This is a genomic window from Exobacillus caeni, assembly GCF_005747095.1.
Lineage (GTDB): Bacteria > Bacillota > Bacilli > Bacillales > Guptibacillaceae > Exobacillus > Exobacillus caeni.
In genome coordinates this window covers 1-56,726 of sequence record NZ_SWLG01000018.1, presented here as the reverse complement: position 1 = coordinate 56,726, position 56,726 = coordinate 1, and the positions used below count along the sequence as shown (strand labels likewise).

Annotated in this window: 64 protein-coding genes and 2 riboswitches; of the genes, 57 read left to right on the top strand and 7 right to left on the bottom strand. The window is 40.3% G+C overall.

What is annotated here, in order from left to right; all coding sequences use genetic code 11:
- Positions 1–48 precede the first annotated feature (48 nt).
- The 7 genes from spoIIM (at position 49) to FCL54_RS19410 (ending at position 6,132) form a co-directional block, all read left to right on the top strand.
- Positions 49–687: a stage II sporulation protein M gene (gene spoIIM, locus FCL54_RS19440; protein ID WP_138128602.1), complete on the top strand. Its 639-nt coding sequence runs from the start codon at positions 49–51 to the stop codon at positions 685–687.
- A 138-nt stretch (positions 688–825) separates the two neighbouring features.
- Positions 826–1,275 (top strand): ferric iron uptake transcriptional regulator, encoded by a 450-nt coding sequence (fur, locus tag FCL54_RS19435; RefSeq protein ID WP_138128601.1) that lies wholly within the window; start codon positions 826–828, stop codon positions 1,273–1,275.
- 138 nt (positions 1,276–1,413) lie between these two features.
- Positions 1,414–1,644 (top strand): YqzK family protein, encoded by a 231-nt coding sequence (locus tag FCL54_RS19430; protein WP_138128600.1) that lies wholly within the window; start codon positions 1,414–1,416, stop codon positions 1,642–1,644.
- A gap of 15 nt (positions 1,645–1,659) precedes the next feature.
- Complete coding sequence (xerD, locus tag FCL54_RS19425) at positions 1,660–2,550, top strand: site-specific tyrosine recombinase XerD (protein WP_138128599.1); 891 nt, start codon at positions 1,660–1,662, stop codon at positions 2,548–2,550.
- Between the two features lie 194 nt (positions 2,551–2,744).
- Positions 2,745–3,926, top strand: coding sequence for a phosphopentomutase (deoB, locus tag FCL54_RS19420; RefSeq protein WP_138128598.1), 1,182 nt, complete (start codon positions 2,745–2,747; stop codon positions 3,924–3,926).
- A gap of 38 nt (positions 3,927–3,964) precedes the next feature.
- Positions 3,965–4,777, top strand: a complete 813-nt coding sequence (locus FCL54_RS19415) for a purine-nucleoside phosphorylase (RefSeq protein WP_425467154.1) — start codon at positions 3,965–3,967, stop codon at positions 4,775–4,777.
- Positions 4,778–4,824: 47 nt separating this feature from the next.
- Positions 4,825–6,132: a pyrimidine-nucleoside phosphorylase gene (locus FCL54_RS19410; protein WP_138128596.1), complete on the top strand. Its 1,308-nt coding sequence runs from the start codon at positions 4,825–4,827 to the stop codon at positions 6,130–6,132.
- A 772-nt stretch (positions 6,133–6,904) separates the two neighbouring features.
- Here FCL54_RS19410 and FCL54_RS19405 read toward each other — a convergent pair.
- Entirely contained in the window at positions 6,905–7,192 is a 288-nt protein-coding gene (locus FCL54_RS19405) for a hypothetical protein (RefSeq protein ID WP_138128595.1), read from the bottom strand.
- A gap of 189 nt (positions 7,193–7,381) precedes the next feature.
- On the opposite strand from FCL54_RS19405, the gene FCL54_RS19400 reads away from it, so the two are divergent.
- The 18 genes from FCL54_RS19400 (at position 7,382) to FCL54_RS19315 (ending at position 22,346) form a co-directional block, all read left to right on the top strand.
- Positions 7,382–8,551 carry a D-alanyl-D-alanine carboxypeptidase family protein gene (locus tag FCL54_RS19400; protein WP_138128594.1) on the top strand — a complete coding sequence of 390 codons (1,170 nt, stop codon included), beginning with the start codon at positions 7,382–7,384 and terminating at the stop codon, positions 8,549–8,551.
- 133 nt (positions 8,552–8,684) lie between these two features.
- On the top strand, positions 8,685–9,035 hold the full coding sequence (gene spoIIAA, locus FCL54_RS19395; RefSeq protein ID WP_138128593.1) for an anti-sigma F factor antagonist: 351 nt from the start codon (positions 8,685–8,687) through the stop codon (positions 9,033–9,035).
- Positions 9,036–9,037: 2 nt separating this feature from the next.
- Positions 9,038–9,478 (top strand): anti-sigma F factor, encoded by a 441-nt coding sequence (gene spoIIAB / locus FCL54_RS19390; RefSeq protein ID WP_138128592.1) that lies wholly within the window; start codon positions 9,038–9,040, stop codon positions 9,476–9,478.
- 12 nt (positions 9,479–9,490) lie between these two features.
- Positions 9,491–10,249, top strand: a complete 759-nt coding sequence (sigF, locus tag FCL54_RS19385) for an RNA polymerase sporulation sigma factor SigF (protein WP_138128591.1) — start codon at positions 9,491–9,493, stop codon at positions 10,247–10,249.
- Positions 10,250–10,521: 272 nt separating this feature from the next.
- Complete coding sequence (locus FCL54_RS19380; protein WP_138128590.1) at positions 10,522–11,145, top strand: stage V sporulation protein AA; 624 nt, start codon at positions 10,522–10,524, stop codon at positions 11,143–11,145.
- Complete coding sequence (locus tag FCL54_RS19375) at positions 11,135–11,557, top strand: stage V sporulation protein AB (RefSeq protein ID WP_138128589.1); 423 nt, start codon at positions 11,135–11,137, stop codon at positions 11,555–11,557. The genes FCL54_RS19380 and FCL54_RS19375 overlap by 11 nt, the downstream gene beginning before the upstream one ends.
- Before the next feature lie 12 nt (positions 11,558–11,569).
- Positions 11,570–12,028 (top strand): stage V sporulation protein AC, encoded by a 459-nt coding sequence (gene spoVAC, locus FCL54_RS19370; RefSeq protein WP_138128588.1) that lies wholly within the window; start codon positions 11,570–11,572, stop codon positions 12,026–12,028.
- 14 nt (positions 12,029–12,042) lie between these two features.
- Positions 12,043–13,056 (top strand): stage V sporulation protein AD, encoded by a 1,014-nt coding sequence (gene spoVAD, locus FCL54_RS19365; RefSeq protein ID WP_138128587.1) that lies wholly within the window; start codon positions 12,043–12,045, stop codon positions 13,054–13,056.
- Positions 13,056–13,406: a stage V sporulation protein AE gene (gene spoVAE, locus FCL54_RS19360; protein ID WP_138128586.1), complete on the top strand. Its 351-nt coding sequence runs from the start codon at positions 13,056–13,058 to the stop codon at positions 13,404–13,406. The genes spoVAD and spoVAE overlap by 1 nt, the downstream gene beginning before the upstream one ends.
- A 6-nt stretch (positions 13,407–13,412) precedes the next feature.
- Positions 13,413–14,024, top strand: coding sequence for a stage V sporulation protein SpoVABEA (gene spoVAEA / locus FCL54_RS19355; RefSeq protein WP_138128585.1), 612 nt, complete (start codon positions 13,413–13,415; stop codon positions 14,022–14,024).
- Positions 13,975–15,444 (top strand): spore germination protein, encoded by a 1,470-nt coding sequence (locus FCL54_RS19350; RefSeq protein ID WP_138128584.1) that lies wholly within the window; start codon positions 13,975–13,977, stop codon positions 15,442–15,444. Before spoVAEA ends, FCL54_RS19350 begins: the two co-directional genes overlap by 50 nt.
- A gap of 244 nt (positions 15,445–15,688) precedes the next feature.
- Positions 15,689–15,865, top strand: a riboswitch (Lysine riboswitch).
- A gap of 204 nt (positions 15,866–16,069) precedes the next feature.
- The gene (gene lysA, locus FCL54_RS19345) at positions 16,070–17,395 is read left to right on the top strand and encodes a diaminopimelate decarboxylase (protein WP_138128583.1); all 1,326 of its coding nucleotides are present in this window, start codon (positions 16,070–16,072) and stop codon (positions 17,393–17,395) included.
- Between the two features lie 75 nt (positions 17,396–17,470).
- Positions 17,471–17,905 (top strand): peptidylprolyl isomerase, encoded by a 435-nt coding sequence (locus FCL54_RS19340; RefSeq protein ID WP_138128582.1) that lies wholly within the window; start codon positions 17,471–17,473, stop codon positions 17,903–17,905.
- A gap of 27 nt (positions 17,906–17,932) precedes the next feature.
- Positions 17,933–18,075: riboswitch (FMN riboswitch) on the top strand.
- A 160-nt stretch (positions 18,076–18,235) separates the two neighbouring features.
- Positions 18,236–19,351: a bifunctional diaminohydroxyphosphoribosylaminopyrimidine deaminase/5-amino-6-(5-phosphoribosylamino)uracil reductase RibD gene (ribD, locus tag FCL54_RS19335; RefSeq protein ID WP_138128581.1), complete on the top strand. Its 1,116-nt coding sequence runs from the start codon at positions 18,236–18,238 to the stop codon at positions 19,349–19,351.
- Positions 19,332–19,979: a riboflavin synthase gene (gene ribE / locus FCL54_RS19330; RefSeq protein WP_138128617.1), complete on the top strand. Its 648-nt coding sequence runs from the start codon at positions 19,332–19,334 to the stop codon at positions 19,977–19,979. Before ribD ends, ribE begins: the two co-directional genes overlap by 20 nt.
- 32 nt (positions 19,980–20,011) lie before the next feature.
- Positions 20,012–21,205, top strand: coding sequence for a bifunctional 3,4-dihydroxy-2-butanone-4-phosphate synthase/GTP cyclohydrolase II (locus FCL54_RS19325; RefSeq protein WP_138128580.1), 1,194 nt, complete (start codon positions 20,012–20,014; stop codon positions 21,203–21,205).
- 48 nt (positions 21,206–21,253) lie between these two features.
- The gene (gene ribH, locus FCL54_RS19320; protein ID WP_138128579.1) at positions 21,254–21,724 is read left to right on the top strand and encodes a 6,7-dimethyl-8-ribityllumazine synthase; all 471 of its coding nucleotides are present in this window, start codon (positions 21,254–21,256) and stop codon (positions 21,722–21,724) included.
- 259 nt (positions 21,725–21,983) lie between these two features.
- A complete protein-coding gene (locus FCL54_RS19315; protein ID WP_138128578.1) occupies positions 21,984–22,346 on the top strand; it encodes a GNAT family N-acetyltransferase in 363 nt (120 codons plus the stop codon).
- Positions 22,347–22,355: 9 nt separating this feature from the next.
- Here FCL54_RS19315 and FCL54_RS19310 read toward each other — a convergent pair whose 3' ends face one another.
- A complete protein-coding gene (locus FCL54_RS19310; RefSeq protein ID WP_138128577.1) occupies positions 22,356–22,886 on the bottom strand; it encodes a DUF309 domain-containing protein in 531 nt (176 codons plus the stop codon).
- Positions 22,887–23,046: 160 nt separating this feature from the next.
- Between FCL54_RS19310 and FCL54_RS19305 the strand changes: the two genes are divergently transcribed.
- From FCL54_RS19305 to FCL54_RS19220, 18 genes are all read left to right on the top strand, one after another.
- Entirely contained in the window at positions 23,047–23,232 is a 186-nt protein-coding gene (locus FCL54_RS19305) for a hypothetical protein (protein ID WP_138128576.1), read from the top strand.
- Positions 23,233–23,440: 208 nt separating this feature from the next.
- Complete coding sequence (locus tag FCL54_RS19300) at positions 23,441–24,196, top strand: segregation/condensation protein A (RefSeq protein WP_138128575.1); 756 nt, start codon at positions 23,441–23,443, stop codon at positions 24,194–24,196.
- Positions 24,197–24,784 (top strand): SMC-Scp complex subunit ScpB, encoded by a 588-nt coding sequence (gene scpB, locus FCL54_RS19295; RefSeq protein WP_138128574.1) that lies wholly within the window; start codon positions 24,197–24,199, stop codon positions 24,782–24,784.
- 38 nt (positions 24,785–24,822) lie between these two features.
- Positions 24,823–25,200, top strand: coding sequence for a hypothetical protein (locus tag FCL54_RS19290; RefSeq protein WP_138128573.1), 378 nt, complete (start codon positions 24,823–24,825; stop codon positions 25,198–25,200).
- 37 nt (positions 25,201–25,237) lie between these two features.
- Positions 25,238–25,696 (top strand): DUF3907 family protein, encoded by a 459-nt coding sequence (locus tag FCL54_RS19285; protein ID WP_171016934.1) that lies wholly within the window; start codon positions 25,238–25,240, stop codon positions 25,694–25,696.
- 149 nt (positions 25,697–25,845) lie between these two features.
- The gene (locus tag FCL54_RS19280; RefSeq protein ID WP_138128571.1) at positions 25,846–26,934 is read left to right on the top strand and encodes a type III polyketide synthase; all 1,089 of its coding nucleotides are present in this window, start codon (positions 25,846–25,848) and stop codon (positions 26,932–26,934) included.
- A 7-nt stretch (positions 26,935–26,941) separates the two neighbouring features.
- Positions 26,942–27,475 (top strand): isoprenylcysteine carboxyl methyltransferase family protein, encoded by a 534-nt coding sequence (locus tag FCL54_RS19275; RefSeq protein WP_138128570.1) that lies wholly within the window; start codon positions 26,942–26,944, stop codon positions 27,473–27,475.
- Positions 27,476–27,613: 138 nt separating this feature from the next.
- On the top strand, positions 27,614–28,777 hold the full coding sequence (locus FCL54_RS19270; protein WP_138128569.1) for a D-alanyl-D-alanine carboxypeptidase family protein: 1,164 nt from the start codon (positions 27,614–27,616) through the stop codon (positions 28,775–28,777).
- A complete protein-coding gene (locus tag FCL54_RS19265; protein ID WP_138128568.1) occupies positions 28,770–29,342 on the top strand; it encodes a nucleoside recognition domain-containing protein in 573 nt (190 codons plus the stop codon). Before FCL54_RS19270 ends, FCL54_RS19265 begins: the two co-directional genes overlap by 8 nt.
- 15 nt (positions 29,343–29,357) lie before the next feature.
- Positions 29,358–29,888 (top strand): spore maturation protein, encoded by a 531-nt coding sequence (locus FCL54_RS19260; RefSeq protein WP_138128567.1) that lies wholly within the window; start codon positions 29,358–29,360, stop codon positions 29,886–29,888.
- 255 nt (positions 29,889–30,143) lie between these two features.
- Positions 30,144–30,863 carry a pseudouridine synthase gene (locus FCL54_RS19255; RefSeq protein ID WP_138128566.1) on the top strand — a complete coding sequence of 240 codons (720 nt, stop codon included), beginning with the start codon at positions 30,144–30,146 and terminating at the stop codon, positions 30,861–30,863.
- Between the two features lie 81 nt (positions 30,864–30,944).
- Positions 30,945–31,472, top strand: a complete 528-nt coding sequence (gene resA, locus FCL54_RS19250; protein ID WP_138128565.1) for a thiol-disulfide oxidoreductase ResA — start codon at positions 30,945–30,947, stop codon at positions 31,470–31,472.
- 12 nt (positions 31,473–31,484) lie between these two features.
- Entirely contained in the window at positions 31,485–33,113 is a 1,629-nt protein-coding gene (resB, locus tag FCL54_RS19245) for a cytochrome c biogenesis protein ResB (protein WP_138128564.1), read from the top strand.
- 20 nt (positions 33,114–33,133) lie between these two features.
- The gene (gene ccsB / locus FCL54_RS19240; protein ID WP_138128563.1) at positions 33,134–34,333 is read left to right on the top strand and encodes a c-type cytochrome biogenesis protein CcsB; all 1,200 of its coding nucleotides are present in this window, start codon (positions 33,134–33,136) and stop codon (positions 34,331–34,333) included.
- Between the two features lie 189 nt (positions 34,334–34,522).
- Positions 34,523–35,239, top strand: a complete 717-nt coding sequence (locus FCL54_RS19235) for a response regulator transcription factor (protein WP_138128562.1) — start codon at positions 34,523–34,525, stop codon at positions 35,237–35,239.
- On the top strand, positions 35,239–37,032 hold the full coding sequence (locus FCL54_RS19230; protein WP_138128561.1) for an ATP-binding protein: 1,794 nt from the start codon (positions 35,239–35,241) through the stop codon (positions 37,030–37,032). Before FCL54_RS19235 ends, FCL54_RS19230 begins: the two co-directional genes overlap by 1 nt.
- A 215-nt stretch (positions 37,033–37,247) precedes the next feature.
- The gene (locus FCL54_RS19225; RefSeq protein WP_138128560.1) at positions 37,248–38,174 is read left to right on the top strand and encodes a M23 family metallopeptidase; all 927 of its coding nucleotides are present in this window, start codon (positions 37,248–37,250) and stop codon (positions 38,172–38,174) included.
- A gap of 73 nt (positions 38,175–38,247) precedes the next feature.
- Entirely contained in the window at positions 38,248–39,060 is an 813-nt protein-coding gene (locus tag FCL54_RS19220) for a histidinol-phosphatase (protein ID WP_138128559.1), read from the top strand.
- A 208-nt stretch (positions 39,061–39,268) separates the two neighbouring features.
- On the opposite strand, the gene serA is transcribed toward FCL54_RS19220, so the two are convergent.
- Positions 39,269–40,843 (bottom strand): phosphoglycerate dehydrogenase, encoded by a 1,575-nt coding sequence (serA, locus tag FCL54_RS19215; RefSeq protein ID WP_138128558.1) that lies wholly within the window; start codon positions 40,841–40,843, stop codon positions 39,269–39,271.
- 237 nt (positions 40,844–41,080) lie between these two features.
- The gene (locus tag FCL54_RS19210; RefSeq protein WP_138128557.1) at positions 41,081–41,329 is read right to left on the bottom strand and encodes a ferredoxin; all 249 of its coding nucleotides are present in this window, start codon (positions 41,327–41,329) and stop codon (positions 41,081–41,083) included.
- A 239-nt stretch (positions 41,330–41,568) separates the two neighbouring features.
- Between FCL54_RS19210 and FCL54_RS19205 the strand changes: the two genes are divergently transcribed.
- From FCL54_RS19205 to FCL54_RS19190, 5 genes are all read left to right on the top strand, one after another.
- A complete protein-coding gene (locus FCL54_RS19205; protein WP_138128556.1) occupies positions 41,569–42,615 on the top strand; it encodes a YpbB family protein in 1,047 nt (348 codons plus the stop codon).
- 5 nt (positions 42,616–42,620) lie between these two features.
- On the top strand, positions 42,621–44,159 hold the full coding sequence (locus FCL54_RS19200) for a RecQ family ATP-dependent DNA helicase (protein WP_138128555.1): 1,539 nt from the start codon (positions 42,621–42,623) through the stop codon (positions 44,157–44,159).
- A complete protein-coding gene (locus FCL54_RS19195; protein WP_138128554.1) occupies positions 44,149–44,745 on the top strand; it encodes a CPBP family intramembrane glutamic endopeptidase in 597 nt (198 codons plus the stop codon). Before FCL54_RS19200 ends, FCL54_RS19195 begins: the two co-directional genes overlap by 11 nt.
- Positions 44,746–44,758: 13 nt before the next feature.
- On the top strand, positions 44,759–44,932 hold the full coding sequence (locus tag FCL54_RS24140) for a hypothetical protein (RefSeq protein ID WP_171016933.1): 174 nt from the start codon (positions 44,759–44,761) through the stop codon (positions 44,930–44,932).
- Between the two features lie 337 nt (positions 44,933–45,269).
- Complete coding sequence (locus FCL54_RS19190) at positions 45,270–45,728, top strand: DUF2663 family protein (protein WP_171016932.1); 459 nt, start codon at positions 45,270–45,272, stop codon at positions 45,726–45,728.
- Between the two features lie 6 nt (positions 45,729–45,734).
- Here FCL54_RS19190 and FCL54_RS19185 read toward each other — a convergent pair whose 3' ends face one another.
- Complete coding sequence (locus FCL54_RS19185) at positions 45,735–45,950, bottom strand: hypothetical protein (RefSeq protein WP_138128552.1); 216 nt, start codon at positions 45,948–45,950, stop codon at positions 45,735–45,737.
- 156 nt (positions 45,951–46,106) lie between these two features.
- Between FCL54_RS19185 and FCL54_RS19180 the strand changes: the two genes are divergently transcribed.
- From FCL54_RS19180 to FCL54_RS19160, 5 genes are all read left to right on the top strand, one after another.
- On the top strand, positions 46,107–46,862 hold the full coding sequence (locus FCL54_RS19180) for a CBS domain-containing protein (RefSeq protein WP_342773907.1): 756 nt from the start codon (positions 46,107–46,109) through the stop codon (positions 46,860–46,862).
- A 54-nt stretch (positions 46,863–46,916) separates the two neighbouring features.
- Positions 46,917–47,312 carry a hypothetical protein gene (locus FCL54_RS19175; protein ID WP_138128551.1) on the top strand — a complete coding sequence of 132 codons (396 nt, stop codon included), beginning with the start codon at positions 46,917–46,919 and terminating at the stop codon, positions 47,310–47,312.
- The gene (locus FCL54_RS19170) at positions 47,309–48,082 is read left to right on the top strand and encodes a metallophosphoesterase (protein WP_342773906.1); all 774 of its coding nucleotides are present in this window, start codon (positions 47,309–47,311) and stop codon (positions 48,080–48,082) included. Before FCL54_RS19175 ends, FCL54_RS19170 begins: the two co-directional genes overlap by 4 nt.
- Positions 48,083–48,168: 86 nt before the next feature.
- Entirely contained in the window at positions 48,169–49,077 is a 909-nt protein-coding gene (locus tag FCL54_RS19165) for a MerR family transcriptional regulator (protein WP_138128550.1), read from the top strand.
- Positions 49,078–49,218: 141 nt separating this feature from the next.
- Entirely contained in the window at positions 49,219–49,818 is a 600-nt protein-coding gene (locus FCL54_RS19160) for a genetic competence negative regulator (RefSeq protein ID WP_138128549.1), read from the top strand.
- 36 nt (positions 49,819–49,854) lie between these two features.
- Here FCL54_RS19160 and FCL54_RS19155 read toward each other — a convergent pair whose 3' ends face one another.
- Entirely contained in the window at positions 49,855–50,565 is a 711-nt protein-coding gene (locus FCL54_RS19155; protein WP_138128548.1) for a PIG-L deacetylase family protein, read from the bottom strand.
- Between the two features lie 223 nt (positions 50,566–50,788).
- On the opposite strand from FCL54_RS19155, the gene FCL54_RS19150 reads away from it, so the two are divergent.
- The 3 genes from FCL54_RS19150 to FCL54_RS19140 all read left to right on the top strand — a co-directional run bounded on the left by FCL54_RS19150 (position 50,789) and on the right by FCL54_RS19140 (position 54,628).
- On the top strand, positions 50,789–51,706 hold the full coding sequence (locus FCL54_RS19150) for a D-alanine--D-alanine ligase family protein (RefSeq protein WP_138128547.1): 918 nt from the start codon (positions 50,789–50,791) through the stop codon (positions 51,704–51,706).
- A gap of 350 nt (positions 51,707–52,056) precedes the next feature.
- Entirely contained in the window at positions 52,057–53,337 is a 1,281-nt protein-coding gene (locus tag FCL54_RS19145) for a Glu/Leu/Phe/Val family dehydrogenase (RefSeq protein ID WP_138128546.1), read from the top strand.
- A gap of 292 nt (positions 53,338–53,629) precedes the next feature.
- Positions 53,630–54,628, top strand: a complete 999-nt coding sequence (locus tag FCL54_RS19140; protein WP_138128545.1) for a YpdA family putative bacillithiol disulfide reductase — start codon at positions 53,630–53,632, stop codon at positions 54,626–54,628.
- A gap of 39 nt (positions 54,629–54,667) precedes the next feature.
- Here FCL54_RS19140 and FCL54_RS19135 read toward each other — a convergent pair whose 3' ends face one another.
- Positions 54,668–55,639, bottom strand: coding sequence for an asparaginase (locus FCL54_RS19135; protein ID WP_138128544.1), 972 nt, complete (start codon positions 55,637–55,639; stop codon positions 54,668–54,670).
- A 269-nt stretch (positions 55,640–55,908) separates the two neighbouring features.
- Here FCL54_RS19135 and prsW point away from each other — a divergent pair, with 269 nt between their 5' ends.
- Positions 55,909–56,604: a glutamic-type intramembrane protease PrsW gene (gene prsW / locus FCL54_RS19130; protein WP_138128543.1), complete on the top strand. Its 696-nt coding sequence runs from the start codon at positions 55,909–55,911 to the stop codon at positions 56,602–56,604.
- The last annotated feature ends 122 nt before the right edge of the window (positions 56,605–56,726 follow it).

Genomic DNA, 56,726 nt, shown 5'->3' with positions numbered 1-56,726 from the left:
GTTGCATTCATAGAATGGAACAAAAGCAGTTACAGGAGGGCGGCCATTATGCAAAGTAGAGTAAAGAGCATCATATCAAGCCATATACAGGATCACTTATCTGTTTACACGTTCATTGTCGTCTTGTTTTTAATGGGAATTATTTTCGGAGCTATTATTGTAAACAGTTTGAGCTTATCCCAAAAACAAGATCTCTATTTATATTTAACCCGTTTCTTTGGACAGGTTTCAGAAGGGGAGTTTGCATCTTCTGGAGATATGCTCTCACAGAGCTTTATGCATTACATGAAGTATATTGGTTTAATGTGGCTACTCGGTCTAACGATCATTGGGCTTCCGATTATCCTTGTTATGCTGTTCTTAAAAGGAATCGTAGTTGGCTTTACCGTGGGGTTCCTTGTAAACCAGATGAGCTGGCCGGGATTTATGCTTTCATTCGTGTCTGTGCTTCCGCAGAACGTTTTATCTGTACCGGCTTTTATCATTGTAGGCACCGCTTCTGTAACTTTTTCTTTAAAGGTGATGAGGCAGTTATTTGTAAAACAGCGAACCGAGCCTATCCTACCACAGTTTTTCAGGTATTCTTTACTGGTAGTGACAGTCGGATTAATACTTGGATTAGCTTCCGTGTTTGAAGCATACATCTCTCCGTTACTTATAAAGGCGGTTGTCGGATCAATTTTTTAATATATAACGCTTTAGTAATTTATAATAATTATAAAGTGATAAAAAATATCCGTTTTTGATTATAATTATTTTAATTTGACACCCTTTTAGGCAGTGATTATAATGAAGTTGTTAGTCGGTCGAGGGAGGGTATGGGAAATGGAAAGCAGAATCGATCGAATTAAAAAGCAGCTTCATTCTCAAAGTTACAAATTGACTCCGCAGCGTGAAGCTACGGTAAGAGTCTTGCTTGAAAATGAAGAGGATCATTTAAGTGCTGAAGATGTTTATTTGTTAGTAAAAGAAAAATCTCCTGAAATCGGCCTTGCAACGGTATATCGAACACTGGAACTTCTTGCTGAACTTAAAATTGTCGATAAAATTAATTTTGGAGACGGAGTCTCACGTTTTGATTTGAGGCAAGAAGGTGCTGCGCACTTTCATCACCATCTTGTTTGTATTGAATGTGGTTCTGTCGATGAAATTCAGGAAGACCTTCTGGGCGATGTCGAACAGGTAGTTGAACGAGATTGGAAGTTTAAAATAAAAGATCACCGTTTAACGTTTCATGGAATTTGCCACCGTTGCCAGGAAGATGGTGTTGAATAATTACCATCTTTGTAGGTACATATCGCTTTACTGGCTTTCTATCTATCTTTTTTAAATCAAATCCCGGGTTGAACGTATAAAAAGTGTCTCCTTTGTCATATCTTTTAATAGGATGATAAGGAGTCTGGGAGTGATAGGATGAGAAAAGGGATAGTGTTAGTCTGGGATACGGTAAAAGTTTTTGGCCTTTTTACAATATGTACTCTACTTTTTTATTATGGGTTACTCTGGGTAAACCAGGAATATCAAAACTACCATCGTTATGATGAGCCCCAGGGAAAAGCTGTAAAAGTGATCCAGATGGAGACGACAGACGCTGGCAGTACGTGGGGAGATCGTTTGCAATACTTTTTGCGTAACGGTGAGTAGAGGAGCGTACCAGTTATGAAAGAAAATGTGCAAGATTTTTTGCATTATTTGATTGTTGAGAGAAGTTTGTCGCAAAATACACTGGATGCGTATCGAAGGGACTTAAATCAATACACGGATTTTTTAAAAGAAAAAGAATCTATCCAATCCTTTAATGATGTGAGAAGAGTTCATATTTTAAATTTTCTTTACCAGTTGAAGGACTCTGGAAAAGCTTCTGCCACCATCGCAAGGAACGTTGCAAGCATCAGGGCGTTTCACCAGTTTTTGTTGCGTGAAAAAGCAGCGGAGCAGGATCCTTCCGTGCATATTGAAACACCGAAGACAGAAAGAAAGTTGCCGAAGATACTTTCAACTGCAGAAGTTGAAACACTTATGGAAGCCCCGAAAGCTAATAATGCCTTTGGTTTAAGAGATAAGGCGATGCTTGAAGTGCTATATGCGACAGGGCTCCGGGTTACCGAACTAGTTGAGCTCACGTTAAACGATGTCCATTTAACGATGGGGTTTATACGGACTCTTGGAAAGGGAAATAAAGAGCGCATTGTTCCGCTTGGGAAAATGGCCAAAAAGGCTTTGACTGATTATATTGAAAAAGGGCGTCCCCAGCTTTTAAAAGGGAAAAAATCTGATTCTCTTTTTTTGAATCATCATGGGGAACACTTGTCACGGCAGGGCTTTTGGAAAATACTAAAGAAACTTGCATTAGAAGCAAACATTAATAAACCATTGACCCCCCATACGTTGAGGCATTCGTTTGCTACCCATCTACTTGAAAATGGGGCTGATTTGCGTGCAGTTCAGGAACTTCTTGGACATGCTGATATATCAACGACTCAGATATACACACATGTGACCAAAACCAGATTAAAAGATATTTATTCTACTTACCACCCAAGAGCATAAGGCTCTTTTTTTCTGTTTTATTATACTACTTGGCCAAAGCCGAGTTTTCTTTTTCTTTATATTCGATACGGATTTTTAAAGTTTTGTTTGAGAGTTTTGAAGAGTTTATTGCCGTTTTTTTAGCTCATACAACGGGAATAGTACTTAAATGAGCAAAGATTGACTGTAAATAAAAAAAGAACGGAGGCTGTTTTATGTCAACTTTTAAAAGAATCTTTTTAATCGTACTGGATTCTGTAGGGATCGGGGAAGCATCAGACGCTGAAGATTTTGGGGACAAGGGTGCAGATACACTTGGACACATCGCCGATCACATGGGTGGATTAAAGATGCCTAACATGGAAAAGCTCGGTCTTGGAAATATAAGAGAAGTCCAGGGGATAAAAGAATCTCCTTCTCCGCTTGCGCATTATGCAAAAATGGAAGAAGCATCCAATGGGAAAGATACGATGACAGGCCACTGGGAAATTATGGGCTTACATATTGAACAACCGTTTCGAACATTTCCGGATGGGTTTCCGGAAGAACTTATTTCAGAACTGGAAAAAAGGACGAAAAGGAAAGTGATCGGAAACAAACCTGCTTCCGGAACTGAGATTATTAAGGAATTAGGCAAAGAGCATATGGAAACAGGAGCACTCATTGTATACACTTCAGCCGATTCTGTTCTTCAAATCGCTGCACATGAAGATGTCGTACCGATTGATGAATTATATCATATTTGCGAAATTGCTCGCGAAATTACAAAGAGAAAAGAATACATGGTCGGCCGTGTGATTGCAAGGCCCTTTGTTGGGGATCCTGGGAACTTCGAAAGGACAGCTAATAGGCATGACTATGCGTTAAAGCCTTTCGGACGTACGGTTATGAATGAGTTGAAGGATGAAAACTTTAATGTGATCGCGCTTGGAAAGATATCTGATATTTATGATGGGGAAGGCGTCACAAAGGCGATCAGGACAGAGTCAAACATGGACGGTATGGATAAATTGGTCCAATCACAGGATATGGATTTCGAAGGGCTTAGCTTCTTGAACCTTGTTGATTTTGATGCGAAATATGGTCACAGAAGAGATCCTGAAGGATATGGCAATGCACTTGAGGCGTATGACGAGCGTCTTCCGGAAGTTCTCGAAAAGCTAAGAGAAGATGATTTACTACTAATCACAGCTGACCATGGAAATGATCCAGTCCATCAAGGTACAGATCATACCCGGGAATATGTACCATTGGTCGCCTATTACAAAGGAATCGATGAGGGGAAGGACCTGGGATTACGAAAAACATTTGCTGATATAGGTGCTACTGTTGCAGATAACTTTGGAGTGAAAATGCCGGAACATGGTCAAAGCTTTTTAAATCAGTTAAAGAAATAAATTCAGTTTTTGGTAGGGAGGAATCCGATTTGGCAGTCATTAGACAAGAAATTAAAGATGCTGCATCTTTTATTAAACAAAAAGTTACGTTTCAACCTTCCCTGGGATTAATTCTTGGATCAGGGCTCGGCGTACTTGCCGATGAAATAGAAAATCCCGTTAAAATTTCATATGAAGACATTCCAAACTTCCCTGTTTCGACAGTTGAAGGGCATGCAGGGCAATTTGTTTTTGGCCAACTAAAAGGAAAAAATGTAGCTGCTATGCAGGGACGCTTTCATTTTTATGAAGGCTACAGCATGGATAAAGTTACATTCCCGGTTCGTGTGATGCGAGAATTGGGGATCGATACTGTTATCGTGACGAATGCTGCAGGAGGAGTTAATGAAAGCTTCGAGCCAGGAGACCTCATGGTGATCGAAGACCATATTAATTTTATGGGAACGAACCCTTTGATCGGACCGAATGATAAGGATATGGGTGTTCGCTTTCCTGATATGTCAACGGCATATTCTAAACAGCTGCAAGATATAGCGCACAAAACAGCAACCGATCTTGGTATGAAACTTCAAAAAGGCGTCTACATAGGTATGAGCGGTCCTACTTATGAAACACCTGCAGAAATAAGAATGATCAGAACGCTCGGGGGAGACGCAGTTGGGATGTCTACAGTGCCTGAAGTAATTGTCGCTCGTCATGCCGGGATGGAAGTGCTTGGCATCTCTTGTATTTCTAATATGGCAGCAGGAATTCTTGAACAGCCGCTGAATCATGAAGAAGTGATCGAAACAACCGAGAAGGTTAGAGAAAACTTCCTGGCACTCGTAAAAAATACAGTTGAAAACATGTAGTTTGGTTTTTAACCTTTAAGCTGTCAGAGAGAAAGGGGACCAACACGATGAGAATGGTGGATTTGATAGAAAAGAAGCGTAACGGTTCAGCACTAACACAGGAAGAAATAAAATTTATGATCCAGGGATATACGAATGATGAAATTCCTGATTATCAGATGTCTGCATTTTCAATGGCAGTTTTTTTTCGGGATATGACGAGTGACGAGCGAGCAGCACTGACGATGGCGATGGTGGAATCGGGCGACCAAATTGATTTATCAGGTATCGAAGGAGTTAAAGTGGACAAGCATTCCACAGGTGGTGTAGGGGATACTACAACGCTTGTCCTTGCTCCCCTTGTTGCTTCTTTAGGTGTTCCGGTAGCCAAGATGTCAGGAAGAGGACTGGGGCATACTGGTGGCACGATTGATAAGCTGGAAGCTGTTCCAGGTTTTCATGTGGAGATTACGAACGAGGAGTTTATCGACCTTGTTAACAAAAATAAGGTAGCGGTTGTCGGCCAGAGTGGAAACCTGACTCCTGCTGATAAAAAATTATATGGCTTACGGGATGTTACCGCAACGGTGGAATCAATACCTCTTATTGCCAGTTCCATTATGAGTAAAAAAATCGCATCGGGTGCAGATGCCATTGTGCTGGATGTGAAAACTGGCTCTGGTGCATTTATGAAAGACCTCAAAGACGCGGAAGAACTCGCACATGCCATGGTTGATATCGGAAACTCTGTTGGAAGAAATACAATGGCTGTAATCTCAGATATGAACCAGCCGTTAGGATTTGCAGTAGGCAACGCTCTGGAAGTACGGGAGGCAATCGATACGCTCAGAGGAAACGGTCCAAAAGACTTAGAAGAACTTTGCCTCACATTGGGAAGCTATATGGTTTATTTAGCAAATAAAGCGGAATCTGTGCAAGCAGCACGAGAAATGTTAAAAGAAAGTATTTCAAACGGCAAAGCACTTGAAACGTTTAAAACGTTTATCTCTTCCCAGGGGGGAGACGCAACAGTGGTCGATAATCCTGAACAGCTTCCGTCTGCTAGTTTCGTTATAGATGTTCCAGCGCCTAAAAGCGGAACAGTAGAGAGTATTGTAGCAAACGAAATAGGAACAGCTGCAATGCTTCTTGGCGCTGGAAGGGCAACAAAAGAATCGGAAATAGACCTGGCGGTAGGCCTGGTCCTGAAGAAGAAAATTGGCGACAGTGTTGAACAAGGGGAACCAATAGTAGAAATCCATTCTAACCAAAAGGATAATAAAGAAGTGATCGACAAGATCCAACAGGCATTTTCCATCACTCCGAACCCTGTCCAAGCACCAACCTTGATCTACAAAGAAGTTACAGGAGAATAGGCAAAAGGTTGACTCAACATGCTGGCTGAAGCATATTTTGAGTCAACCTTTTTTGTTTTACTGACTTTATAAAAGATAAAGGCACTTTTCACATACTATGTTGCTTTATAAGCTGCACAGTTGAGATGAACTGCGGCGTAATTACAGCATTGATTTCCACTCCGGTCAGTTCGCTTTCCTGGGCAACGCTTCAGCTTCCTGGTCAGAAAAACCGCCAGTCCAGTTCCGGCTCATAGAGACTAGTGGATTTCCCTCACCTCCTTGCGATAAGGCAACATCGACTCTCTTTCGTTCCGGCGTTGTTTCTTATCTCCATGCGGTTCAGTACAATCCATACGTCTCTTGGCGTTCGCCTCCACCGCGGGATCTTCAGCTGTTGATTTTCCCGTAGGACAAGGAAGGCTTCGGCAGGGTTACATCGCACGAAGGAAATGTGAATACATTTTCGAGGAGTCGACTGCCCTCTGCTCCAATCAATTGACGTTTTTCAAAGATGTGGAACGTCAAAGCACAGCTTAACGAAGGAAATACACGTAGACTCCTGCGGTACAGCGAAGACATTGAGACCCCGCAAGGAGTGTTTTGTGCGAGTGAGGAGGCTCAGCGCGAGCCCGCGGAAAGCGTAGTGTATTTCCGCAGCGGACATCCATCCGTTATGTCGCTGTTTATCGCTTTTGTGCAAAAAAAACCAATCTTTTAGAAAAAAACCAGGGTTAAAAACCACTGTGGTAGACAGGGGGAAGATGCTATTGGAGCCATTAGATAATAGTTATTATCCATATTTGATTGTTAATAAACGATAAAAAAGTTCATCGTATTCCTCGTAGGTCATCGTAACTGTGATGCCTTTTTTTATATGACTAATCATTTCCTCTATTTTCTCCTGATTATTTATCAATTGTTTCAATATAAAAATTTCCCTTGAAGAAACAGTATCATGAAATAGAAGTGCTCCATGTTTTGATAATAAATCACTATAATAATTTCTTTCCCACTTGATGCATTCCTTCAGTTTATTTTCCAAAAATGAAACATTTTCAATGGAATAGGTAAATTCCAAAATAACACCTCCATGAAAAATAAAGTAAATATATTTTTGTTTCAATGTATTCCTTATTTTTGGAAAAAAGAATGGGTATTATGGTTCTGAATTATACGTTTAGAAATCCCGGAAACATCCTTCTGGTTTATTTGTATAAAAAAGATAAAAAATGGAAAACATGGTAGTACTAAGAATGGAGGGATAGTGATGGTCCGTTTTACCGTCGTTATTATTAGTTTTGTTCTCTGCTTCGGATCTTTTGCAAACTTAGCTGGTGCAAAAGAAACAAAGCAAAAAATAGCCGAAAAATCTGCATCTGCTATTTTGATGGAGAGAGATACAGGAGAAGTCTTATATGATAAAAACAGTGAAGAAAAACTTCCTCCAGCTAGTATGACCAAAATTATGACGATGCTGTTAATCATGGAAGCGATCGAGGATGGAAAAATAAATTTAGATGAAAAAGTGAGAGCGAGTGAACATGCAGCTTCAATGGGAGGATCGCAGATCTTTCTTGAAGCAGGCGAAGAAATGACCGTTAATGAACTTTTAAAAGGAATTGCGATAGCATCAGGAAATGATGCTTCTGTAGCTATGGCTGAGGCGATCGGAGGATCTGAGGAAGGATTCGTCGACATGATGAATAAAAAAGTAAAAGAACTTGGCTTGAAAAATACACATTTTGCAAATCCTACCGGACTGCCAGCCGATGACCATTATTCAACCGCAAAGGATATGGCCGTTATGGCAAAGGAATTGCTAAAGTATGATTTGATTACGAAGTATACCGGTAAATATGAAGATTATTTAAGAGAAGATACAGATCGGAAGTTTTGGTTGGTCAATACGAATAAACTGGTGAAATTTTATCCCGGTGTTGACGGTCTGAAAACCGGGTTTACCAGGGAAGCGAAATACTGTTTAACCGCTACAGCACAAAAAGGCGACATGAGGATTATTGCGGTTGTAATGGGAGCACCTACCTCTAAAGAAAGAAATACAGAGGTTTCTAAAATGCTTGATTATGCTTTCAGCCAGTATAAAACCCATAAATTATACGATAGGCACCAGATTGTTAAAAAAGTAAAAGTTAGCAAAGGGAATAAGGCAACTTTAACTGCAGTTACATCGGAACGCGTTTCTGTGTTGATGAAGAAAGCCGACAAAGAAAAGGAAGTAACAACGGAAGCCAAAATGGATAAAACGCTCGTGTCCCCTATTAAAAAAGGGGATGAGGTAGGGAAATTGATTGTAAAAGTGGATGGGAAAGCCGTAACAGAATCTGCTTTGCTGTCTTCTGAAGAGGTCAAAACAGCATCCTGGTGGCAGCTTTTCAAACGAACGTTAGGGCAATTTTCAAAAGCTCCATCACTATAATCGACTTTACTCGGGAATGGCAGTCGGCAGTTAGCTAAACCAATCGAATAGGCACTAGTTTTGTCATCGGGAAGGAATTTGCCCAACTTAAAGAGAAAAGACTCACTAGCTTAAACTTAAGGAGGCGAGCTATGTGAGTCTTTCAATTAACCTTGAGACCAGAAATAATGTTTTGTTAATCAGATTAGTAGGTGAATTGGACCATCATACGGCAGAGGATTTAAGGAGCAAGGTGGATCACACGATTGAGGAAAACCGAATTGAGCATATTGTTTTAAACCTTGAAGCTTTATCCTTTATGGACAGTTCCGGATTAGGAGTTATTCTTGGCCGTTACAATAAAGTGAAAAGCTCTGGCGGAGAAATGGTCGTTTGTGCTATTTCTCCTGCGGTAAAACGGTTGTTTGAGATGTCTGGCATGTTTAAGATTATCCGACTGGAAGAAAATGAACAGCATGCGCTGATGACGCTGGGGGTGGCATAATGATGAATAACAAGATGAACCTAGAGTTCTCCGCCCTCAGCCAGAATGAATCGTTTGCACGTGTGACAGTAGCGGCTTTTATTACCCAATTGGACCCAACCGTCGATGAGTTGACAGAAATTAAAACAGTGGTCTCAGAAGCGGTCACAAATGCCATTATCCATGGGTATGAGAACCATCCTGATGGGATGGTATACATTACTGTTGTCCTGGAAGATGACACTGTTAAATTGACAATTCGTGATGAAGGTATTGGAATCAATAATATTGAAGAAGCCCGCCAACCGCTATATACGACTAAACCGGAATTAGAACGCTCCGGAATGGGCTTTACCATTATGGAAAACTTTATGGATGAAGTAGAAATTTTTACTTCTGCTCAAGAAGGAACAACTATTCATTTAACCAAGTATTTATCAAAAAACAAAGCGTTATGCAATTAAGGGGAACTGCATATGGACGTGGAGGTAAAAAAAGAAAAGAATAGTTCACAGTTAAAGGACAGCGAAGTGAAAGAACTGATTCGGCGCAGTCAAGATGGTGACCAGGATGCAAGGGACACCATTGTCCAAAAGAACATGAGGCTTGTGTGGTCTGTTGTGCAGAGGTTCTTAAACCGGGGTTACGAGCCGGACGACCTTTTTCAGATTGGCTGTATCGGGTTGCTAAAGTCTGTAGATAAATTCGATCTTTCCTTCGATGTAAAATTTTCGACCTATGCAGTTCCGATGATTATTGGTGAAATACAACGATTTATCCGTGATGATGGAACGGTAAAAGTAAGCAGGTCATTAAAAGAAACAGGAAATAAGATTCGAAAAATTAAAGATGAACTATCGAAAGAATTAGGAAGAAACCCCACAATCAACGAAATTGCAGAAAAACTTGAGACAACTCCTGAGGAAATTGTGCTTGCACAGGAGGCGGTACGTGCCCCTTCCTCCATTCATGAAACGGTATATGAAAACGATGGGGACCCGATAACCTTGCTGGACCAGATTGCTGACCAATCCGAGACGAAGTGGTTTGATAAAATTGCATTGCAGGAGGCACTTCAAAATCTCGAAGAACGTGAGAGGCTTATCGTTTACTTAAGATACTATAAAGATCAGACGCAATCGGAAGTAGCTGAACGCCTGGGAATTTCACAGGTGCAGGTATCCAGGCTGGAAAAGAAAATATTAAAGCAAATCAAAGAGCAGATGAGCAAATGAATCGGTACCGACCCCGAAAAGTTAGAGTGAAAAACTAACTTTTCGGGGTGTTTTTTATGCGATAAGAATATACAACCCTGAAGGGAGTAGTAACACGATTTAAATATAAAACCAATATTTCAAAAAATGCTCGTCAATCGGTGAGCTTCATTGCGTTATTCTGTGCCAATTAATGGTACCTCAAACCTGCTGGAATGAGAGATTATGGAATCAAGCATACTAATACCAATAACTTGTTGCATGCTGAATAGGACAAAAAGGAGATGAGGCTGATGGCATCGGCAGTTTTGTATCTAAGGATGAGACAAAAGCTGAAAGTGAAGCCTCAGCAATTAATCACAGTAGGAGACCTGGCCCAACTTATCTCATCCGATAATACAGCCGGTCATATTGCTGAAATGGAAATGTACCGAATAAAACCATCCGATAAAAATCTGCTTGTCGTGGATGTTATGAAGGTAGTTGAAAAAATACAGGAACACTTGCCAGCATTAGATATCCAAACGATCGGTCCAGCCCAAACGATTGTAGAAATACAATATCCGAAACGCAGGGTTTCCACGATCTATTTTATCCTCATCTGGTTTCTGCTTTTTATCGGTTCAGGACTTGCTATTATGAATTTCCATGAAGATGTGAGCATGCAGGAAGTCCATCAGAGAATTTATAGATTGATTACAGGAATCGATAATCCAACGCCGTTGATGCTTCAGATCCCTTATTCTCTGGGGTTAGGTATTGGAATGGTTCTTTTTTTTAACCATCTTTTTAGAAAACGGTTCAACGAAGAACCAAGCCCTCTTGAGGTAGAAATGTTTAACTATCAGCAGGATCTTGATCTATATATCATCATGCATGAAAACAAGGAAAGTGAGAAGAACTTGAATGACAAGTAGAGTCCTTTTCGCGATGTTGATCGGGTTTGCGGAAGGTATCGCTGTCGGAGCTGGCTTTGTGGCTTTTTTGACTGTACTGGGGATTATCCCAAGATTGACGCAATTATCAAAGACAGAGCACCTTATCCGTTTTTATGAATGGAGCATTGTTCTTGGAACGACTGTTACGAGTTTGATTACATTACGCAATGCTCAGTTTCACCTTTCTGCTTTCTGGCTTATACCGATAGGATTGGCGTGCGGCATTTTTATAGGTCTTTTAGCTGCTGCTTTAACAGAAGTGATTAATGTTTTTCCAATCTTAGCAAAACGGATCGGCGTCGTTGATAAACTGCTCATAATTTTAATGGCAATCGTACTGGGAAAGATTTGCGGTTCTTTGTTTCACTGGACTTACTTTGTATTTCGCTAAAGGAGTGATGGAATGAATAAGCAGATTAACGATAAGAACGAGTATAAAAACAATGTGAAAAGTTACCAGCCAAAACCTCCGTATCTGGCTAATTGTTTGAAGGCGTTTATTGTAGGTGGGTTTATCTGTGCGATAGGACAGGTGATTTCCAATTTCTATATTTACTTTTTTAACTTTACCGAGCAAACTGCTGGAAACCCAACAGTTGCAACATTAATCTTATTCGCAGCATTGCTTACTGGCATGGGAGTTTACGACAAAATTGGTCAATTTGCAGGAGCCGGGTCTGCTGTTCCTGTTACAGGATTCGCTAACTCCATTACCAGTGCTGCACTCGAGCACAAAAGCGAAGGTGTTGTTCTCGGAATTGCAACAAATTTATTTAAACTGGCTGGTGCTGTTATTGTTTTTGGAGTAGTGGCCGCTTATATTGTCGGAATGGTCCGGTTATTGTTTGAAAAACTTTTATAAAGCAGGTGAACTGAATGCCTAAAATAGGAACACAAACATGGAGCTTTTCGAACGTCTTTTTGCAATCTACCGGTACAGCCGTTGGTCCCGATGAAGCGAACGGACCTCTATCCAGTACTTTTGATAAAGTGTACGATGAACTTCATTGTGGTGAAGAAAACTGGGAATTGGCAGAGCGGAAGTTAATGGAAGATGCGATTGATTTCTGTTTGAAAAAAGGGGCTATGCAACCATACGGAGTTGACTTTTTCCTTGCTGGAGATTTATTAAATCAGATTGTTACTGCAAACTATGTAGCAAGAGGAAATAAAATTCCTTTTCTTGGTTTGTTTGGTGCTTGTTCAACTTCGATGGAGTCAGTTGCACTAGGAGCTAGCCTAATTGAAGGTGGGTTTGCAGATAATATTCTGGCAGCTGTGAGCAGCCATAATGCAACAGCAGAAAGACAGTTTCGCTACCCGACTGAATATGGAGGACAGAAACCGGGAACCGCTACCTATACCGTAACTGGAGCGGGAGCTGCTCTGTTGGGACGGCAGTCGTCAGGTATTCAAATCACAGCTTCTACAATAGGAAAAGTGTTCGATTGGGGGATCAAGGACCCTTTCGATATGGGATCAGCGATGGCACCCGCTGCAGCAGATACGATCTCTGCTCACTTCAAAGATACAAACAGTTCTCCAGATGATTTTGACTTAATTGTTACAGGTGACTTATCAGCAGTCGGCTCACCTATTGTCAAAGATATGTTATTAGAAAAAGGATATGATGTCCGGGATGTTCATAATGACTGTGGCCTGATGATTTTTAATTCTGATCAGCCTGTATTCTCAGGAGGCAGCGGGTGTGCTTGCTCGGCTGTTGTAACTTATGGCCATCTAATGGAAGAGTTAATAAAAGGGAACCTTAATAAAATATTTGTTGTAGCAACAGGAGCACTGCTAAGTCCTGTTATGATTCAACAAAAAGAAAGCATTCCAACAATCGCTCATGGTGTTGTGTTTGAATCAACAGGAGGGAAGATGTGATGGAATATTTAATTGCATTTATTGTGGGAGGAGCGATTTGTGTTATTGGACAGCTTTTATTTGATGTATTTAAGCTCACTCCTGCACACGTGATGACCTCATTCGTAGTTATAGGAGCTGTTCTGGATGGATTTGGCCTTTATGATCGATTGATTGACTTTGCCGGGGCAGGTGCTACCGTACCGATAACAAGTTTCGGTCATTCCCTGTTGCACGGGGCGATGGCTGAAGCTGACAAACATGGATTTGTCGGTCTTGCCACTGGTATTTTTAAGCTTACATCAGCAGGAATTTCATCTGCTATTCTTTTTGGATTTCTGGTAGCCCTTTTCTTCAAACCAAAGGGGTGAGTCAAGATGCAAGGAAAAAAACGGGTCATTCTCGTGACGGACGGTGACTTATATGCCTTGAAAGCAATCGAAACGGTTGCAAAAGCGATCGGCGGTAGGTGTATCAGCCAGTCTTTTGGCAATCCGAGTGAACGAAGCGGGAATGAGCTCGTAAAGTTGATCCACCAGGCTCCCTACGATCCCGTTTTCGTGATGTTTGATGATTGTGGTTATAAAGGAGAAGGAAAAGGGGAATCGGCAATGAAAACCGTAGCCAGCCACCCCGACATTGAAGTTGTGGGAGCCATAGCGGTTGCATCGAACGCCCACTCCCTCGAATGGTCCAAGGTAAACATCAGTATTGACCGTTACGGAAACCTTACAGAGTATGGAGTAGATAAAAGTGGTGTGCCAGATGTGGAACTTGGAAGAATTAATGGTGATACAGTATCAGTCTTAGACGAATTAGATTTGCCGTACGTGATTGGAATAGGCGATATCGGAAAAATGGCAGGCCTTGATGATGCGAAGCGGGGTTCTCCAGTTACAAAAAAAGCAGTGGAGATATTGCTCGAAAGGAGCGAATATTATGCCGGAAAAAAACAAGGAACCAATTCGCAAAAAAATAAAGGAAAATGAAGAATACTTAAAAGATCGAATCGGAATAGGAAAAAGTTTTGATCTGGGTATTCGAAAGCTTTCCATTCTAAACAAAGAAGTTCAATTCTATTACTGCACTGGCTTATGCGATACGACTATTATTGTAGAAATCATGGAAGAGTTGATGGAGCTCGATTCATCACAACGGTTGACCACTCATTTAAAAAAAGTGGTCAAAAACCGGCTGCCGCACCAGCAGGTCCAGGTTGCCAAAACGTTTGATGAAGCGGTTGACCGACTCCTTTCAGGACTTATCGTTATTTTCATGGATGGACAGGAAGAAGCATTAATCATCGATGTAAGAAAATATCCGGGCCGTCCCCCACAAGAACCGGATACTGAAAAGGTAGTCAGAGGATCCCGTGATGGTTTTACAGAGAATATAATTGAAAATACGGCCTTAACGAGAAGGCGAATCAGGGATGAGAGGCTGCGAAATGAAATGATACAAATAGGTGAGAGGTCAAAAACGGATGTTTGTATCACCTACTTAGAGGATGTAGCAGATCCAGATCTCGTCAAACTTATTAAAGAAAAGTTATCAGCTATTAAGATAGATGGACTTCCTATGGCAGATAAGACGGTGGAAGAATTTATTGTCAAGCAGGGATATAACCCATTTCCGCTAGTTAGGTATACGGAAAGGCCAGATGTTGCATCAAGCCACTTATTTGAGGGGCATGTCTTGATAATTGTTGATACATCACCGAGTGTCGTGATAACTCCCACTACTTTTTTTCATCATGTACAGCATGCCGAAGAATACAGGCAGGCACCGTTGTCAGGTGCCTACTTAAGATGGGCCCGGTTTGCCGGAATGGCTGCTGCAGTATTTCTTCTTCCGATCTGGTTACTTTTTGTATTGCAATCTGATCTATTGCCAGGCTCCATTGATTTTATCGGCCCAAATAAGGATTCTAATGTCCCTGTACTCTGGCAGATCTTATTTGCAGAACTAGGAATCGATATATTGAGAATGGCTGCTATCCACACCCCCACCCCCCTTTCAACAGCAATGGGTTTGATCGCAGCAGTTCTAATAGGGCAAATCGCAATTGATGTCGGACTGTTTGTACCGGAAGTCATATTGTATGTAGCAGTGGCCGCGGTCGGATCCTTTGCGACACCGAGCTATGAGATGAGTGTTGCCAATAAACTCGTCCGGATCTTCCTGTTAATTCTGGTGGCGATCTTTAAAGTCCCTGGGCTGGTTATTGGCGTTACAGTATTGATCCTGTTTTTAACAAGGCTAACTGTATTGAACACTCCTTACTTATGGCCGTTTATTCCTTTCAATTTTAAATCGATGATGCAGGTGGTGGTAAGAGTATCTGTGCCTTTGACGAATTACCGTCCTGAAATTACAAGGCCCCAGAACAAAAAGAAACAGCCTGTTTAGAAAATACTGTTCGATCGTGAATTTGATGTTAAATGGGAATATGCAGGAGTGTGCATGAATAGTTATAACGTAAAAGCAATTCATCTCTAAAAGCATGTTGTTTAAATTCCCGACAAAGACAATACTGTACAAGTAAAGAGGCTTTTGAAATAAAATAGGAACCTCTAGGGCCAGAATTTTTTTCTTGATGATTGGATGAAGTTATGGTATTTTAAATCATAACAATAATATAGACTCATTTTATAATGGGGATAGAGGCGCAAAGAGAAAAAGTAAAATATTGGAGCTTAATGGAAAGCGATGAAAATATTTGAAAGGTCAATTTGCCGAAGCGATCATGGAATCCATTCTATGGTTGCTGGGCTGTTGCCGAACAGGCAGCAGACTGTCACCGAAATAGCGGTGGAGTGCTAAACCAACTTATGGGGAAACGGATCAGAAAAACAGCCTCTTTCATGTTGGGCTGTTTTTCTTATTTTTTTACCGAGACATGTCCATAAACCGTTAATTAATACTCCGGTGCATAAATCCCTTTTAAAACACAGAAAAAATAAAAAACAAGCTCTTTGCAAGCTGTGGATAGGTTTTGCCTATGCTTTGTAAAAAGAGGAGAGGAGATATTCATTTGATAGTTAACGGTACAGGTTCAATAAATGAAAAAGGTAATCTTACGATCGGTGGTATAGATACTGTTGATCTTGGAAAAGAATTCGGGACGCCACTGTATATTTACGATGTGGAGTTGATCAGGGGACGTGCAAGAAGCTTTAAACGTGCATTTGAAGAAGCAGGTATTAATCATCAGGTTGCATACGCCAGCAAAGCTTTTTCTTGTATGGCGCTCTTACAGGTCATTCAGGAAGAAAACTTGAGCCTTGATGTTGTGTCTGGTGGAGAACTCTTTACTGCTTTAAAAGCAGGTTTTCCTGCCGAAAAGATCCATTTTCATGGAAATAATAAGAGTAGAGAAGAAATTGAAATGGCAGTTCGAGCAAACATAGGTTGTTTTGTAGTGGATAATTTTTATGAGTTATCCCTGTTAGAAGAAGTATCGGATGACTACGGATTCCATCCTTCTATCTTGCTCAGGATAACACCGGGGGTTGAAGCCCATACGCATGAATATATCACTACAGGCCAGGAAGATTCAAAATTTGGATTCGACCTTAAGAGCGGCCAGGTCGAAAGAGCAATCAGAATAATTCTGGAAAATAAACGTCTAGACTTGTTAGGATTGCATTGCCATATCGGATCTCAAATATTTGAAACAATCGGTTTTGTTAAAGCCGTAGAGACGATCTACTCTTATATCTCGAAATGGAATGAAACGTTCTCATACAGGCCGCGAGTTTTAAATCTAGGTGGCGGATTCGGTATCCGTTATACAGAGCAGGACCAGCCTATTCCCGCAGAAGAGTATGTAGAAGCGATGGTTAAAGCGGTAACAAAACATTCTCATGAACAGGGCCTTCCGCTACCTGAAATTTGGATTGAGCCGGGACGATCTTTGGTGGGAGACGCCGGAACAACCCTTTATAAGGTCGGCTCTCAAAAAGAAATACCTTCACTCAGACGATACCTTGCTGTGGACGGCGGCATGAGCGATAATTTAAGGCCTGCTTTGTATCAGGCAAAATATGAAGCAGTGATTGCGAACAAAGTAACAGAAGTTAGAAATGAATCATATTCCATAGCCGGAAAATGCTGCGAGTCAGGCGATATGCTGATCTGGGACCAGCAATTGCCGACTGCGGAAGCTGGAGATTACCTTGCTGTATTTTGTACAGGAGCATACGGATATTCGATGGCTAACAATTATAACAGATTGCCGCGCCCGGCGGTTGTTTTCGTTGAAAACGGCGATGCACAGCTTGTTGTAAAGCGAGAAACATATGAAGATCTCATCAGTCATGATCTTCCATTAAAGCAAAGTATGGTTTCGAAAGTATAGCAAATGAGTAATTTTAACATGCTTGTGCTATAATGGATTTGATTTTGAAATTTATCGCTGATCAGGAGGATTTAAATGAAAAAAGGAAGCATTAAATTTGAAAATGGCGAAGAGATTGAATTTGAACTTTACCCTGAAGATGCACCAGGAACTGTTGAAAACTTTGAAAAATTAGCGAACAGCGGTTTTTATAATGGCTTAACCTTCCACCGAGTTATTCCAGGTTTCGTAGCACAGGGAGGCTGCCCGAATGGAACTGGAACAGGTGGCCCTGGTTATACAATTAAATGTGAAACAGAAGGAAATCCTCATAAGCATGAAGCAGGGTCGCTTTCGATGGCTCATGCGGGAAAGGATACTGGCGGAAGCCAATTTTTCATCGTTCATGAACCACAGCCTCATTTAAATGGTGTTCATACTGTTTTTGGAAAAGTAACAGAAGGAATGGACACGGTGCTTCGGATTCATCCTGGCGATGTTATGCAGGAAGTTAAAGTCTGGGAAGAATAAGTATTAACGAATAAAAAAAATCAAATAGAATTCCTTCGGGGCAGGGTGCAATTCCCTACCGGCGGTGATGAATAATGTTCTAAGCCCGTGACCCGTCTGTCCTCGACAGGCGGTGGATCCTGGTGAGAAACCGGAGCCGACAGTAAAAGTCTGGATGGGAGAAGGAAGCAATGATTAGTAACGATAGGATTTTGCCTTTTGAGTCTTTTCAAAAGGCTTCTTTGGCATAAATATATATCGTAAGCCCCGGGAGAAGTATGTCTTTCGGGGCTTATTTTCATGTTGAAAGCGTTCTTCGAGTTGGTTTTTAGAAGTTGGAGGTGAGTGATTATGGATCATGCTTACTATATGAATTTCGCAATAGACCTGGCAAAGCGCGGCATAGGGCAAACAAGTCCCAATCCTGCAGTTGGCGCTGTTATCGTAAAAGGAGGAGAAATTGTAGGATTTGGAGCTCATTTAAAAGCAGGGGAACCTCATGCAGAAGTTCATGCTCTTAATATGGCTGGGGGCAAAGCGATAGGAGCCACAATGTATGTAACATTAGAACCATGCAGCCATTTTGGAAAAACGCCTCCATGTTCTAACGCGATCATCGATAAAAAGCTTCATAAAGTTGTTATTGCTTCAGTGGATCCCAATCCTAAAGTTTCAGGTGAAGGAATACGCAAACTTAAAAAGGCAGGTATAGAAGTGATAACAGGCGTAATGGAAGAGGAAGCAAAACAGTTAAATGAAGTGTTTTTTCATTACATGCAATATAAGAGACCGTTTGTAACACTGAAAACTGCTACTAGTCTTGACGGTAAAATAGCAACGGCAACAGGTGAAAGCAAGTGGATCACTGGACAAACAGCAAGAGAAGACAGTCATTTTTATAGGCATCACCATGATGGGATTCTTGTTGGCATCGGTACTGTCCTTGCGGATAATCCTTCTTTAACAACCCGGTTACCTGCCGGGGGGAAGAATCCGGTAAGGATCATTCTGGACCATGAGCTGAGGACACCATTGGATGCTAGAGTAGTTACCGATGGACAGGCGGCAACCTGGATTATTGTGAAGGCTTCTGTGCCAGAGGAAAAAAGAAGGCGATTTATAAATGCCGGTGTAGAAATCATGGAATTTCCCGGAAGTGAAATTAATGTGCCTGAACTTCTTTATTTTCTTGGCGAAAAAGGGATAACTTCTCTCCTCGTTGAAGGAGGGGCTACCATTCATGGAAGTTTCTTAAGGGATAGGGCTGTTAACCAGGTTCTCAGCTATATCTCTCCAAAAGTAATCGGCGGGGAAAAAGCAAAACCTGCCTTCGGTGGAGAAGGCTTTGCACATCTTGCTGATGCGCTTGAACTAAAAATAAAAGAAGTTACGCAAATTGGAGAGGATCTGAAAATGGTATTAGTGCCGAAAAGAGGTGAAGAAACTGATGTTTACCGGAATAGTTGAAGAAATAGGATCCGTTAATCATATAGACAAAACTGGTGAAGCTATTCAGCTGGCCGTGGGGGCCGACCGGATATTAAGAGATGTTAAACTCGGGGACAGCATCTCTGTAAACGGGGTATGTTTAACAGTCACAGATTTTACTTCAAACCAATTCTCTGTTGATGTTATGCCTGAAACGTTCCGTGCTACGAGCCTTCGAGATTTAAAGGTCGGCGGAAACGTTAACCTTGAAAGAGCAATGGCAGCAAACGGGAGATTTGGGGGGCATTTTGTTTCGGGACATATAGACGGAACAGGTACAATTATTCGTAAGGAGCCATCCCAAAACGCTGTTTATTACGATATAAAGCTTGATGAGGAACTGATAAGGTATATGGCTTTAAAAGGATCAGTTGCTGTAGATGGTACAAGCCTTACAATTTTTGGTGTCACCAATGATGCGATTACAATTTCTTTAATTCCTCACACTCTTAGTGAAACAATATTAGGAAACAAAGAACCGGGGGATATTGTTAATATAGAGTGCGATATGCTCGCCAAATATATGGAAAGATTCCTGGAACGCCGTTTGCAGGATAATCCATCTACACTGTCATCCGCCTTTTTAGAAGAACACGGGTTTAAGTAAGGCACCATTAACAGGCAGGGAGGAACTTATTGATGTTTGATAAAGTAGAAGAAGCCATCTATGAACTGATGCAGGGTAACGTAGTCATTGTATGTGATGATGAAGATAGGGAGAATGAGGGAGATTTTATCGCTTTGGCCGAAAAAACAACTCCTGAGGTTATCAACTTTATGATCAAGCATGGAAGAGGTCTGGTGTGTGCGCCTATAACCCAGGACCGTGCAAAGAAACTTGGACTGGATCCTATGGTTAACCATAACACTGATCCTCATGGAACAGCCTTTACAGTAAGTGTTGATTATAAAACAACTACAACAGGTATATCAGCTGCTGAACGTGCTATCACCATCCAAAAGCTCATCGATGAAAATGCATCTGCATTAGATTTTAAAAGACCAGGACATATCTTTCCATTAGTTGGAAAAGACGGCGGCGTATTAAGAAGAGCCGGTCACACGGAAGCTGCTATTGATTTAGCAAGGCTTTCTGGGGCGAATCCTGCCGGAGTTATTTGTGAAATTATAAAAGAAGACGGTGAAATGGCAAGAGTTCCTGATCTTCGTGAGATTGCAGACGAGTTTGATTTAAAGATGATTACCATAAAAGACTTGATACAGTATCGCAATCGAAAAGACAATCTGATAAAAAAAGAAGTGGAAATCAATTTGCCAACTGAATTTGGTGACTTTAAAGCTATCGGTTATTCGAACGTACTGGATCAAAAAGAGCATGTAGCACTTGTGAAAGGAGAAATTATTCCTGATCAACCAACGCTTGTAAGGGTTCATTCCGAATGTTTAACAGGAGATGTATTCGGGTCTTATCGTTGCGATTGCGGCCCCCAGCTACATGCTGCACTAATGCAAATCGAAGAAGAGGGAAATGGAGTACTGTTATATATGCGCCAGGAAGGACGCGGAATCGGTTTGTTAAATAAAATGCGAGCATATAAGTTGCAGGAAGAAGGTTATGACACTGTTGAGGCAAATGAACAGCTTGGATTTAAACCTGACTTAAGGGACTATGGAATCGGTGCACAGATTCTTCGGGACCTGGGTATTACCAAAATGCGCCTTTTAACGAATAATCCAAGAAAAATTGCAGGATTGACCGGGTATGGATTAGAGGTAGTAGACAGAGTCCCGATCCAGATGCCCTCACATGAAGCAAATGAGAAGTACTTAAGAACAAAGCACAGTAAATTAGGTCATATGCTGCATTTTTAATGAAGCAAAGGATATAGCAAACACTCGATAAAAAAGTAGGAGGAAGTTATGAAAAACATTTTTGAGGGCAATTTAGTTGGAACAGATTTGAAAATTGGCATTGTGGTAGGCAGGTTCAATGAATTTATCACCGGGAAACTATTAGGAGGGGCTGAAGATGCGTTAAAAAGGCACGGCGTCCCGGAAGAAAACGTTGATGTTGCATGGGTACCTGGAGCGTTTGAAATCCCATTGATCGCAAAGAAAATGGCTGACACCGGAAAATACGATGCTGTCATTACACTTGGAACCGTAATAAGAGGAGCGACACCACACTTTGATTATGTTTGTAATGAGGTGGCCAAAGGAGTTTCCTCTATCAGTTTAAACAGCGGCTTACCTATCATCTTTGGAGTTTTAACAACAAATACAATCGAACAGGCTATTGAACGCGCGGGAACAAAAGCTGGGAACAAAGGCTGGGAAGCGGCAGCCGCCGCCATTGAGATGGCAAATCTTTCTCGTTCTATAGAGGCTTGATTAATCTGCTCTTTTTGGCTAAGATAGGATAAGATGATTAATTCCCGGCAGCAATTTTAAGGAGTTTTGTTATGAGGAAACAGGGCAAAAAGCAAGAAAAATGGTTAATCATCATATGTGCCATCGTGGCATTGTTCTTATTTCTGTCACTCCTTAGAAGATTATTTTAACATTTGCCTTTTTTAAGAATAGCTTAACAATAAACAGATAGTTTACGCCATACTGGCTTAGACAAAGATCTTTTTAATGAGGGATAATCATGTTAACTCGGTATAAAAAAAGTCAGGAAAAAATTGCGATGGGGCTTTTATCATTCATGCCTTCAGAAAAGGATTTGAAAAAGCTTCAGCATTCCATAAAAGAGTACGAATCTAATGATGATTGGCAATTATTCTTTTGGAAGGAAGAAGACATCATTGGTTTACTTGGAATCGAGTGGATCAATGATCAATTAGTTGAACTCAAACACCTTAGTGTGAATCCTTCTCATCGCTATCAGGGAATTGGCAAGAAGATGATCGATGAACTTCAGGGAATAATCGGCCCAGATGTAGAAATCATCGGTAACGAGTTTACTTCATCTTTCTTTGAAAAATGCCAGATCGAAGAACGTAATATTTAAGGAAAGGCGCTATGTGCCTTTCCTTTTTTGCTGGCGAAGTTCTTTTTGTCTAAAACGTTCATTCAGAATGTCTGAGCGGTCTCTCATCCGGTGTTTATGAAGAAGGTACTCATCCTTCATATTACTATCGACATTCCATTGGCACCCTTTTTCTTCGCATACTTCCTTGCATTTGTCAATTAACCCTGGATCAGTAACCGGAAGTGTTAAGCTTGTATATGGCGTTTTTTCCTTTATTTCATTTAATCGATTTTCAAGTAAAAAAACCAGGTTATTGAAATCCAGAGAGAGTTTTACAATTCCATCTTTTTCATTACGCAATAGGTGCAGGGCGCTTCTCATCATCCTTTCGGCCCCCCTCCAGTTTTGCCTCCGTTGATGGTATAAAGCGACAGCAAGTTGAATTAAACCGACCCAGTGCTTGTTCCTATTTTCGGGTTCTTCTCTTTTCCAGTGCTCTTCCAAAACTTCGTGACATTCAAAGTAATCCCTTTGTCCATGAAAATAAACAAGGTAATCAATATATGCTTTTGGGTACATCCTTACTCCCTCCATTACGGTTATCCTACAAACGATCAATGCACATGCAAAAAACAAATGGCGGATGTGGAAAAGTTTCTCTTACATGATACCACTTAAACCTTCATACATTAAGAAGGGTTCAAAAGAACCTATCCAACTGCTCAGGGGTGATCAGAGAATGCAAAATCGTGGGAATATCGTGCCTATTCTAGCATCGATTGGAATTGGGGCCGCTGCCTATAGCATGATGAAAGGCAGAGGCGGAAACGGAAATATGAAAAACATGATGCAGGGCCTTTCGAATATGGGTGGGCAAAATATGTTGAAAAACGTATTGGGAACCCAAAATAGAAAAAGTTATTAATAAAAAACAAGGGCTGGCGTTCTAGCCAGCCTTTTAGTATGGTGGATTTTAGTGCCTTGTATCCCTGTTATCTTATTGGAAAACTCTCTCGTCAGATTTTTAAGAACAACGGACTGGTACAGCACAAAATAAGCTTTATATGGTATAATCACCTCTAGATAAAATAAACAGCAGCCTTATTTCAGGCTTTAGGTTTGGTGAAAAATAGATGCAGTACAATGTGAAAATAGACGCGTTTGAAGGTCCGCTTGACTTGCTCCTTCACTTAATAAATAAATACGAAATTGATATTTATGATATTCCAGTATCACAAATCACTGACCAATATATGAACTATATACATACGATGCAGGAGCTGGAATTGGATGTAGCAAGTGAGTACCTGGTTATGGCTGCAACTCTTCTCGCTATAAAAAGCAAAATGCTTTTACCGAAGCGGGAGGAAGAATGGTTCGATTCGCAGTTGGATCTGGATATGGAAGAGGATCCGAGGGAGGATTTAATCAATCAGTTGATTGAGTATAAAAAATATAAACATGCTGCAAAAGAACTGAAAGAAAGAGAAAACGATAGAAGTTTAATTTTTGGAAGAGAACCGGCAGACTTATCCGCGTATGACACAAATGAAAAGGAACAGTCGACTTCAATAGGCGATGTTACATTGTATGATATGCTTTCTGCCTTTCAGCGGATGTTTTCAAAAAAGAAAGCCATTAAGCCTCGAAAAACAACGATACAAACTACGGATATTCCGATTGGAAAGAGAATGGATGAAATCATGGACAGGCTTTCTAAAAAAGGAAACCAGCGTTTTGCAGATCTTTTTCCCAGCCAGGAAAGAGGGCATATTGTCGTTACATTTTTGGCGCTGTTGGAACTAATGAAAAAGACGAAAATTCATTGCAGACAGGAAGGCAATTTTAGCGACATTATTATTTCAGCTATGGAGAAGGAGAGCATATAAGTGGAACTACAAGAATTAAAGGCAATCCTTGAAGGTTTGCTTTTTGTAGCAGGAGAACAGGGACTAACCTTAAAACAAGTATCTGAAATAATCGAAATTGAAGAAGCAGCCGCAAGAGAGCTGCTTGGCGCCCTCCAACAGGAATTAGTGGACCAAAAACGGGGAATTCGGCTAGTTGAAATGGCCGGTTCGTACCAGCTAGTCACTAATTCGGAACATGCTTCTTATTTTCAGAGACTTGTCGAATCTCCCTCTACAACAAGCCTTTCCCAGGCGGCTTTAGAAACACTGGCGATCATTGCTTATAATCAACCGATTACCAGGACAGAAATCGAAGAGATCCGTGGGGTGAAAACGGAAAAGCCCTTGCAAACGTTAACGGCCAAACTGCTCATTAAAGAAGTTGGAAGGGCAGAGGGGACAGGCCGTGCGATCCTCTATGGGACAACGAAAGAGTTTCTTCAACACTTTGGATTAAACAATATTAAAGATCTTCCGAAGCTGCCTCAAGAAAATGAACTTCAGGAAGAAGATGCTGAAGCGGACTTGTTTTTTGAAAAATTTAATAAAACAATTGATAACGCATAGCTTTAATTAAGTCAGTATGTCTCAAAGGGGAGGAAAAGATGAAAATTAATTCTTTTACAGGATATGAGCTGGAAAAAGAACAATCCAATTCACCCGAAGACAGTTTTACTCGTTCTGAAGTTACGTTTGAAGTAGAAAAAGAAACAAAGGTATTGAGTATTTTATACGTAAGATATTTTGAAAAAAAGCTTAATTTGCATAATAATCCTGTTTGCACTTTGAACGAAAAGCCCGTCTATATAAAAGACATAACTGCTCTGTTAGCTCTGTTGAAAAATCCAGTTTTGAAAAATGAGAGAAGGATATATATTAGTGAAGAGAGCGAATTTAAATTGCTCTTTGAAGATATAACAGAAGAGCGGATCAAAGCTATTCTTTCTGATGTTAGTAAAACTGGATGGGCTAGTCTAGAGTAAAAAAACGAAATTATCATCTGACCGGAGGATGAATAGAGTGACTTCTCATACCATTGCACGTCTTGAACAAACTAGAATACTGCTTACTGATATCCATGGAACTATGGAGAACTTTCTAAATGAAACAACTGTAACTGGCCTTGTTGAAAGCTTACCAGATGCCGACCGGAATTATTATGCTGGAATTTTAAGTTCCTTGAGGCGATTAGCTGTATTTTCAGAAGAAGGTATTGAAATATGCAATCGAATAAAAAAACAAAATGATTTTGAAGTAAAGGCGGAGAAGGCCCTGCAATGGGTTTTTCTTCGATGCGTGGAAGAGTTTTTCAGCCCAAAAGGAGACTTCTGGTATGAAAATAGCCGGGCAGCGTATACAGGAAACCTTTCTATCAGGTTCCATTTCTTTGTTCCAGATAAAATAAAAGACCTTTTTAGCACTCTGGAAAAACCATTTGGTGAGCTAAGGGAAGAGCTTGAACTGTACCAGGCCAGCTGATTTTAGTAACCGCCGTTATGGCGGTTATTTTATTTAAGAACAACAATAAGAAGCCTTGACAGGAGCTTAAACGAATAAATTACAGATGGAAATAAAATACTAATGAAAATCAGCAGTTAATTTTTGTTAGTAAAAGGGGTTATTTCCTAATGTCTTTTATCTTATCAGTCGGAACCTGTACACCACCATACAGATTTGAACAAAATCAGGCACTTGAGTTTGCAAGAGATTTATTTTCGGATCGTTTTAGAAATATAGAACGTTTACTGAAGGTTTTTGAAAATGCCGAAATAGACACAAGATATTTTTCGCGGCCATTAACATGGTTTAAAGAAGATCATACGTTTCAAGAAAAAAACGACCTCTATATAGAACTTGCACTGGAGCTTTCAGAGAAAGCAGTAAAAAAGTGCTTGGATAACAAAGCATTTTTAAAAGATAATGTGCCAATTGACAGCATTGATGCTATCTTTTTTGTCTCGAGTACTGGCTTCTCCACACCAAGTATCGAAGCAAGGTTAATGAATGTTCTCCCTTTTTCACCCTATACGAAAAGAATACCAATCTGGGGACTGGGATGTGCGGGAGGAGCTTCAGGATTATCAAGAGCTCATGATTATTGCAAAGCTTATCCTCAACAAAATGTGCTTATAATAAGCGTAGAGTTATGCAGCTTAACGTTCCAAAGAAACGATTTTTCAAAGAGTAATCTAGTGGGTACATCGTTATTTGCCGATGGGGTTGCGTGCGCGCTTGTCATCGGAGAAGAATCCGGATTGCGTAAGTACCAGCAAAAAACATATCTTCCAGAGATTCAATCGACGATGTCAACATTAAAGCCAGACTCTGAGAATGTAATGGGATGGGAAGTGAAAAACAGCGGGCTTTTTGTTGTTTTCTCAAAAGATATACCAACGATCATTCAGAACTGGCTAGAACCAAACGTTTCAAGGTTTTTGGATGCTGCCGGGGTTAAGGAAAAAGAACTGGATTATTTCATTGCACATCCAGGCGGAAAAAAAGTACTTGATGCATATAAAGCCGCGCTGGATTTTTCTGACGAAAAGACGAAAATATCCCGGGAAGTTCTGCGTGAATATGGTAATATGTCATCTGCCACAGTGTTTTTTGTTCTGGAAAAGTTCTTGGCACTTAAAGAAGTAAAGGGAACAAAAGGTCTTCTTGCTGCATTAGGCCCTGGCTTTAGTTCTGAGTTACTACTTCTCGAATGGAGTTGAATTGCATATGTTCTGGATAATCCTGGCTGTTGTTATTGTACAGCGATTGGGAGAGCTGGCTATCGCGAAGAAAAATGAACGATGGATGAAAAAACAGGGAGCTTATGAGGTAGGTGCAGACCATTATCCACAGATCGTATTGTTACATATCGTTTTTTTTCTATCACTTATTATTGAAGCTGGATTTCACGGTTTCCTATTGGAAGAAGGATGGATCTTCCCTTTGGGTATCTTTATTCTGGCGCAGTTTGTAAGAGTATGGAGTTTAAGAAGTCTCGGCGATTACTGGAATACAAAAATAATTGTATTACCCGGTTCGGACGTCGTCATCAAAGGACCATACCGTTTCATTCGCCACCCGAATTATCTAGTTGTCGCCGTAGAAATCCTTACTTTGCCGCTCATGTTCCAAGCTTTTTTTACTGCCGTTTTCTTTACAATGCTAAATGCCTGGATTTTATTAAAAATCAGAATACCGGCCGAAGAAAAAGCACTTGCAGAAATGACAAGCAATTATAAAAAAACCTTTCTTAAAGAATAACTTTTATTGTATATACACAAAACCACTTATTCGTTTTAGCGAAGAGTGGTTTTTTACTGATCCGAAGATATTTATTCATATCTGTTTGTCCCATGCATAAACTTGTACAAATAACATGCTAAGGGACGGGGTTCTGCCATGAAGTTACCTTTAAATAAGTGGGTTGCCATAGGATTGACCGTTTCACTGCTTCTTGCCTTGATTACAAGCCCTGTGAAAGCTGAGGGCCTGTCAGTATCTGCAAGAAGTGCGATCTTAATGGAACAAGAATCAGGAAGAATCCTGTTTGAAAAGGATGCCTATTCACAAAGGCGTATTGCGAGCATCACAAAAGTCATGACTGCGATACTAGCAATCGAATCTGGGAAAATGGACGATATGGTTACAGTGAGCAAACGTGCTGTCTACACAGAAGGCTCATCCATCTATTTGAAGCAAGGTGAAAAAATTAAGTTGGAAGACCTTGTTTACGGGCTCATGCTGCGATCCGGTAATGATGCTGCAGTAGCGATCGCCGAACATGTCGGTGGAAGCCTTGAGGGGTTCGTGCATCTCATGAATGAAAAAGCAAAGGAACTCGGGATGACTAAAACGGTGTTTTCAAACCCCCATGGACTCGACGACCATGAACAACATTTTTCAACCGCTTACGATATGGCATTGTTAACGAGATATGCGATGCAAAATAAAAAGTTCCAAAAGATTTCCGGTACGAAACGGCACTCGGCACCAAATCCTGAAGAGAAATGGGACCGTAAATGGAGGAATAAAAATAAGCTCTTAACAGAGTTGTATGAATATTCTACGGGAGGAAAAACCGGCTTTACAAAAAGGGCGAGAAGAACCCTCATTTCAACCGCTGAAAAGGATGGGATGGAACTTATTGCCGTAACACTGGATGATCCTGATGATTGGGATGACCATATTTCGATGTTTAACTGGGCATATGATAAGTTTAACTTAGTACCAATTATAGAAAAGGGAAAAATCGATGAAATTAAAGATGATCCATACAAGGGAAAGGTGTTTTCTAAAAAAAGTTTTCTATATCCGTTAAAAGATGACGAAATTGACTTTATTGACACAAACATTAAACTTATCAAGCCTCCTGGAAAAAAAGGTTGGAGGGAGGAAGAAAAAATTCCATCTCCGATAGGTACTTTTATTGTTAAGTTAGAGCAGGAAACCATTGCTTCCATTCCGTTATATTATGATGTTCCCGCCAAAAAAGATGAAAAAGGGTTCTGGGAATTCTTTAGGGGCATCTTTTCGTTCTCAACAGGATTTGATTCAAATGGTTAATTTAATATGGGTTTCCATCTTTTTAATCGGCCTTTTTTATGCAATGGCCAACGGAACGATGGAAGAGGTTAACAAAGCGATTTTTCAGGGAGCAGAGGAAGGGGTAACCGTAAGCCTTGGATTGATAAGCGTCCTTGTATTCTGGTTAGGGTTAATGCGTATTGCCCAGGAAGCGGGTATCCTTGATAAGCTGGCAAAGCTGTTTAAACCTGTCGTGAAAAAAATATTTCCGGAAGTTCCGGCTGACCATCCTGCAATGGGTTATATCCTTTCTAATATGATAGCGAATGTGTTTGGACTCGGTAATGCAGCAACACCGATGGGGATTAAAGCAATGCAAGAACTAAAGAAGTTAAACGGCATGAAAGACAGTGCTTCTCGCTCTATGGTAACACTGCTTGCGATAAATACTTCAAGCTTAACGCTAATTCCTACCACGGTAATCGCGATCAGAATGAAATATGGTTCTGTTTCACCAACTGAAATAGTTGGAACAACAATTGCTGCAACAGCCTGCGGTACCATTGCAGCATTGCTAATTGACCGGTACTTTAACCGGCGTTAAAACGGAGGGGGAGAAATGAGTTTTACTGGCGTATCGATATGGCTGATACCTCTATTGATCGGGGGGATTCTTGTTTATGGCACATATAAAAGAGTGCCGACATATGAAGCATTTGTAGATGGTGGAAAGGAAGGGTTTAATACTGCGGTTGCGATTATTCCTTACCTGGTCGGAATGCTCGTTGCCATTTCAGTATTTAGGGCATCAGGTGCAATGGATTTTTTGATCACATTATTAAAGGAACCTTTGCAGATTATTGGTGTTCCATCGGAGATTCTTCCCCTTGCGTTAATCAGGCCGATATCAGGAACGGGGGCACTTGCAGTTACAACAGATCTGATCAAGACATACGGCCCGGATTCTTTTATCGGGCGTCTTGCTTCTACGATGCAGGGCAGCACAGATACAACCTTTTATATTCTTACCGTTTATTTTGGAGCGGTCGGAATACGAAAAATGGGAAATGCAATGAAAATCGGACTGCTGGCAGACCTCGTCGGCATTGGAGCGGCTATTTTTTTTGTAACGCTTGTTTTTGGAAGCTGAATAATTGGATAATAACATGAGGCCGGTTGCAGACCGGTCTTTATGCTGTACAGATCTATACAAAAGGATTCTCCGACCAAAATACTTGCCATGCCTTTCTTTTTCATCCAAATTCTCTTTATAAAGGAGCTTATGGTTTTCTGGTTTTAGCCATTGTGATATTGTACATAATGGTAATGCGTGTAGTAAAAAGCAAAAACCTTGGCTTGAGGTTTTTGGTTGACAAGAGTATGATGGAGAATGAGGTGAAAAACCATGGAACGACTACAAAAAGTAATCGCGCAAGCAGGAGTTACATCAAGAAGGAAAGCAGAGCAACTAATCAAAGAGGGTAAAGTAAAAGTAAATGGTAAAGTTGTGACCGAACTCGGAACAAAGGTCTCACCAAACCAAAAAATTGAAGTAAACGGCATTCCGGTTGAGCGTGAAGAACCGGTTTATTTTTTGTTTTATAAACCAACCGGGGTTATTTCTTCCGTAAAGGATGATAAAGGGAGAAAGACAGTCATTGATTATTTTGGGGAGATCGAACAGCGGGTTTTCCCGGTAGGACGCTTAGATTACGATACATCCGGAATATTGATCTTAACGAATGACGGCGATTTTGCAAACCTGTTGATGCATCCTCGCTATCATGTTGAAAAAGTATATGTCGCGAAAATAGAAGGGATACCAACAAAAGAAACGATTATAAAGCTTCAAAAGGGCGTGCAGCTTGATGATGGGAAAACATCTAAAGCTAAAGCGAGGATCCTTTCTATAGATAAGAAAAAGAAAAGGGCTATCGTTGAACTAACGATTCATGAAGGGAAGAACAGGCAGGTCAGAAGGATGTTTGACGCAGTTGGACATCCTGTAATGAAGCTAAAAAGGGAGCGCTATGGCTTTCTCGATTTACAAGGGTTGAACCCCGGGGAATTTCGAGAACTTAAACCGATTGAAGTGAAGCATTTGCGTAATAAAGCTGTCACATAAAAGTCAAAAAAAGCGACATGAATCGGCAAAGGAAACAGTTATAGTGAGAGTAGCATGTTTTTTTCTGATTGGAGAGATTTTATGAAGAAAAATCGCCTGGTTATTAGGACCGTAATATTAGCAGTCGTTGTGATAGCAGTAGGCTATACGTTTTATGCTAACTTCTTTGCTTCAGATAGCGGTGTGATAGAAGAAGGAGACACGGCCCCGAATTTTATATTGACCGATTTAAAAGGAAATGAAGTAGAACTTGAGGATTACCGGGGACAGGGTGTATTTTTGAACTTCTGGGCTACATACTGTGAACCATGTAAAGAAGAAATGCCAGCGATGGACAAGGTATATCAGAAGTACAAAGACCAGGGTATAGAGATCCTGGCGGTTAACGTTACCGAACCGAGGCTTACCGCAAAAACTTTTGTTGACCGGTATAACTTGTCCTTCCCAATACTATTGGATAAAGGAAACGATGTGACCAACCATTATGGGGTAGGCCTGATTCCTGCTACTTTCTTGATCAACAAGGATGGGGAAGTGGTTAAGAAAATTGTAGAGGGCAGTCTTTCGGAAGAAAAAATCGAAAACTATATGGAGCTTATTAAACCGTAATGAGGTGGTCTGATGGATAAAAAGCAGATATCCTGTGAATGCGGCCATGTTAATCCATATGGCACACAAATCTGTGAATCATGCGGTAAGCCGCTTCATGAGGATGATTCAAAAAAACTATTGAACATGAGATACGAGGGAAGTGCCCGTCGCTCTCAAACTTACAAAAAAACGCCTATCGACAAGGTCTGGAACTTCTTTTCTTCCGTAAAAGTAGGGATATGGATCATCATCCTGCTGTTGGTTGCTTCTGCAATAGGAACTATTTTTCCGCAGGAAATGTATATTCCACCACAGGCTGACCCGACTGAGTATTATAAGGAACAATATGGTTTTCTTGGCCAGCTTTATTATCAGCTTGGTTTCCATAACTTATACGGTTCATGGTGGTTTATGCTCTTAATCGCAGCACTCGGGCTTTCTCTAATCATCGCAAGCCTGGACCGATTCGTGCCGCTGTACCGCTCGTTGAAGAAACAACGGGTGACAAGGCATGAAAGTTTTATGAAGAGGCAGCGGATCTTTGGAGTAACTTCCGGAGTTAACGAAGATAAAGCAATCGATAAGGCGAAGGAAGCGATTAAAAAGAAAGGATATAATGTCCGTGAGGAAGATGGGAACCTATTGGCAGAGAAAAATAGATTCTCTCGATGGGGTCCTTATGTTAACCATGTCGGCCTAATTATATTTTTGATCGGTGGAATGCTTCGATTTTTCCCTGGAATGTACCTTGATGAAGTCATGTGGCTAAGGGAAGGGCAAACAGAAGCGATTCCCGGCACAGAGGGCAGTTACTACTTGAAAAACGAAGATTTTATCCTCGAGATGTATGACGAGAATGATGAGCAATTTAAAGAAGCGATGGAGCGAGTAAACAAAGTAATTCCTAAGAACTATCAAACCGATGCAGTTCTCTATAAGCAAAAAGGAGAGAGGGTTGCAGGCCAGGATCCTGAACTTGAGAAGGTAAAGAAATATCCTATCCAGGTAAATAAACCCCTTAAAATCGATGGTCTTGGCGTATATCAAGTAGATTATAAACTGAATGAACTCCAGGCAATGACTTTTAAGTTAGAAAATAAAGATTCAGGCAAAACTTTTGGTGAAATGACAGTAGATCTTTATAACCCTAAAGAAGTCTATGAACTAAAAGATGGCTATCGGGTTGAAGTGATGAACTATTTCCCGGATTTTGAATTTAATGATAAAGATGAACCAACAACAAAGTCTAAAATCCCAAACAATCCAGCGTTTATTTTCAAGATGTTTTCTCCAGAACATCCTGATGGTGAGGTAGCTTTTGTTGCGATCCGCCAGAACCTTGAACCACTTGGAGAGAACGAATACAAAATGTCCTTCCAGAATGTTGAGACGAAAGACGTATCAGGACTTGTCGTTAAAAAGGACAATACGCTCTGGATTCTTGCCTTCGGCGGAGCGATCTTTATGATTGGTGTCGTGATGGGCATGTATTGGAACCATCGGAGAATCTGGATCAGAAGAATGGATAATGAAATCTGGATGGCTGGCCACGCTAACAAAAACTGGCATGGTTTGAAGAGAGAACTTCAAACGATAACAGAAGCTTCAGGGTTAAACATGCCGGAAGATCAAGCAGATGAGGATGAAAAGAAATCGTAACAGGAAAGGGGGAGTCAGAGATGGCCCAATTAAGCAGTAATCTTTTATATATTGCATTTTTTATTTATTTTGCCGGCACTATCGTTTTTGCTATTTCCGTGTTAGGGAAAAAGTGGCGGAAGCGAGATGAAGAAACCCACGAAAAACGCTGGGGGAGAATTGGATTCGGTCTTTCTCTTATTGGATTTTTATTTCAGTTAGGTTATTTCTTCACAAGATGGAATGCAGCCGGACATGTTCCTGTCAGCAACATGTTTGAGTTTACTACGTTCTTTGGTATGATGATGGTTTTTGCATTTTTAATTATTTACCTTATCTATAAAACGAACATTCTTGGTGTCGTGGCGATGCCGGTGGCAATGCTAGTTATCGCCTATGCCAGTGTGTTCCCATCAGAAATCGAACCGCTGATACCGGCACTTCAAAGTAACTGGTTAAAAATCCATGTTACAACCGCTGCCCTCGGTGAAGGGATTCTTGCGATCAGCTTTGCAGCAGGGTTAATTTACCTTCTGAAAGAGGTGAATCAATCTACATCAAGCAAAAATACTTTTTGGCTTGAGTTCGTGATGTACGTAATCCTTGCAACGATTGCATTCGTAATTATCTCGATGAGCTTCAAGGCAGCTGGATTTGAATCGACATACCAGTTCTCGGATCCAAATGGCCAGGAGTTAACAGTAACATATACACTGCCTGCGATTGTGGGACCAGATGGAGGCGAATATGTTTCCGGCAGCGAATTTGGTCCTTTGTTTGATGCACCGTCCTGGATGAGAGGGGAAAATGCAGCACGTAAGCTCAACACCTTGATCTGGTCAGCGCTTGGAGGCCTTGTCCTTTATGGCCTGGTTAGATTAATTTTACGAAAGCGGATCGGTGCGTTTTTCCAGCCGATGGTGAAAAATGTGAATTCCGATCTCGTAGACGAAATCGGTTACCGCTCTGTAGCAATCGGATTTCCTGTCTTTACGCTGGGAGCCCTAATTTTTGCCATGATCTGGGCACAGGCAGCATGGACTAGATTCTGGGGCTGGGATCCAAAAGAAGTGTGGGCCCTTATTACCTGGCTGTTTTATGCAGCATATTTGCACTTACGCCTATCAAGAGGCTGGCACGGTAAAAAATCAGCATGGTTAGCTGTAATCGGATTCGTGATTATTATGCTGAACCTGGTAGTTGTAAATCTTGTTATTTCAGGATTGCACTCTTACGCATAAACCGTCATTAAGGAGCTGACTCAAAAATAAAGTGTCAGCTCCTTTAGTTTATCTTTCAGTAGCTGACAGGAGAAAAGTAAAACGCTTACATATTATTGTTGAAATAGACGCATCCATAACATCCTTTAGTAGAATTTTGCTTAAAAAATGATAAAATGTAAGAATATAAGGAGTTAGGAGGGTTCCCTCATGGAAAATGAAGCAAAAATCCTTGTGGTAGATGATGAAGAAAGAATCCGTAAGTTATTGCGGATGTATCTTGAAAGAGAGAACTATGAAATTACTGAAGCTGAAAACGGAGAGATAGCCCTGGAAAAAGGAATGGAAGAAGACTTTGATCTTATTCTTCTTGATCTAATGCTTCCTGAAATGGACGGTATTGAAGTTTGTGAAAAATTAAGGGAGAAAAAAGCTACTCCTATCATTATGTTGACGGCTAAAGGGGAAGAAGCAAACCGCGTACAGGGGTTTGAAGTTGGAACTGATGATTATATCACTAAACCGTTTAGCCCCCGCGAAGTGGTCCTGCGTGTAAAAGCCTTACTTCGCCGTTCTTCAACAACAAAGTTTTTACAAACGGAAACGACAACAAAAAATGTTATTGTCTATCCACACCTGACAATTGATCATGATGCACACAGGGTGTTGGCGGATGATGAAATCATAAACTTAACCCCGAAAGAATATGAGCTCCTATATTATCTTGCCAAAGCGCCGGATAAAGTGTTCTCGAGGGAAGAGTTGTTAAAAGATGTATGGAACTATGAATTTTTTGGAGATTTGCGAACGGTTGATACCCATGTGAAAAGGTTAAGGGAAAAGCTGAACCGCGTTTCTCCCGAAGCAGCTGCGATGATATCCACTGTTTGGGGTGTTGGATATAAGTTTGAGGCTGTGAAGGAATAATGCTGCTCTGGAGAAGTGTTGTTGGGAAGCTTTGGATAACCATCATCCTGCTGGTTGCTGTCGTGCTGTTAATCTTAACGATACTTCTTTTATCATTTTTTGAAGATTTTTTAGTGAATAAAGAAGCTGAACAGCTAGAAACACTGGCAGGAAAAATTGCCAGTGTGATGGAAAATTACGAAGATAGGCAGGCGGCTCTCGAAACCGCCTGGGAGATCATTGAGATTTATCCTGCAAAGGCAGCAATTATAGGTGATGAAGAGCATGTCTGGTATTCTCCAAATGAGGAAATCAAGCCAATTCCTTCAAAGCGTCTGAAGGAAGATGCTGTGCTGGAGGACGTTTTTAACAAAAGGGAGACGGTCGTTAAGCAGGGTGACTTTCCTATTTTGGAAAACGGTGAACAAATACATAATCAGGTGTTGATTGTCGGCGTACCGATGGAGCTCTATAATGGCGAAGATGGAGCTGTTTTTCTATATCAATCTCTAGAAGTGGTAAACAAAACAACGAATCAAGCAAAGAAAATTATTTATATCTCTGCTGGAATCGGCATTGTCCTCACTACGATATTCGCGTTCTTTTTATCGACGCGTATAACTTCTCCGCTCCGGAAGATGCGGGAAGCGGCACTGGAGGTTGCGAAAGGAAAATTTAATACAAAAGTGCCGATGGTCACCCATGATGAAATCGGAGAGCTTTCCGTTGCTTTCAATCGGATGGGACGGCAGCTTAAAAATTATATCACAGCGTTAAACCAGGAGAAGGAGCAATTGGCGAGCATTCTGAGCAGCATGGCAGATGGCGTGATAACTTTTGATAAACGAGGTACCATGCTTACCTCAAATCCGCCTGCTGAACGGTTTGTTCAGGCGTGGTATTACGAGCAGGGTATGGTTGAACTAGAAGGCAAGGAGCTCCCTTCAGAGATCAACGACTTGTTTCAGCTTGTGGTAACACTTGAAAAGGAGCAAATGACTGAAGTAGAGTTCCAGGGAAGAAGCTGGGTGGTTGTAATGACTCCGTTATATAACCAGTCTTATATTCGTGGAGCAGTCGCAGTGCTTCGTGATATGACGGAAGAACGACGATTGGATAAGCTTAGAAAAGACTTCATCGCAAATGTCTCACATGAACTGAGAACACCGATTGCTATGCTTCAGGGATATAGCGAAGCAATTGTAGATGATGTGGTAGGAAGCGAAGAAGAAAAGCAGGAAGTTGCGAAGATTATTTATGATGAGTCATTGAGGATGGGGCGACTTGTTAACGAATTGCTCGATCTTGCCCGCATGGAGGCAGGCCATACTGAATTAAGGTATGATCTTGTAAATCTCTTTGAATTCAGCGAAAAGATAATCCGTAAGTTTTCCGGTCTAGCCAGAGAAAGAAAAGTAACGCTGAATCATTCTGTTGACGGAAAGGAAAGGATGATCTACCTTGATCCTGATCGGATTGAACAGGTCTTGACTAACCTGGTGGATAATGCCCTTCGCCATACACCGGAGGGAGGACAGGTAGAGCTTTATGTTAAATCTTTGGAAAACGGAGTACAAATCGATGTCCAGGATACAGGATCAGGTATACCTGAAGATGATTTGCCATTTGTTTTTGAACGGTTTTATAAAGCTGATAAAGCACGTACACGTGGTAGGTCTGGTACTGGACTCGGCCTGGCGATCGCAAGGAACATTGTGGAAGCACACGGAGGATATATTACAGTTCACAGCAAAAAGAATGAAGGTACGACATTTTCTTTCTTTATCCCCGATTCAAACAAAGATAAATGGTGAGTCGGATCGAAAGTTCTTGTTTCTTATGAAACAAGGACTTTTTTCGTTGGCATTAAAGTTTTTGAAATAAATTTAAGTTGATAGGTAACATTTTTAAATTTTTTCATATACTAATTCGTGTTCGATTATCTGAAACCTGTCACCGATGAATCTTAACAAAGCTCAGCTTATAAGAAAAAGATGATCATATGCATTAAAATTTTTAGGAGGGTACAATGGTCGACTATTTAAAACGATTTTTAGTAGTGATGGTGATGATGATTTTTATCAGTATGCTATTTATCGGAGGAAAGTTCACATTCGCCCAGGAAAAGAACCCAGAATCATTGCAATGGCAGTGGCCGGTTGAGGGGGAAATTTCCGATCATTTCGGTACAAGGGGCGGTAACCATTTCGGTATTGATATAGCAGCAGAAAAAGGAACGCCGATTAAGGCAGCAGAGGATGGCACGGTACATAAATCTTATCTTTCCGGAAGTTACGGGCATGTTGTGTTTATAACACATTCCTCTGGATTTGAAACCATCTATGCCCATATGCACAAACGGTTAGTAAAAGATGGGGATGTCATACAGAAAGGACAAGTTATCGGATATGTCGGCAACACTGGTAGGTCCCATGGCAATCACTTGCATTTTGAAGTTCATGATGGAGGATGGAATGCAAGTAAGTCTAACGCGATTAACCCTCTCGCTTTTATAACACCTGACGGCCAGTTAAGCCAGCCGGTCAGTGGACAAGCTGTTAAAGATGAAAACGAGGATCAAAAAACAGTAAAAGCAAATGATAGGGCTGGCGCTGTGGATGTGGAACAGTCAAAGGTACTCTCTCAAAATCAAAGGAAAGAGGATAGTGTTGTAACAGTGAAAAGCGGTGACACACTATGGAGTCTTGCATCCAGGAATGGAATTTCAGTGGGCCAGTTAAAAGCCTTGAACAAGTTAAGTTCGGATCGAATTACTGCGGGGCAAATGCTCTGGATAAAAAATGTGAAAAAGAAAACATACGCAGTTCAAGCTGGAGACACGCTTTTTAGTATTGCAAGAGAGCATCATTTATCTTTGGAAGAATTGAAAGAGGCAAATGAATTAAAAACAGCCGTTATCTATCCTTCCCAGATACTTGTGCTAAAAACTGAATAATGAAAAACTACCCTTCCATTTTTGCTTTAATCCTGTACAATGATAAGAAATAGGAAGAAGGGGAGGACATTACTTGTTAACTGACTACCATAGCCATTTAGAAAAAGGAACTTTAACGCTGGACTATTTGAAACAATTTACAGACCAGGCCGCCCAAAAAAACATAGAGCATTTTGGCATTTCAGAACATGCTTATCATTTCTATGAAACAAAGAACATTTTAAGCAATCCATGGGTGGATGAACGAAGATACTATGCGATGGATGACTATACCGCTCTGTTTCATGAGGCATGGGATAATGGGATCGATGTGAAGATGGCAATAGAAATGGATTATACGCCGGGTAAACATAAAGAAATGGCCGATTTTATCCATTCCTATCCGTTTGATTATGTCATTGGTTCTGTCCACTGGATAGGCGATTTTGGCATAGACCTTTCCGATTATTTGCATGAATGGGAGAATCGCAATTTGCATGACATTTATAGGGGCTATTTTGATCAGGTTGTAACACTTGCAGAATCAAATTTATTCGATATTGTTGGTCATCTCGATCTGGTCAAAATCTTTAAATATATTCCTGTGGATGAAGATTTTCTATTGGAACAATTTGACCGTGCTACAACCGCTCTTTCTAATTCCAGGACATGCGTGGAAATTAGTACGGCAGGATTGCGGAAACCGATCGGTGAATTGTATCCGGATCCTCGTTTATTGCAGATGTGCTATGACAAAAAGATTCCAATTGTCTTATCATCTGATGCACACGTACCAGGAGATGTAGGTGCAGATTATGACAAAGCGGTCGAATTTGCAAAACTAGCTGGTTATAAAGAGCTAATGACATTTAATAAGGGAGAGAGGAAAGCTGTCCCGCTTGGATAATATAAAAGAGGCTAGTATGAAAGTATTTTAGCAAAAGGAAAATCCGAACTATGATTCAAAATTCTTCAACAGAATTCAAGAATCAGTTCGGATTTTTACTTTGGACCGTTTTCGCAAGCCTTGTTGTTCATTATATAACGACTTCTCATAACCTTTAAAATGACACTGGATTGTATCAAATATTCTTAAAAAGTTATAAAAACAGGTGTCACAGTTCCAATTTTTTCACAGATACGAGATCTTGAATTTCTTTTAGAGCTAAAATTACTTCTTCATCGAGAGGTTCATCAAAAGAAAGGATCATGATTGCATCTCCGCCGATTTCTTTTCTTCCTACTTGCATTGTAGCGATATTTATATGATGCTCCCCTAAAATTTTTCCAACATTTCCGATAACACCAGGACGGTCTGTATGCTGGATGTACAAAAGGTTACCACCTGGATAGAAATCGATATCGAATCCGTTCAGATTTACAATCCTTTCGCCGTATTCCTGAATATTAGTTCCTCTAATATAGAATGTTTCTTCCTCACCATGTACGGTTGCTTGAATCAAATTAGAATAACCATCTGCTTTTAAACCTGTTTTTTCACCATGTATTATCCCTCTCTGGCTTGCGATAGATGGGGCATTCACTTCATTAACCGGCGAATCAACTCTAGCGGATAAAAATCCGGCCATCAAATTTCTTGTTAGAACAGCAGTTTCAAGAGAAATGACTTCACCGCTGTATGTCAGTTCGATTTCTTTTACTGGTGTTCGAACCATCTGAGAGAGGATAGTTCCCATTTTTTTAGTGAGATGGAAAAAGGGCTTGACCTTATCATAGATCTCAGCAGAAATCGTAGGCAAGTTGATCGAATTTTTTATTGGTATCCCCTGCAGGCAGTCGAGAACTTCATCGGCAACCTGTGCAGCGACATTTAACTGGGCTTCTTTTGTTGATGCGCCAATATGGGGGGTAGTGATCACTTCATCCAGCTCAAGCAGTTTGTTTTTTTTAGGAGGCTCTGTTTCGAACACATCGAGGGCAGCTCCAGCAACATGCCCTGTTTTTATAAAATGATAAAGAGCTTCTTCATCAATAATTCCTCCACGGGCACAGTTGATTAACCATACGCCTTTTTTAGTTCTCGGTATTGAATCAAAACCCAGGAGGCCCTTTGTTTCCTTTGTTAGAGGAGTATGTACAGTAATAATATCAGAGGATTCTAATAGGTCATTAAACGATACCGAGGCGACGCCAAGTTTTTCCCCTCTCTCTTTGGTTAAATAAGGATCATAAACATTCACTTTTATGCCGAATGCCTTTGCTCTTTTGGAGATTTCAGTTCCTATTCTCCCCATTCCGATAATTCCAAGCGTTTTACCGTTTAGCTCCATCCCGGTAAAACGGGAACGGTCCCATATTCCATCCTTTACCGACCTGGTTGCTTGAGGAATGTTACGGACAAGGGAGGCAATCATGGCAATGGTATGTTCGGCTGTTGATATCGTGTTTCCATCGGGGGCATTAATAACAATAACTCCCCTCCGTGTAGCAGCTTCAATGTCTATGTTATCCACACCGACACCAGCACGAGCGATAATTTTTAAATTAGGCATTTTTTTTAAAAGGTTATCGGTTACTTTTGTGCCACTTCTTATCAATAAGGCATCATACAGCTCAAGTGATTGTTCTGCCGCTTCGATTGGCATCTGGTCGCATGTGACAGAATCATGATTAATTAAAGGAAGCAATCCTTCTTCAGATATTGGATCGGACACTAAAACATGATACATGCTTTCAACTCCCTTTTGATATTATAGAAAGTTAAACGATTTAGAATAATACTTTTCTATCATAATATAAATTTACTGTCAATTTTAATTATTCAGCATTCAATTTGTATATTCCCCTATCTCTAAAACATTCCTCATCTTTATCGCCTGTGTTATCCATACTTTCCTGCAGTAAAGCCATTTTAAATTAGGCAAAGGAAAAACCCCTTTCACAATAGAAAGGGGCTAATGATTTTCTTATTCGAATTTGTCAGGATCGCCTTCAAATGGTTCGTCCGCTACACGGATAGAATCCGTTGGGCATCCTTCAAAGGCATCCATCATGTCTTCTTCAAGAATTTCTGGAACTTCCACGATTCCTTCATTATCATCTAATGTAACGAATGCGATTCCTTCATCATCATAGTCATAGATGTCGGGAGCTGCTGCACCGCATGCTCCGCAAGCGATACAAGTATCTTTATCAACAATTGTGTATTTTGGCATGACCGATTACCCTCCTAAAGATATATATCTTTTTCTTCCACAAAAGAAGATTATTTCCAATAAGCCAAGTGGTATCTAATACCTATTGTAAAGCTGATGCCTTAACATTTCAATAGTGAAAGCACAGTAAAAAAGCTAACGAAATCATAATTTATGTTTCCCCTGCACAAAAACAATAAACATCCTCACAACAGCGCCTTATTTTGATAAAATGAAAAGAAGGAAAAAGGGTGATGTAAATGAATTATAGGGAAGCGCTTCTTTTATTTTGCCTTAACCAAATAAATGGACAGCGTACGATAAATGGCTTATATCATTTGCTGCAAGGCAAAAAATCGTCCCAAACAATTCAGGACGGTAAATTGTTTGGCGTTTCGTTTCTATTTGGAACCTGCAAACATATAAATCGGAAAGAGTTTTTAGAGACTGTCACCCGTTTACATAACGAGCGGTTTATAATTAAAAAGTCAGAAGACACATTCCTTGTAAGCGAACCTGGAGTGAAAATAATGGAAGGGATACTAAGAAAGTATCCTTTTCCAGATCACCTTGATGGCTGGGCGTATCAGTCCAGGGCGGATCTTTTCTGGAAGCGGCTATCTCTGTACGTCCAAAGTTTATCCCATTTGCTAAAGGGAGACAGTAATTTTCTTCCGGTGAACAGGGAAGACAACATCCAATACTGGATCAAGAAAAATTTTCCCATGGAGCAAAACGAACGTGAAGCATGGGCGAACAACCTTTACAACGAAATACTTTCCCTCTTAAATGATTTAACTGAGAACGAGTCAACACTTTTTACATACCGTTTAAGCGGATTCCACCGAGTCGGATTAACAATTAACCAGGCTGCTGGAAGAATTGGTGTCGACAGTGACTTTGCTAATCTCTTGTTTAAAGGTATTCTCCATTATATTATGAAGAGGTTGCAAGAAAATGAACAAAAATACCCTTTTTTGAGTGTTTTTGTAAAAGATTTAGAAGTCTTATTACCCTTGACTGACTCTGCGAGGAAAACTTTTTCCATGCTTGGAAAAAACAGGACAATCAAGGAGATCGCCGGGTATAGACGCCTAAAAGAAAGCACCATTGAAGACCATATTGTAGAAATCGCAATGAATGTGCCAGAGTTTACCATCGATTCCTTTGTAGCACCATTTGAACAGGAAGAGATATTGGAAATCAGCAAACAATTGAGAACTAAAAGGCTAAAGCCTATAAAAACAGCACTGGAAGATCGGTTGAGTTACTTTCAGATAAGGTTAGTGCTGGTAAAAGAAGGTTAATGAAAATGAATTTGCAAAGATTGCTTCAAAAGCATTTTGGATTTTCCACTTTCAGGAAAGGACAGCAAGAAATTATTAATGACGTCGTCCAAGGCAAGAATGTTCTGGCAATGCTTCCTACTGGTACAGGAAAATCGATATGTTATCAACTTCCTGGCTATATTTTACCCGGGATTATTCTGGTTGTTTCACCGCTTCTTTCATTGATGGAGGACCAGGTCCAGCAGTTGAAAAGCAACGGGGAAAAAAGAGCGTTGGCTTTAAACAGCTTTTTAAGCTTGTCTGAAAGAAAAACTGCACTGTCAAATTTGGCTCAATATAAATACATTTACGTTTCTCCTGAGATTTTGCAGCATCCAATCATTCAGAAGAAGTTAAGAGATGCGGGAGTATCGCTGTTTGTGATAGATGAAGCCCACTGCATTTCTCAATGGGGACATGAGTTCCGAACGGATTATTTAAAGCTTTCAGGAGTACGTGAGATACTAGGAAATCCTCCCTGTCTCGCTCTTACAGCCACTGCAACTGAAGCTGTTAGAAAGGATATATTAAGCCAGCTTCAGTTGGATGATGCAGAGAGTCATATTTACGGGATCGACCGAAGCAATATTGCAATAAAAGTAGAAGAACACCAGTCCGTTGAGGAAAAAGTCACTGCTTTGTTGGACTATTCAAGTAAGCTTAAAGGGCCGGGAATCGTATATTTTTCCAGCCGGGTATGGGCTGAAAGAATGGCAGCCCTGATTGAGGAGCAGAAAGTAGGCAGGGTTGCTTTTTATCATGCCGGAATGGAAATGGAAGACCGCTTGCTAATTCAAAAACAGTTTATTAATGATGAAATTGATCTGATTTGCAGCACAAATGCATTTGGAATGGGCATCAATAAACCGAATGTTAGGTATGTCATCCATTTTCATTTTCCGGGGACGATTGAGGCTTACTTACAAGAGATAGGAAGGGCAGGGAGAGACGGCGCCGAAAGCCTTGCAGTATTGCTTTATACAAAAGAGGACTATCAGTTGCCAGCTATGTTAATGCAGCAGGAAGTACCCGAGGATAAACAAGTGTCAGGCGTTTTGGACTATTTGTTTAGCATGGGGGGGAACCAACTGACACCAGAAGCAGAAAAGTCGATGATCCAGGCTGTTGGATTATCAGAAGTAGCTTGGGGTTTCCTTGCGTTCCACCTTGGTAAAAGGGGGGTTATAATGGAAGATAACTTCATCAAGCCTTTTGATTTAAAAAGCACTTTCGCATCGCTTAAAGGAATAATAGAAGAACGGACAAGAGTGAAACTGAACAGATTGTATGAAATGAACAGATGGCTTGAACGGGAAGGATGCAGGCGGCAAAATTATTTGGGCCACTTTGATCAGTGTTTGGAAGAAACGCCGGAACATTGTTGTGACTATTGCGGCATCACCCTTTCTAAGTATGAAAAAAGAGACGAATTGAATAGGACACGTTTACAAGAAAAATTTTTATGGAAAAAAGAGTTAACAAGACTTTTTCATCAAAGCGAGGAAGTTGGTATTGAAGAATAGACAGGCCATACAAATAAAAAATATTTCTGATAAAGAGTTGATCTGGAACCTTTATCTGACCCAGGGCATCATTCTGCTGGCTTCCTTTTTGATAGGGATTTTTCTGTTTCAAAGCTGGGAAGAATTCACTGGAATTTTCCAATGGGATCCTTCAGCAATTTTTCTATACGGCGGTGGGGCAGGAATAGTTGTTGTATGCTTCGATCTGTTTTTAATGAAAGTACTGCCTGAGAAAGCACTGGATGATGGTGGGATAAACGAGAGGATTTTTTCATCCATACCGATCCCCCATATTTTTGTTGTTACATTAATCATTTCAGTGAGCGAGGAGCTATTGTTTCGAGGAGTATTGCAAACAAATTTCGGTATTATTGCTGCGAGTTTATTATTTGCTATCTTTCATATCCGTTATTTATCAAAAATAATTTTATTTGTCACAGTGGTAGGCCTAAGTTTCTTTCTCGGTTGGGTGTATCTTGTGACAGAAAATTTATTGGCCACGATTTTTAGCCATTTTACAATTGATTTTATTTTAGGGTGTCTTATAAGGCTGAAGCATTATAATAAACCTTTTGACAGCAATTAAGGAGGCAGCTCAATTGGATAAAAAATCATCTTTGCCATCAAGGAAAGAATATCAACAAAGAAAGAAGCAGAAAAACAACAGAAAGAAAAATTCCCGACGCGCAAACTTTTTAGTTATCCGTCTGCTGCTAGTTATCTTCCTTTTAATCGTCGTTGCAATGTTAAGCTACCCGCTTTATCAAAGCTAGTTTTTCCTTGTCTATCCTGTCAGTTAGCTTTTCTTCGGAAAGCTTTATTTTATAGTGTTTCAAATCCGCTACTATCGGTACCGTATCAAATGTGGCTGGGAAAAAGTATTTTGGCCAAAAGGAAATCCGAACTATGATCCAAAATCTTCAATCAGATTTTGAATTGGTTCGGATTTTTTTACTTCCAGCTCAGGCAGAATACTTAGCCTTCTGCGGAAAGCGATATACTGCTGTTAGGTGTTCGTTTCGACTAACGGATGATGGACACAGGTTAGATAAAAATCCTGGTTTTATGTTTTTTTAAAGTTGCATAACATGAAATCAGGGGGCGATGAATATGGATGGGCTGCAAACCTGGAAACTTAAACAATCAAATTTATCAGAAGTTACGATTGTGATGTTGGAAAAGCTGGTGGAAAGAAAACAAGAAGAGCAAAAATACAAGAAATCGACCAGAAGCTATGGACTCATATTGCTTGCTTACCTGTTTAGCGCAGCGCTTTATTATTACTTTGTTCTACTTCAGGGTGATGGGTTGCTTAACATAGACTACTGGATGGGTTTAATGGGGAAAGTTATATTCTGGCCGTTGCTGGCTATTTTAATCGCGGTATTAGTCCTAATGCATACTGCACAACGAAAGTTAAAGAAAGCAGAAGATGATTATGAGTCGCTAAGAGCAGAGATTATTGACCGTTGTGAAGAACTGTGGCAGGGAGAAGACCTCTGGGAAAGGCGTGGGACTGTTTTCGATTTCCTCCAGCAAAATTATGATATAAACCTCTACCATAAATAAATGGGATTATCTTTGCTCTGGACAACCGAAAAACAAATAGTGCTCCAATGGGAAGTTAAATCCATTGACGCTAAGTTCACATTCTGTAAACGCTTCGATTCTTCCAAAGGCAACTGTGTTGTTAGATTTTGGGCAATATACTTCTACAGGCATTCCAAGACGACGATTGTAATTTAAATCTTCATCAATTAACAACGATTTTGTTTTTAGCTTGTTGATCACTTTATCATCATCTCCATAGAAGTTTTTAAGTTAGGTTAATTATAAAATAAATTTACTGAAAATTCAACTAACTTTGAGCGCGGATTTTTGCTGTTTTTATTTTCCGATGGTATTTGTCATTGCCTTTTTGCATTTATTATGGGGAAGGCGAATCCGGTGTTTCTGCGTTCTTCTGAAGGGGGTAAAGAAGTTTATTCAACAAAATTTTACAATAAAAAAGGATTATCTCCTGGCTATGTTGTATTTTATAAGTGTATCCAATTAAACGGGGTGATGGTAATGTTTGTGAAAAGTACAATGAAACCGAAACACGAAACAATTTATGTAGAAACGACTACTTCTCTTGAAGAAACGCTGGAAAAACTTACTGAAAATAATATTGATGGGGTTCCGGTTTTAAAAGGCGATGAATACATAGGAACGGTAACCTATAACAGAATTTATAAAGCATTCTTTGAAAGCGGAAAAGAAAAGGATGATTTCTTGAAAAATACAGCGGCAGGAGATATCGCTGCTCGCCAGGATTTATTTATCGATGAAGATGAAGTTTTTGAAAATACCTTGCTTTTAGTAAAAGATTCTCCGATTGTACCTGTATTGAATGAAAACAAAAAATTTATAGGGATACTTACAAGAGCCGACGTACTTGATCAGTTCCAGAGTGCATTCGGCATGCGTAAATCAGGGGTAAGGATAGCTTTCGCTTCTTCTGAGGCTGAAGGAAGAATTGCAAAGCTGGCAAAAATTGCAAAACAGTTTCATGAGAACATTATCTCACTAGTAACTTTCGATGAATCAGGAAGAAATGTTAGGCGGATCGTAATGAAGATCGAGAAAAATGAAAACATCGACCGCTTTGTTTCTAAGCTTGAGCAAAACGGGTTCAAAATATTAGATATTAAAGAAGATTAATTAAACATTTTTTACAACCTTCTCTTCATACAACAGTAAGGGGAGGTTTTTTTTATGCTTGTAGACATTGTGCGAATAGGAATTGGTTTTATCAGCTTATATATAGTGCTGCTCAGCATTTCGTACAGCACTTTTCAACTTTATGACCTGATTTTAAACCCGATAAAATACGGTGTTTGCGCTTTGTTGTTTATACTGGGGTTTACATCTTTCTCCAGAACGTTGAATGCGTTAATTCTTTTTCTATATTCACTCATTAAGAAAAAAGCTCTGGCACCGCTCAGTTATATAGCAGAATTTGTGTTATCTGTCGTTTTTTTTATCATTTTGTTTAGAGCGGATCTTTATATGGCGCTTATTTCTTTGGTTTTTGTGATAGCTTATAGTATGATGTCTTTTGAGTTGAGAGATCTTTCAAACAGCGAGCATTACAGGAGGCAAAAGATGTGATTATTAATACAATAATAATTTTATTTTTAACAGCAAATTTCATGCTGCTTTATATGATATATGAAGCTTTTCGAAATAAAGTAGTCGAAAAAGACCTGCACCTTCAAGGATTTCCATCAGCCTTTAACGGATTAAGGCTGTATTTTATTTCTGATATACACTGGCGTAAAGTCAGTTTATCTATGGTTGAGCAGTTGAAAGGAAAAGTTGACCTGATGGTAATCGGCGGAGATCTCGCCGAAAAGCGAGTCCCGTACGAGAGAATTGAGCATAACCTGAGACTTCTTGCTTCGGTTGCCCCGGTTTTTTTTGTATGGGGAAATAACGATTACGAGCTTGATGTTCAAAAGCTAGATGCATGTATAAGAGGTGCGGGAATCAGGCAATTAGTGAATGAAACGGTTTGTTTTAAAAAAAACGGCGACAATTTGTTGTTTGTTGGAGTGGATGACCATACTCAAGATAGAGACAGGCTTGATCAAGCGCTTAAGGGCACCGGGGAAGGGTACAGGATCCTTTTGACTCATAATCCGGATATTATACAAAACATAAAAACCAAACATCAAATCGGTTTAATATTAAGCGGCCACACCCATGGAGGGCAAATAAGGATTTTCGGTTGGGGCTTGAGAGAAAAAGGCGGAATTAAACAGGTTGGAGAATCTGTATTAGTAATTAGTAACGGCTATGGAACAACAACGTTGCCTCTAAGGCTCGGTGCCCCTGCTGAAACGCATCTTTTCACTTTGTATTCAAAAACTTCTGCATAAAAAAGGTAAGCAAAGGTTATACAAATTTTACACGGTTCAGACCTTTCGCTATACTTAAAGAAAACGGTATGGTTGGAGGTATTCTCATGGCCAGCGGAGAAGGGAAATATAATATTAAAGCAGTGTCTAAAATTCTTGGCATACAGCCGGGAACATTACGGGCATGGGAAAGAAGATATAAAATCATTTCGCCGAAAAGAAATGAAGCGGGACATCGCTTGTATACAGATGAACATGTTGCTGTTTTAAGATGGTTATTGGACAAGATAGATAAAGGTTTCACGATCAGCCAGGCGATCGACCTTTTAGAAAGCGGAGACAATACGTTCGAAAGTTTCATAGCGACAGAAGATAAGGACCGAGCCGGAATGCTTGCAGATGAAATGCTCTCAGTTCTATTAAGGTTTGATGAAAAAAAAGCCCAGGAATTATTAAATCAGGCATTCGCTTTATTCAGTATCGAGAAAGTCGTGCTTGATATCCTGGCAAACCTGCTTGTAAAAGTAGGGCATATGTGGGAAAACAATAAAATAACGGTTGCGCATGAACACTTTACGTCGGCTTTCTTAAGGTCAAGGATCGGAATGATCTTCCACACTCTTCCGGTAGATGGGCATTTGCCAAAAGTTGTGGCAGTTTGCGGGCCAGAAGAAGAACATGAACTAGGGCTGCTTATTTTTACGTTATATTTACGAAGAAAAGGATTTGAAGTGATATATCTTGGTTCAGGAATCCCAAAAGAGGATATATCGGTCGTAATTGAAGAAACTAATCCAACAATCCTTTTCTTATCATGCACGCTTGTCACAAACCTGCCTGAAACCTTATCCTTAGTCGATGAGTTAAAAAATGTTTTTCCTGATTTGAAAGTCGGCCTTGGAGGTTCTGCAGTGATCAAAATGCCTCAAGAGAATAGACAAGCCTTTGAGGATATCCTTGTTGGGACAACAAGGGAAGAGTGGGATAGCTGGTTAAAAGAGAAACTTTCCAGATAGTCCCAGTGATCACGAAAATAGGCTTGTGTACAAAAAGCAGACGGTGTAAACTAATCAATAATGCATTAATCAAGAACCATCTATTTCTTTAACTCATATAGTGTAATAAGATTAACGGGACTGATGGTAGGGGGGAACGCGATGCGTCTTGAGCGTTTAACATATAATAAAATTAAAATCTTTTTAACATACGATGATTTGAATGAGCGGGGTATTACCAAGGAAGAAATGTGGCAGGATATACCGAAAGTTCACCAGCTTTTTCGCGAAATGATCATGGAGGCAGATGATGAACTTGGATTCAAAGTGGATGGCCCCATTGCTGTCGAAGTGTTTGCTTTACCTGCTCAAGGGATGGTTGTAATCGTTACAAAGGGTAGCAATGAGTATGAGCTTGATGATGAAGAATATGATGACGATTATATCGAGATGCAAGTAACCCTGGACGAAAGCGATGAAGTATTTTATGAATTTCAGACTTTTGAAGATATCATAAGCCTGGCAAAACGCCTGTTTGATCTTGAGATTTACAAAGGAACCCTTTATTCATTTGATGGGCGGTTCTATTTGAAGTTTGATGAATCAGAATATGAATCTTTTGAATTGGATTCCTTGATCGCTCTTCTTGCAGAATTCGGGAACCCATCCACCATTACCAGCTACAGGGTAATAGAGTATGGTAAGACATTAATGGAAAGTAATGCAATAGAACAATTGCATCATTATTTTTACGGTAAGTAAAAGACCTCCCCTCACAATGGGAGGTCTTTTGCTGTTCTAGATTAAGGTCGAAGAATCTGTAATACCTTCTCTGCTCCATGCAAGAACATAGTATTCTTTGTTGTTAAACTTGTTAAAAGGCTTTTTATCTAAGTTCTTAAACACTCTTTCAACCGAAAGATGCTGTGTTCGATGTGCGAGAAGTGCCTTTCTCACAGTATCCATTTGTTGCTGGCTGAAAGATTTGGCAACAGAAATATTTTCATCAGGATCTGAAAATGGAGGGTTGCCATTTTTGGCTGCTACAGATTCAGGGAAAGTTGCGTAATACAATTTTTCAACTTTATTGGTAGAACCGGTTACAGCTTGATAGGTAGCCTTCTGGATCGCCTTGTGATCGGCATGGCCAGATAGTCCGTGCGGAGGAAACGTAACGACAACCTCTGGATGAAATTCAGCAATCAATTTAGAAACTTCACCAGCAATCTCTTCTACAGGAATGGAAGTTAATTTTCCATCCTGAAATTTTCCTATTATAGCATGATCCACACCGAGAATCCCTGTGGCTTTCTTGAACTCATCGGTTCGAACATCCGCTAGTTCCTCTTTAGTACAAATAGGAGGGTTACCGCATTTACCTGCATCGCCAGGTGTAGCACTGTAGACAATGGTTTGAACGTCCTGCATTTCTGCAAACTCTGTGAGCGTGCCTCCAACCGTAAATGTTTCATCATCAGGATGAGCAAAAACAAACAAAATCGTTTTCATCTTTTGTCTCCTCGTATATAATATTCTGTCATGTTAAACCGAATATTTTAAGTATATCGTTAATGGAAAGGTTTTTTCAAAAATGGTGTTCAGGAACTAATAATTTTAACAAATAAGGAAGCAAAAAGATGGTATGATGAAAAAGGTTTTGTTTTGTTCCAAAAGGAAATACAACGAATATACTGTTTTACATAAAATTGAGGCCATAGGAGTGAAGTAAGGAATGAAAGTTGCAGTTTTATACGGAGGAACATCAGCAGAAAGGGAAGTTTCTTTATCAAGCGGTAAAGGAATTATCGAAGCTTTAAACAAAAAAGGGCATGAAGTAGTGGGCATTGATTTTCATCCTGAGAGATTATCAGAACTCCTCTCACTTGAAGTTGATATTATTTTCATCGGCCTTCATGGCCGATTTGGTGAAGATGGAAGAATTCAGGGTATGCTGGATATGCTAAACATTCCCTACGTTGGATCCGGGGTACTCGGATCAGCGATTGCGATGGATAAAGCAAAGTCAAAGAAAATCCTGGAACATAGCGGCATAAGGATGGCAAAGGACTGTGTCGTTTCCAGCCATGATTATAATGATGAAACATTTGAACTTCCTATTGAATTGCCTGTAGTCGTAAAACCGAACCGCGAAGGGTCTACGATCGGATTAACAGTTGCTCAAACAATGCAAGACGTTAAAGACGGAGTAAAAGAAGCGTTTCGGTTTGACGATGTTGTCATTATAGAGGAATTTATTGAAGGGAAAGAAGTAACGGTTGCAGTGATGGGTGAAAAAGGAAACGTAAAGGCGATGCCGGTTGTGGAAATTGTTCCCAAGAACAGATACTACGATTATGAATCAAAATACGCACCGGGCGGAAGTGAGCATTTTGTGCCGGCACGAATCGATGAAATAGTGTCAAAACAGTTGCAGGAGCATGCTGTATTAGCACATGAATGGCTGGGTTGTGAAACGTATTCCCGAGTTGATTTTATTATTCCCAAAGATGGAACCCATCCTGTTTTCCTTGAAGTGAATACGTTGCCAGGTATGACTCCGACAAGTTTGTTCCCTGATGCTGCAAGAGCAACGGGACTTTCATATGAAGATATGATCGAGCAATTGGTTACACTTGGACTTAAAAAGTAGTTGATGTTTATCTTCCTCGCTTTGTGGAAAGGACGAAGTGAGGAATTTTTCATCCGAAAGAAATATTGTGTGTCTTATTCGTTAGATTAGACCATAATAAAGGATGGAAAACAGGTGCATATATCAGAAAATTCCGCCTTTCAGCCCTTGAAACAGCTCGTTAGTAAGCGTTTTCATTTTTATGGGACATTTTGCTTAAAACTTAACTTTAATACCTTCTCATCCGAAGACTAAACGTGTATACTATGTTTTGTAAAGGAAGCCAATACTACAATAGAATTTAAGTTAACAATACTAAAAAGAATTCTATAAAGAAACTGGTCAAGGCAATTGCAATGGGAGGTAAACAAATGGTCGACAAAAACGAATCAGGAAATGAACAAGGTTTAAAGAAAAAAAGAAATGTTTTAGAGTCGACGCAAGAGGTTATACATGACGCGTTGGACAAATTAGGATATCCACAAGAGGTTTATGAACTTTTAAAAGAACCTATGAGACTGATGACCGTTCGTATTCCTGTGCGAATGGATGATGGCTCTATTAAAATCTTTACGGGATACCGTGCCCAACATAATGACGCTGTAGGACCGACAAAAGGTGGGGTGCGCTTTCACCCCGATGTTACCGAGACTGAAGTAAAAGCTTTATCCGTATGGATGAGTTTGAAAGCCGGAATTGTTGATCTGCCATATGGCGGAGGTAAAGGCGGTATTATTTGCGATCCAAGGGAAATGTCGTTTAGAGAACTTGAAAGACTTAGCCGTGGGTATGTACGCGCAATAAGCCAAATTGTAGGCCCGACCAAAGATATTCCTGCTCCGGACGTCTTTACTAACTCTCAAATTATGGCATGGATGATGGATGAATACAGCCGGATCCGTGAGTTTGATTCTCCTGGTTTTATAACAGGGAAACCGTTAGTCCTTGGAGGTTCTCACGGCCGTGAATCTGCCACTGCTAAAGGTGTAACAATCTGCATACGGGAAGCGGCCAAAAAGAAAGGTATTGATATTCAGGGAGCAAGAGTGGTGGTGCAAGGATTTGGTAATGCTGGAAGCTTTTTATCTAAATTCATGCATGACGCTGGTGCCAAAGTAGTGGGTATTTCAGATGCTTATGGCGCGCTTTATGACCCGGAAGGCCTGGATATTGATTATTTGTTAGACAGGCGAGACAGCTTTGGTACAGTTACTAAGCTGTTTAAAGATACAATTACGAACAAAGAGCTTCTTGAACTTGACTGTGATATTTTAGTTCCAGCAGCAATTGAGAACCAGATTACAGAAGATAATGCCAATAATATAAAAGCATCTATTGTAGTAGAAGCTGCAAATGGCCCAACAACGATAGAGGGAACAAAGATTTTAACAGACCGAGGCATTTTGCTTGTTCCAGACGTTCTGGCAAGCTCTGGCGGTGTAACGGTCTCTTACTTCGAGTGGGTGCAAAACAATCAGGGTTATTACTGGACGGAAGAGGAAGTAGAAGAAAAACTCGAAAAAGTAATGGTAAACGCTTTTGACACTGTTTATCGTACTGCTGATAGCCGCAAGATCGATATGCGTTTATCTGCTTATATGGTCGGTGTAAGAAAAATGGCAGAGGCATCCCGATTTAGAGGTTGGATTTAGTGTACTAAATATTTGCAGACCGATTTGAAAATCCCTATCATAAATAGATAGGGATTTTATTTTTTGCTATGTTAATGAATAATGTTTTGCATTTTTATTATCATAGAAAATTTGACAAGAAGCGATGCCTCTTTGCACTTCAAAAAATGGGAAACCCAGGTGTCATGTAAGAATTCGGGACGCTAACAGAGCCCGCTTTTATAATTTGCCAACAGTTCCTCTTTATAACTTTCTACTTTACAAATGAGCAGATGAAGGGGAATCCACATAAAATGCCGTAGGAGTGAATGTCATGAAAGAAGATATCATCATTATCGGGGGTGGACCCTGTGGAATGTCCGCTGCAATTGAATTACAGAACAAAGGATTTAACCCACTCGTCATAGAGAAAGGAAATGTAGTGAACGCCATTTTTAACTATCCGACCCACCAAACATTTTTCAGCTCGAGCCATAAGCTGGAAATTGGGGATGTGCCATTTATAATCGAGGAACGCAAACCGAAACGCAATCAAGCGCTGGCTTATTATCGGGATGTGGCAAAAAGAAAAAATCTTCGGGTGAATGCTTTTGAAAAAGCAATGAAAGTGGTTAAAGAAGAGGACGGAACTTTTGTCGTCCATACGAAAAAGGAAAGTGACCATGCTTCATACTGCTATGAAACAAATTATTTAGTAATTGCCACTGGATATTATGATCATCCTAACTTAATGGATGTGCCGGGAGAAAATTCGGATAAAGTTTTTCATTATTTTAAGGAGGCCCATCCGTTCTTTGATAAAGATGTAGTCGTGATCGGTGGAAAAAATTCTGCCGTAGACGCAACACTTGAGCTGGAAAAAGCAGGTGCACGGGTTACGGTTCTTTATCGGGGAAGTGAATATTCCAAAAGTGTAAAACCATGGATTTTGCCTGAGTTCGATGCACTTGTCAGAAATGGCAAAGTTAAGATGGAATTTAATGCAACTATAGCAAGGATAACCGAAAGCGAAGTTACTTATAACGTTAACGGGGAACAGAAAACCATTAAGAATGATTTTGTCTTTGCGATGACAGGTTATCACCCGGATCATTCTTTTCTCTCTAAGATGGGGATAAAAATAAATGATGGAACGGGAAGGCCCCACTATGATGAAATTACGATGGAAACAAATGTCGAAAATATTTTTATTGCAGGAGTTATTGCTGCAGGAAACAATGCAAATGAGATATTTATTGAGAACGGGAGGTTCCATGGGAAGAGCATCGCAGAAACAATAGCTAAACGGGAAAGCAAAAAAACTATCGAGTAAAAACTCGATAGTTTTTTGTTTCAAAGAGAAGATAAAGACTCATATGTTAAAAAGCGTTTGCAATTCTTTAGTGTCAGAGGTTTGCTCAAGTGTAACCATTAACTTTAACCTGGCCTTTTGTCCGTTTAGTCCGTTTGAGAAGATAACGCCAAGTTCCTTTAAATGTTTACCGCCGCCTTCGTAGCCATATATATCCTGTACCATACCGTTGAAACAGCGAGAAACGAGAACAATGGGAATACCCTTTGCAATTAATTTTTTAATTGCTGGGACAGTTTTTGGAGGGAGGTTCCCCTGTCCAAGTGCTTCTATGACCAGGCCATCGATTCCTATCTCCCCGACGCCTTCAATCAATTCCTCTTGCATACCTGCGTATGCTTTTAGCAATACAACTTTTTTAGAAAGCTTTTCGATATGATAACGGTCACGTTCGATCGGTCTGTGATGAAACTGCACGCCCCGCTTTGTAACGATACCGATTGGGCCGTATTGCGGGCTTTGGAATGTTGCTATATTGCTAGTATGGGTTTTGGTTACGTTTTTTGCAGTATGTATTTCATCATTTAAAACAACAAGTACTCCCTTTCCTACTGCAAGATCGCTTGTTGCCACTTTGATGGATGAGATTAAGTTATAAGGTCCATCGCTTCCTAGTTCGTTGCTTGAACGCATGGCTCCTGTAACAACGATAGGGATTTCTTTTTGAAACAATAGATCAAGCAGGTATGCTGTTTCTTCAAGCGTGTCAGTACCGTGGGTGATTACTATTCCGTCATAGCCTTCATTCTCCACCTTTTCTTCTACCCTGTTCAACAGCTTAAACATAAGTTCTGGTGTCATATGAGGAGAAGGCAAGTTTAAATAATCATCGATCGATATATCTACCGTGTTTATTAAATCCTTTATCGTTACGTTTAAAGGGTTTTCATAACCCGGTTTGACAGCCCCTGTTTCCCGGTCCTCTGACATTGCAATCGTTCCGCCAGTATGCAGAACTAATACTTTTTTCATATCATCACCTCAGTCTATTCCACTCTAGTTGTTCCCAATAACACATTAACATGATACGATTAAAAAAAATAGTTTTAAAAAGCCTTTCTTACTATCAGGTTCTTTTCTGCAGCATTGTTGTTGGTTGGGAAACGCTTACTGAAGAAGTTGATTGGAACGGAAATCAACCACCTCCTTACACTTAAATAGTGTCAATCTGATAACAGCCTACTACTATTAGACCATTTTGAATAAAGGTATTTTCTCCTGTATAGAAAAGAGGAAGTGTTATGGTCGCAATTATATCAGCGGGAATTGCTCCTGGTATTGCACTTCTGTGTTATTTTTATTTAAAAGACCAGTATGAGTCAGAACCGATCGGTATGGTATTGCGAAGCTTTATTTTTGGAGCTTTGCTCGTTTTTCCGGTAATGGTAATCCAATATGGTTTCACAGAAGAAAAAGTATTTGTTTCAGATCTTGCTGAAGCGTATGTAATGTCAGGTTTTCTGGAAGAATTCCTTAAATGGTTCATTTTGTATTTTACTGTATATATGCATTTTGAATTTAATGAGTTCTACGATGGCATCGTTTATGCGGTTGCTATCTCACTTGGTTTTGCATCTGTGGAGAATGTATTCTTCCTGATTGCAACAGGCATTGACCAGGCGCTTGGCCGAGCGTTGCTGCCAGTTTCAAGCCACGCGCTTTATGGCGTTATAATGGGATCCTATTTAGGTAGAGCTAAGATGGATTTAGGAAAAAAGAAGGGCCGCTGGATTTTATTATCATTGCTTTTTCCGATTGTTCTCCACGGAACATATGACTTTATTTTACTAACTGTTGACCGTTTTTGGATTTATTTAGTTCCGTTTATGCTTGTACTATGGGCGATTGGATTGCGAAAGGTTAAGGTAGCCAATTTAAACCAGGCAAAGGTTTTGAAGGATCAAGAAAGTATTCATTTTGAAAAAAAAGAAATTTAAACAATCAGAACCGCATTCTTTGCGGTTCTTTTTGTGCGACGGGCAGTCGCAAAGGGTGTTGCCGCAGGCAACACCCTTTCACTCTGTTTCTGGACAGAGACGACACCGAGGTGTAACGACTG

Excerpts from the sequence above, each read along its gene's own strand:
- FCL54_RS19225 (WP_138128560.1), top strand. The coding sequence starts at position 37,248 with ATGGTCGACTATTTAAAACGATTTTTAGTAGTGATGGTGATGATGATT.
- FCL54_RS19145 (WP_138128546.1), top strand. The coding sequence starts at position 52,057 with ATGGTCGACAAAAACGAATCAGGAAATGAACAAGGTTTAAAGAAAAAA.
- ribE (WP_138128617.1), top strand. The coding sequence starts at position 19,332 with ATGTTTACCGGAATAGTTGAAGAAATAGGATCCGTTAATCATATAGAC.
- xerD (WP_138128599.1), top strand. The coding sequence starts at position 1,660 with ATGAAAGAAAATGTGCAAGATTTTTTGCATTATTTGATTGTTGAGAGA.
- FCL54_RS19255 (WP_138128566.1), top strand. The coding sequence starts at position 30,144 with ATGGAACGACTACAAAAAGTAATCGCGCAAGCAGGAGTTACATCAAGA.
- FCL54_RS19300 (WP_138128575.1), top strand. The coding sequence starts at position 23,441 with ATGCAGTACAATGTGAAAATAGACGCGTTTGAAGGTCCGCTTGACTTG.
- FCL54_RS19400 (WP_138128594.1), top strand. The coding sequence starts at position 7,382 with ATGGTCCGTTTTACCGTCGTTATTATTAGTTTTGTTCTCTGCTTCGGA.
- FCL54_RS19410 (WP_138128596.1), top strand. The coding sequence starts at position 4,825 with ATGAGAATGGTGGATTTGATAGAAAAGAAGCGTAACGGTTCAGCACTA.
- FCL54_RS19210 (WP_138128557.1), bottom strand. The coding sequence starts at position 41,329 with ATGCCAAAATACACAATTGTTGATAAAGATACTTGTATCGCTTGCGGA.
- FCL54_RS19155 (WP_138128548.1), bottom strand. The coding sequence starts at position 50,565 with ATGAAAACGATTTTGTTTGTTTTTGCTCATCCTGATGATGAAACATTT.
- FCL54_RS19190 (WP_171016932.1), top strand. The coding sequence starts at position 45,270 with ATGGATGGGCTGCAAACCTGGAAACTTAAACAATCAAATTTATCAGAA.
- FCL54_RS19315 (WP_138128578.1), top strand. The coding sequence starts at position 21,984 with ATGTTAACTCGGTATAAAAAAAGTCAGGAAAAAATTGCGATGGGGCTT.
- FCL54_RS19160 (WP_138128549.1), top strand. The coding sequence starts at position 49,219 with ATGCGTCTTGAGCGTTTAACATATAATAAAATTAAAATCTTTTTAACA.
- ribD (WP_138128581.1), top strand. The coding sequence starts at position 18,236 with ATGGATCATGCTTACTATATGAATTTCGCAATAGACCTGGCAAAGCGC.
- FCL54_RS19140 (WP_138128545.1), top strand. The coding sequence starts at position 53,630 with ATGAAAGAAGATATCATCATTATCGGGGGTGGACCCTGTGGAATGTCC.
- fur (WP_138128601.1), top strand. The coding sequence starts at position 826 with ATGGAAAGCAGAATCGATCGAATTAAAAAGCAGCTTCATTCTCAAAGT.
- resA (WP_138128565.1), top strand. The coding sequence starts at position 30,945 with ATGAAGAAAAATCGCCTGGTTATTAGGACCGTAATATTAGCAGTCGTT.
- sigF (WP_138128591.1), top strand. The coding sequence starts at position 9,491 with ATGGACGTGGAGGTAAAAAAAGAAAAGAATAGTTCACAGTTAAAGGAC.
- FCL54_RS19200 (WP_138128555.1), top strand. The coding sequence starts at position 42,621 with ATGAATTTGCAAAGATTGCTTCAAAAGCATTTTGGATTTTCCACTTTC.
- FCL54_RS19175 (WP_138128551.1), top strand. The coding sequence starts at position 46,917 with ATGCTTGTAGACATTGTGCGAATAGGAATTGGTTTTATCAGCTTATAT.
- spoVAEA (WP_138128585.1), top strand. The coding sequence starts at position 13,413 with ATGCAAGGAAAAAAACGGGTCATTCTCGTGACGGACGGTGACTTATAT.
- spoIIM (WP_138128602.1), top strand. The coding sequence starts at position 49 with ATGCAAAGTAGAGTAAAGAGCATCATATCAAGCCATATACAGGATCAC.
- ccsB (WP_138128563.1), top strand. The coding sequence starts at position 33,134 with ATGGCCCAATTAAGCAGTAATCTTTTATATATTGCATTTTTTATTTAT.
- FCL54_RS19305 (WP_138128576.1), top strand. The coding sequence starts at position 23,047 with ATGCAAAATCGTGGGAATATCGTGCCTATTCTAGCATCGATTGGAATT.
- FCL54_RS19235 (WP_138128562.1), top strand. The coding sequence starts at position 34,523 with ATGGAAAATGAAGCAAAAATCCTTGTGGTAGATGATGAAGAAAGAATC.
- deoB (WP_138128598.1), top strand. The coding sequence starts at position 2,745 with ATGTCAACTTTTAAAAGAATCTTTTTAATCGTACTGGATTCTGTAGGG.
- FCL54_RS19350 (WP_138128584.1), top strand. The coding sequence starts at position 13,975 with ATGCCGGAAAAAAACAAGGAACCAATTCGCAAAAAAATAAAGGAAAAT.
- serA (WP_138128558.1), bottom strand. The coding sequence starts at position 40,843 with ATGTATCATGTTTTAGTGTCCGATCCAATATCTGAAGAAGGATTGCTT.
- spoVAD (WP_138128587.1), top strand. The coding sequence starts at position 12,043 with ATGCCTAAAATAGGAACACAAACATGGAGCTTTTCGAACGTCTTTTTG.
- spoVAC (WP_138128588.1), top strand. The coding sequence starts at position 11,570 with ATGAATAAGCAGATTAACGATAAGAACGAGTATAAAAACAATGTGAAA.
- FCL54_RS19380 (WP_138128590.1), top strand. The coding sequence starts at position 10,522 with ATGGCATCGGCAGTTTTGTATCTAAGGATGAGACAAAAGCTGAAAGTG.
- FCL54_RS19290 (WP_138128573.1), top strand. The coding sequence starts at position 24,823 with ATGAAAATTAATTCTTTTACAGGATATGAGCTGGAAAAAGAACAATCC.
- FCL54_RS19375 (WP_138128589.1), top strand. The coding sequence starts at position 11,135 with ATGACAAGTAGAGTCCTTTTCGCGATGTTGATCGGGTTTGCGGAAGGT.
- spoVAE (WP_138128586.1), top strand. The coding sequence starts at position 13,056 with ATGGAATATTTAATTGCATTTATTGTGGGAGGAGCGATTTGTGTTATT.
- FCL54_RS19230 (WP_138128561.1), top strand. The coding sequence starts at position 35,239 with ATGCTGCTCTGGAGAAGTGTTGTTGGGAAGCTTTGGATAACCATCATC.
- FCL54_RS19275 (WP_138128570.1), top strand. The coding sequence starts at position 26,942 with ATGTTCTGGATAATCCTGGCTGTTGTTATTGTACAGCGATTGGGAGAG.
- FCL54_RS19325 (WP_138128580.1), top strand. The coding sequence starts at position 20,012 with ATGTTTGATAAAGTAGAAGAAGCCATCTATGAACTGATGCAGGGTAAC.
- prsW (WP_138128543.1), top strand. The coding sequence starts at position 55,909 with ATGGTCGCAATTATATCAGCGGGAATTGCTCCTGGTATTGCACTTCTG.
- FCL54_RS19280 (WP_138128571.1), top strand. The coding sequence starts at position 25,846 with ATGTCTTTTATCTTATCAGTCGGAACCTGTACACCACCATACAGATTT.
- FCL54_RS19150 (WP_138128547.1), top strand. The coding sequence starts at position 50,789 with ATGAAAGTTGCAGTTTTATACGGAGGAACATCAGCAGAAAGGGAAGTT.
- FCL54_RS19260 (WP_138128567.1), top strand. The coding sequence starts at position 29,358 with ATGAGTTTTACTGGCGTATCGATATGGCTGATACCTCTATTGATCGGG.
- spoIIAB (WP_138128592.1), top strand. The coding sequence starts at position 9,038 with ATGAATAACAAGATGAACCTAGAGTTCTCCGCCCTCAGCCAGAATGAA.
- resB (WP_138128564.1), top strand. The coding sequence starts at position 31,485 with ATGGATAAAAAGCAGATATCCTGTGAATGCGGCCATGTTAATCCATAT.
- FCL54_RS19205 (WP_138128556.1), top strand. The coding sequence starts at position 41,569 with ATGAATTATAGGGAAGCGCTTCTTTTATTTTGCCTTAACCAAATAAAT.
- FCL54_RS19310 (WP_138128577.1), bottom strand. The coding sequence starts at position 22,886 with ATGTACCCAAAAGCATATATTGATTACCTTGTTTATTTTCATGGACAA.
- ribH (WP_138128579.1), top strand. The coding sequence starts at position 21,254 with ATGAAAAACATTTTTGAGGGCAATTTAGTTGGAACAGATTTGAAAATT.
- FCL54_RS19340 (WP_138128582.1), top strand. The coding sequence starts at position 17,471 with ATGAAAAAAGGAAGCATTAAATTTGAAAATGGCGAAGAGATTGAATTT.
- FCL54_RS19165 (WP_138128550.1), top strand. The coding sequence starts at position 48,169 with ATGGCCAGCGGAGAAGGGAAATATAATATTAAAGCAGTGTCTAAAATT.
- FCL54_RS19270 (WP_138128569.1), top strand. The coding sequence starts at position 27,614 with ATGAAGTTACCTTTAAATAAGTGGGTTGCCATAGGATTGACCGTTTCA.
- FCL54_RS19430 (WP_138128600.1), top strand. The coding sequence starts at position 1,414 with ATGAGAAAAGGGATAGTGTTAGTCTGGGATACGGTAAAAGTTTTTGGC.
- FCL54_RS19135 (WP_138128544.1), bottom strand. The coding sequence starts at position 55,639 with ATGAAAAAAGTATTAGTTCTGCATACTGGCGGAACGATTGCAATGTCA.
- FCL54_RS19265 (WP_138128568.1), top strand. The coding sequence starts at position 28,770 with ATGGTTAATTTAATATGGGTTTCCATCTTTTTAATCGGCCTTTTTTAT.